At 59.5% G+C, this 53,534-nt stretch carries 65 protein-coding genes, 1 pseudogene and 1 riboswitch (1 of these 67 running past the window's edge); of the genes and pseudogenes, 48 read left to right on the forward strand and 18 right to left on the reverse strand.

Features of this window, described 5'->3' with window-relative positions; all coding sequences use genetic code 11:
- From BTE54_RS25275 to rplQ, 29 genes and pseudogenes are all read left to right on the forward strand, one after another.
- Positions 1–922: EF-Tu/IF-2/RF-3 family GTPase (locus BTE54_RS25275; protein WP_280940559.1), on the forward strand; the 922-nt coding region annotated here is incomplete at its 5' end.
- Positions 901–1,017 (forward strand): annotated as a pseudogene (tuf, locus tag BTE54_RS25415) (elongation factor Tu); the annotation flags it as partial. The gene BTE54_RS25275 and the pseudogene tuf, both read left to right, overlap by 22 nt.
- Before the next feature lie 311 nt (positions 1,018–1,328).
- Positions 1,329–1,637 (forward strand): 30S ribosomal protein S10, encoded by a 309-nt coding sequence (gene rpsJ / locus BTE54_RS13020; protein ID WP_003507767.1) that lies wholly within the window; start codon positions 1,329–1,331, stop codon positions 1,635–1,637.
- A gap of 204 nt (positions 1,638–1,841) precedes the next feature.
- Positions 1,842–2,483, forward strand: a complete 642-nt coding sequence (gene rplC / locus BTE54_RS13025; protein ID WP_003507769.1) for a 50S ribosomal protein L3 — start codon at positions 1,842–1,844, stop codon at positions 2,481–2,483.
- Between the two features lie 12 nt (positions 2,484–2,495).
- Positions 2,496–3,116, forward strand: a complete 621-nt coding sequence (rplD, locus tag BTE54_RS13030) for a 50S ribosomal protein L4 (protein WP_003495173.1) — start codon at positions 2,496–2,498, stop codon at positions 3,114–3,116.
- Positions 3,113–3,406 (forward strand): 50S ribosomal protein L23, encoded by a 294-nt coding sequence (locus BTE54_RS13035; protein ID WP_003521003.1) that lies wholly within the window; start codon positions 3,113–3,115, stop codon positions 3,404–3,406. The genes rplD and BTE54_RS13035 overlap by 4 nt, the downstream gene beginning before the upstream one ends.
- Positions 3,407–3,449: 43 nt before the next feature.
- Positions 3,450–4,286 (forward strand): 50S ribosomal protein L2, encoded by an 837-nt coding sequence (rplB, locus tag BTE54_RS13040; protein ID WP_003521004.1) that lies wholly within the window; start codon positions 3,450–3,452, stop codon positions 4,284–4,286.
- Positions 4,287–4,301: 15 nt separating this feature from the next.
- Positions 4,302–4,580 carry a 30S ribosomal protein S19 gene (gene rpsS, locus BTE54_RS13045; RefSeq protein ID WP_003507772.1) on the forward strand — a complete coding sequence of 93 codons (279 nt, stop codon included), beginning with the start codon at positions 4,302–4,304 and terminating at the stop codon, positions 4,578–4,580.
- Between the two features lie 2 nt (positions 4,581–4,582).
- Positions 4,583–4,972: a 50S ribosomal protein L22 gene (gene rplV / locus BTE54_RS13050; protein ID WP_003521005.1), complete on the forward strand. Its 390-nt coding sequence runs from the start codon at positions 4,583–4,585 to the stop codon at positions 4,970–4,972.
- The gene (gene rpsC, locus BTE54_RS13055; RefSeq protein WP_003495188.1) at positions 4,972–5,703 is read left to right on the forward strand and encodes a 30S ribosomal protein S3; all 732 of its coding nucleotides are present in this window, start codon (positions 4,972–4,974) and stop codon (positions 5,701–5,703) included. Before rplV ends, rpsC begins: the two co-directional genes overlap by 1 nt.
- 38 nt (positions 5,704–5,741) lie before the next feature.
- On the forward strand, positions 5,742–6,155 hold the full coding sequence (rplP, locus tag BTE54_RS13060) for a 50S ribosomal protein L16 (protein WP_003495190.1): 414 nt from the start codon (positions 5,742–5,744) through the stop codon (positions 6,153–6,155).
- A gap of 12 nt (positions 6,156–6,167) precedes the next feature.
- Positions 6,168–6,368, forward strand: a complete 201-nt coding sequence (rpmC, locus tag BTE54_RS13065) for a 50S ribosomal protein L29 (RefSeq protein ID WP_003495193.1) — start codon at positions 6,168–6,170, stop codon at positions 6,366–6,368.
- A gap of 11 nt (positions 6,369–6,379) precedes the next feature.
- Complete coding sequence (gene rpsQ, locus BTE54_RS13070; protein WP_003495195.1) at positions 6,380–6,616, forward strand: 30S ribosomal protein S17; 237 nt, start codon at positions 6,380–6,382, stop codon at positions 6,614–6,616.
- 234 nt (positions 6,617–6,850) lie between these two features.
- Complete coding sequence (gene rplN / locus BTE54_RS13075) at positions 6,851–7,219, forward strand: 50S ribosomal protein L14 (RefSeq protein ID WP_003495199.1); 369 nt, start codon at positions 6,851–6,853, stop codon at positions 7,217–7,219.
- 12 nt (positions 7,220–7,231) lie between these two features.
- The gene (gene rplX / locus BTE54_RS13080) at positions 7,232–7,540 is read left to right on the forward strand and encodes a 50S ribosomal protein L24 (protein WP_003521006.1); all 309 of its coding nucleotides are present in this window, start codon (positions 7,232–7,234) and stop codon (positions 7,538–7,540) included.
- On the forward strand, positions 7,533–8,087 hold the full coding sequence (gene rplE / locus BTE54_RS13085) for a 50S ribosomal protein L5 (RefSeq protein ID WP_003495201.1): 555 nt from the start codon (positions 7,533–7,535) through the stop codon (positions 8,085–8,087). The genes rplX and rplE overlap by 8 nt, the downstream gene beginning before the upstream one ends.
- A gap of 33 nt (positions 8,088–8,120) precedes the next feature.
- A complete protein-coding gene (gene rpsN / locus BTE54_RS13090) occupies positions 8,121–8,426 on the forward strand; it encodes a 30S ribosomal protein S14 (RefSeq protein WP_003507785.1) in 306 nt (101 codons plus the stop codon).
- Positions 8,427–8,438: 12 nt separating this feature from the next.
- Positions 8,439–8,837 carry a 30S ribosomal protein S8 gene (gene rpsH, locus BTE54_RS13095; protein WP_003521007.1) on the forward strand — a complete coding sequence of 133 codons (399 nt, stop codon included), beginning with the start codon at positions 8,439–8,441 and terminating at the stop codon, positions 8,835–8,837.
- Between the two features lie 43 nt (positions 8,838–8,880).
- Positions 8,881–9,414 (forward strand): 50S ribosomal protein L6, encoded by a 534-nt coding sequence (gene rplF, locus BTE54_RS13100; protein WP_003495204.1) that lies wholly within the window; start codon positions 8,881–8,883, stop codon positions 9,412–9,414.
- Between the two features lie 12 nt (positions 9,415–9,426).
- Entirely contained in the window at positions 9,427–9,789 is a 363-nt protein-coding gene (gene rplR, locus BTE54_RS13105; protein ID WP_003521008.1) for a 50S ribosomal protein L18, read from the forward strand.
- A gap of 197 nt (positions 9,790–9,986) precedes the next feature.
- Entirely contained in the window at positions 9,987–10,556 is a 570-nt protein-coding gene (gene rpsE, locus BTE54_RS13110) for a 30S ribosomal protein S5 (RefSeq protein ID WP_004442585.1), read from the forward strand.
- 11 nt (positions 10,557–10,567) lie between these two features.
- Complete coding sequence (gene rpmD / locus BTE54_RS13115; protein WP_020812287.1) at positions 10,568–10,774, forward strand: 50S ribosomal protein L30; 207 nt, start codon at positions 10,568–10,570, stop codon at positions 10,772–10,774.
- Positions 10,775–10,790: 16 nt separating this feature from the next.
- A complete protein-coding gene (gene rplO / locus BTE54_RS13120) occupies positions 10,791–11,270 on the forward strand; it encodes a 50S ribosomal protein L15 (RefSeq protein ID WP_003521009.1) in 480 nt (159 codons plus the stop codon).
- A 328-nt stretch (positions 11,271–11,598) separates the two neighbouring features.
- Positions 11,599–12,939 (forward strand): preprotein translocase subunit SecY, encoded by a 1,341-nt coding sequence (secY, locus tag BTE54_RS13125; RefSeq protein ID WP_003521010.1) that lies wholly within the window; start codon positions 11,599–11,601, stop codon positions 12,937–12,939.
- A complete protein-coding gene (locus BTE54_RS13130) occupies positions 12,936–13,526 on the forward strand; it encodes an adenylate kinase (protein ID WP_003521011.1) in 591 nt (196 codons plus the stop codon). The genes secY and BTE54_RS13130 overlap by 4 nt, the downstream gene beginning before the upstream one ends.
- A 302-nt stretch (positions 13,527–13,828) precedes the next feature.
- Positions 13,829–14,197: a 30S ribosomal protein S13 gene (gene rpsM / locus BTE54_RS13135; RefSeq protein ID WP_035263425.1), complete on the forward strand. Its 369-nt coding sequence runs from the start codon at positions 13,829–13,831 to the stop codon at positions 14,195–14,197.
- Positions 14,198–14,334: 137 nt separating this feature from the next.
- Entirely contained in the window at positions 14,335–14,724 is a 390-nt protein-coding gene (rpsK, locus tag BTE54_RS13140; RefSeq protein ID WP_003521013.1) for a 30S ribosomal protein S11, read from the forward strand.
- 195 nt (positions 14,725–14,919) lie between these two features.
- Positions 14,920–15,930 carry a DNA-directed RNA polymerase subunit alpha gene (locus tag BTE54_RS13145; RefSeq protein WP_003495228.1) on the forward strand — a complete coding sequence of 337 codons (1,011 nt, stop codon included), beginning with the start codon at positions 14,920–14,922 and terminating at the stop codon, positions 15,928–15,930.
- A gap of 120 nt (positions 15,931–16,050) precedes the next feature.
- A complete protein-coding gene (rplQ, locus tag BTE54_RS13150) occupies positions 16,051–16,476 on the forward strand; it encodes a 50S ribosomal protein L17 (protein ID WP_003521014.1) in 426 nt (141 codons plus the stop codon).
- A 156-nt stretch (positions 16,477–16,632) separates the two neighbouring features.
- Here rplQ and BTE54_RS13155 read toward each other — a convergent pair whose 3' ends face one another.
- Complete coding sequence (locus BTE54_RS13155; protein ID WP_078052742.1) at positions 16,633–17,151, reverse strand: hypothetical protein; 519 nt, start codon at positions 17,149–17,151, stop codon at positions 16,633–16,635.
- A 5-nt stretch (positions 17,152–17,156) separates the two neighbouring features.
- Positions 17,157–18,029 (reverse strand): DUF817 domain-containing protein, encoded by an 873-nt coding sequence (locus tag BTE54_RS13160; protein WP_078052743.1) that lies wholly within the window; start codon positions 18,027–18,029, stop codon positions 17,157–17,159.
- A gap of 55 nt (positions 18,030–18,084) precedes the next feature.
- Here BTE54_RS13160 and BTE54_RS13165 point away from each other — a divergent pair, with 55 nt between their 5' ends.
- A complete protein-coding gene (locus BTE54_RS13165; RefSeq protein WP_078052744.1) occupies positions 18,085–18,513 on the forward strand; it encodes a DUF2809 domain-containing protein in 429 nt (142 codons plus the stop codon).
- Here BTE54_RS13165 and msrQ read toward each other — a convergent pair.
- Both msrQ and msrP read right to left on the reverse strand, forming a co-directional pair.
- Positions 18,467–19,114 carry a protein-methionine-sulfoxide reductase heme-binding subunit MsrQ gene (gene msrQ, locus BTE54_RS13170; protein WP_078052745.1) on the reverse strand — a complete coding sequence of 216 codons (648 nt, stop codon included), beginning with the start codon at positions 19,112–19,114 and terminating at the stop codon, positions 18,467–18,469. The genes BTE54_RS13165 and msrQ overlap by 47 nt on opposite strands.
- A gap of 2 nt (positions 19,115–19,116) precedes the next feature.
- Positions 19,117–20,058 carry a protein-methionine-sulfoxide reductase catalytic subunit MsrP gene (gene msrP, locus BTE54_RS13175; protein ID WP_078052746.1) on the reverse strand — a complete coding sequence of 314 codons (942 nt, stop codon included), beginning with the start codon at positions 20,056–20,058 and terminating at the stop codon, positions 19,117–19,119.
- A 310-nt stretch (positions 20,059–20,368) separates the two neighbouring features.
- Between msrP and ilvD the strand changes: the two genes are divergently transcribed.
- On the forward strand, positions 20,369–22,204 hold the full coding sequence (gene ilvD, locus BTE54_RS13180; protein ID WP_003521018.1) for a dihydroxy-acid dehydratase: 1,836 nt from the start codon (positions 20,369–20,371) through the stop codon (positions 22,202–22,204).
- 429 nt (positions 22,205–22,633) lie between these two features.
- Positions 22,634–23,635 (forward strand): serine hydrolase, encoded by a 1,002-nt coding sequence (locus BTE54_RS13185; RefSeq protein WP_078052747.1) that lies wholly within the window; start codon positions 22,634–22,636, stop codon positions 23,633–23,635.
- A 21-nt stretch (positions 23,636–23,656) separates the two neighbouring features.
- Here the strand turns inward: BTE54_RS13185 and BTE54_RS13190 are convergent, their stop codons facing one another.
- Genes BTE54_RS13190 through BTE54_RS13200 form a run of 3 tightly spaced genes read right to left on the reverse strand, consistent with a single transcriptional unit; the run spans position 23,657 to position 24,971 of the window.
- Complete coding sequence (locus BTE54_RS13190; RefSeq protein ID WP_078052748.1) at positions 23,657–24,091, reverse strand: hypothetical protein; 435 nt, start codon at positions 24,089–24,091, stop codon at positions 23,657–23,659.
- 25 nt (positions 24,092–24,116) lie between these two features.
- Positions 24,117–24,572, reverse strand: a complete 456-nt coding sequence (locus BTE54_RS13195) for a MarR family winged helix-turn-helix transcriptional regulator (protein ID WP_078052749.1) — start codon at positions 24,570–24,572, stop codon at positions 24,117–24,119.
- Positions 24,573–24,620: 48 nt separating this feature from the next.
- Positions 24,621–24,971 carry a hypothetical protein gene (locus tag BTE54_RS13200; RefSeq protein WP_065655901.1) on the reverse strand — a complete coding sequence of 117 codons (351 nt, stop codon included), beginning with the start codon at positions 24,969–24,971 and terminating at the stop codon, positions 24,621–24,623.
- Between the two features lie 173 nt (positions 24,972–25,144).
- Between BTE54_RS13200 and BTE54_RS13205 the strand changes: the two genes are divergently transcribed.
- Positions 25,145–26,551 carry a DegQ family serine endoprotease gene (locus BTE54_RS13205; protein ID WP_065655902.1) on the forward strand — a complete coding sequence of 469 codons (1,407 nt, stop codon included), beginning with the start codon at positions 25,145–25,147 and terminating at the stop codon, positions 26,549–26,551.
- Positions 26,548–27,864, forward strand: a complete 1,317-nt coding sequence (locus BTE54_RS13210) for a replication-associated recombination protein A (RefSeq protein ID WP_078052750.1) — start codon at positions 26,548–26,550, stop codon at positions 27,862–27,864. Before BTE54_RS13205 ends, BTE54_RS13210 begins: the two co-directional genes overlap by 4 nt.
- Positions 27,865–27,976: 112 nt before the next feature.
- Here the strand turns inward: BTE54_RS13210 and BTE54_RS13215 are convergent, their stop codons facing one another.
- Positions 27,977–28,291, reverse strand: a complete 315-nt coding sequence (locus BTE54_RS13215) for a DUF1883 domain-containing protein (RefSeq protein ID WP_003520391.1) — start codon at positions 28,289–28,291, stop codon at positions 27,977–27,979.
- 241 nt (positions 28,292–28,532) lie between these two features.
- Here BTE54_RS13215 and BTE54_RS13220 point away from each other — a divergent pair, with 241 nt between their 5' ends.
- The 5 genes from BTE54_RS13220 (at position 28,533) to BTE54_RS13240 (ending at position 34,978) form a co-directional block, all read left to right on the forward strand.
- Positions 28,533–30,347: a methyl-accepting chemotaxis protein gene (locus BTE54_RS13220; RefSeq protein ID WP_065655904.1), complete on the forward strand. Its 1,815-nt coding sequence runs from the start codon at positions 28,533–28,535 to the stop codon at positions 30,345–30,347.
- Positions 30,348–30,584: 237 nt separating this feature from the next.
- Positions 30,585–31,883, forward strand: coding sequence for an extensin family protein (locus BTE54_RS13225; RefSeq protein ID WP_143240715.1), 1,299 nt, complete (start codon positions 30,585–30,587; stop codon positions 31,881–31,883).
- A 484-nt stretch (positions 31,884–32,367) separates the two neighbouring features.
- The gene (locus BTE54_RS13230; RefSeq protein ID WP_065655906.1) at positions 32,368–33,189 is read left to right on the forward strand and encodes a sulfite exporter TauE/SafE family protein; all 822 of its coding nucleotides are present in this window, start codon (positions 32,368–32,370) and stop codon (positions 33,187–33,189) included.
- A 104-nt stretch (positions 33,190–33,293) separates the two neighbouring features.
- A complete protein-coding gene (locus tag BTE54_RS13235; RefSeq protein WP_078052751.1) occupies positions 33,294–34,220 on the forward strand; it encodes an ABC transporter ATP-binding protein in 927 nt (308 codons plus the stop codon).
- Entirely contained in the window at positions 34,217–34,978 is a 762-nt protein-coding gene (locus BTE54_RS13240; protein ID WP_003520396.1) for an ABC transporter permease, read from the forward strand. Before BTE54_RS13235 ends, BTE54_RS13240 begins: the two co-directional genes overlap by 4 nt.
- A gap of 169 nt (positions 34,979–35,147) precedes the next feature.
- Here the strand turns inward: BTE54_RS13240 and BTE54_RS13250 are convergent, their stop codons facing one another.
- The 5 genes from BTE54_RS13250 to BTE54_RS13270 all read right to left on the reverse strand — a co-directional run bounded on the left by BTE54_RS13250 (position 35,148) and on the right by BTE54_RS13270 (position 40,289).
- On the reverse strand, positions 35,148–35,933 hold the full coding sequence (locus BTE54_RS13250) for an SDR family oxidoreductase (RefSeq protein WP_059760432.1): 786 nt from the start codon (positions 35,931–35,933) through the stop codon (positions 35,148–35,150).
- Positions 35,934–35,956: 23 nt separating this feature from the next.
- Positions 35,957–36,916, reverse strand: coding sequence for a sugar-binding transcriptional regulator (locus BTE54_RS13255; RefSeq protein WP_063947625.1), 960 nt, complete (start codon positions 36,914–36,916; stop codon positions 35,957–35,959).
- Between the two features lie 21 nt (positions 36,917–36,937).
- Entirely contained in the window at positions 36,938–38,407 is a 1,470-nt protein-coding gene (locus BTE54_RS13260) for an FGGY-family carbohydrate kinase (RefSeq protein ID WP_078052808.1), read from the reverse strand.
- A gap of 116 nt (positions 38,408–38,523) precedes the next feature.
- The gene (locus tag BTE54_RS13265; protein WP_078052752.1) at positions 38,524–39,480 is read right to left on the reverse strand and encodes a transketolase family protein; all 957 of its coding nucleotides are present in this window, start codon (positions 39,478–39,480) and stop codon (positions 38,524–38,526) included.
- Complete coding sequence (locus BTE54_RS13270) at positions 39,480–40,289, reverse strand: transketolase (protein ID WP_078052753.1); 810 nt, start codon at positions 40,287–40,289, stop codon at positions 39,480–39,482. Before BTE54_RS13270 ends, BTE54_RS13265 begins: the two co-directional genes overlap by 1 nt.
- A 441-nt stretch (positions 40,290–40,730) precedes the next feature.
- Between BTE54_RS13270 and BTE54_RS13275 the strand changes: the two genes are divergently transcribed.
- The 4 genes from BTE54_RS13275 to BTE54_RS13290 all read left to right on the forward strand — a co-directional run bounded on the left by BTE54_RS13275 (position 40,731) and on the right by BTE54_RS13290 (position 45,175).
- Positions 40,731–41,711, forward strand: a complete 981-nt coding sequence (locus tag BTE54_RS13275) for an ABC transporter permease (RefSeq protein WP_065655910.1) — start codon at positions 40,731–40,733, stop codon at positions 41,709–41,711.
- Between the two features lie 134 nt (positions 41,712–41,845).
- Positions 41,846–42,775: a sugar ABC transporter substrate-binding protein gene (locus tag BTE54_RS13280; protein ID WP_065655911.1), complete on the forward strand. Its 930-nt coding sequence runs from the start codon at positions 41,846–41,848 to the stop codon at positions 42,773–42,775.
- A 118-nt stretch (positions 42,776–42,893) separates the two neighbouring features.
- The gene (locus BTE54_RS13285) at positions 42,894–44,372 is read left to right on the forward strand and encodes a sugar ABC transporter ATP-binding protein (RefSeq protein ID WP_078052754.1); all 1,479 of its coding nucleotides are present in this window, start codon (positions 42,894–42,896) and stop codon (positions 44,370–44,372) included.
- Between the two features lie 14 nt (positions 44,373–44,386).
- On the forward strand, positions 44,387–45,175 hold the full coding sequence (locus tag BTE54_RS13290; RefSeq protein ID WP_035262232.1) for an SDR family oxidoreductase: 789 nt from the start codon (positions 44,387–44,389) through the stop codon (positions 45,173–45,175).
- 250 nt (positions 45,176–45,425) lie between these two features.
- On the opposite strand, the gene ribB is transcribed toward BTE54_RS13290, so the two are convergent.
- Positions 45,426–46,067: a 3,4-dihydroxy-2-butanone-4-phosphate synthase gene (ribB, locus tag BTE54_RS13295; RefSeq protein ID WP_078052755.1), complete on the reverse strand. Its 642-nt coding sequence runs from the start codon at positions 46,065–46,067 to the stop codon at positions 45,426–45,428.
- 120 nt (positions 46,068–46,187) lie between these two features.
- A riboswitch (FMN riboswitch) is annotated at positions 46,188–46,338 on the reverse strand.
- Between the two features lie 290 nt (positions 46,339–46,628).
- Between ribB and BTE54_RS13300 the strand changes: the two genes are divergently transcribed.
- Positions 46,629–47,231 (forward strand): hypothetical protein, encoded by a 603-nt coding sequence (locus BTE54_RS13300; RefSeq protein WP_125146930.1) that lies wholly within the window; start codon positions 46,629–46,631, stop codon positions 47,229–47,231.
- 268 nt (positions 47,232–47,499) lie between these two features.
- Here the strand turns inward: BTE54_RS13300 and BTE54_RS13305 are convergent, their stop codons facing one another.
- The 3 genes from BTE54_RS13305 to BTE54_RS13315 are packed head-to-tail and all read right to left on the reverse strand — an operon-like array spanning position 47,500 to position 49,200.
- A complete protein-coding gene (locus tag BTE54_RS13305) occupies positions 47,500–48,207 on the reverse strand; it encodes a TIGR02281 family clan AA aspartic protease (RefSeq protein ID WP_078052756.1) in 708 nt (235 codons plus the stop codon).
- Positions 48,204–48,395: a DUF1289 domain-containing protein gene (locus BTE54_RS13310; RefSeq protein WP_035262220.1), complete on the reverse strand. Its 192-nt coding sequence runs from the start codon at positions 48,393–48,395 to the stop codon at positions 48,204–48,206. The genes BTE54_RS13305 and BTE54_RS13310 overlap by 4 nt, the downstream gene beginning before the upstream one ends.
- 19 nt (positions 48,396–48,414) lie before the next feature.
- Complete coding sequence (locus tag BTE54_RS13315; RefSeq protein ID WP_078052809.1) at positions 48,415–49,200, reverse strand: adenosylcobinamide-GDP ribazoletransferase; 786 nt, start codon at positions 49,198–49,200, stop codon at positions 48,415–48,417.
- Positions 49,201–49,352: 152 nt separating this feature from the next.
- On the opposite strand from BTE54_RS13315, the gene cobT reads away from it, so the two are divergent.
- Positions 49,353–50,387, forward strand: a complete 1,035-nt coding sequence (gene cobT / locus BTE54_RS13320; RefSeq protein WP_003522166.1) for a nicotinate-nucleotide--dimethylbenzimidazole phosphoribosyltransferase — start codon at positions 49,353–49,355, stop codon at positions 50,385–50,387.
- Positions 50,388–50,395: 8 nt separating this feature from the next.
- Positions 50,396–50,800, forward strand: coding sequence for a diacylglycerol kinase (locus BTE54_RS13325; RefSeq protein ID WP_078052757.1), 405 nt, complete (start codon positions 50,396–50,398; stop codon positions 50,798–50,800).
- Positions 50,801–50,862: 62 nt separating this feature from the next.
- Here BTE54_RS13325 and pdhS2 read toward each other — a convergent pair whose 3' ends face one another.
- Positions 50,863–52,398, reverse strand: a complete 1,536-nt coding sequence (gene pdhS2, locus BTE54_RS13330) for a two-component system sensor histidine kinase PdhS2 (protein ID WP_078052758.1) — start codon at positions 52,396–52,398, stop codon at positions 50,863–50,865.
- Positions 52,399–52,506: 108 nt separating this feature from the next.
- Between pdhS2 and BTE54_RS13335 the strand changes: the two genes are divergently transcribed.
- Together BTE54_RS13335 and BTE54_RS13340 are read left to right on the forward strand one after the other, a co-directional pair.
- On the forward strand, positions 52,507–53,100 hold the full coding sequence (locus BTE54_RS13335) for a thermonuclease family protein (protein ID WP_078052759.1): 594 nt from the start codon (positions 52,507–52,509) through the stop codon (positions 53,098–53,100).
- Positions 53,093–53,534 carry the 5' portion of a uracil-DNA glycosylase family protein gene (locus tag BTE54_RS13340; protein ID WP_198939139.1) on the forward strand. Its footprint extends 203 nt past the window's final position, so 442 of the gene's 645 nt are visible here — the first part of the coding sequence; the start codon lies at positions 53,093–53,095; its stop codon lies off the right edge, out of view. Before BTE54_RS13335 ends, BTE54_RS13340 begins: the two co-directional genes overlap by 8 nt.

Genomic DNA, 53,534 nt, shown 5'->3' on the forward strand with positions numbered 1-53,534 from the left:
GGTTGACGCCTACATCCCGACGCCTGAGCGTCCGATCGACCAGCCGTTCCTGATGCCGATCGAAGACGTGTTCTCGATCTCCGGCCGTGGTACGGTTGTGACGGGTCGCGTTGAGCGCGGTATCGTCAAGGTTGGTGAAGAAGTCGAAATCGTCGGCATCCGCCCGACCTCGAAGACGACGGTTACCGGCGTTGAAATGTTCCGCAAGCTGCTCGATCAGGGCCAGGCCGGCGACAACATCGGCGCACTGGTTCGCGGTGTTAACCGTGACGGCGTCGAGCGTGGTCAGATCCTGTGCAAGCCGGGTTCGGTTAAGCCGCACAAGAAGTTCAAGGCTGAAGCCTACATCCTGACGAAGGAAGAAGGCGGCCGTCATACGCCGTTCTTCACGAACTNGGGCCGTGGTACGGTTGTGACGGGTCGCGTTGAGCGCGGTATCGTCAAGGTTGGTGAAGAAGTCGAAATCGTCGGCATCCGTCCGACCTCGAAGACGACTGTTACCGGCGTTGAAATGTTCCGCAAGCTGCTCGACCAGGGCCAGGCCGGCGACAACATCGGCGCACTCGTTCGCGGTGTTAACCGTGACGGCGTCGAGCGTGGTCAGATCCTGTGCAAGCCGGGTTCGGTCAAGCCGCACAAGAAGTTCAAGGCTGAAGCCTACATCCTGACGAAGGAAGAAGGCGGCCGTCATACGCCGTTCTTCACGAACTACCGTCCGCAGTTCTACTTCCGCACGACGGACGTAACGGGCATCGTTACGCTTCCGGAAGGCACGGAAATGGTTATGCCTGGCGACAACGTGACCGTTGACGTCGAGCTGATCGTTCCGATCGCGATGGAAGAAAAGCTGCGCTTCGCTATCCGCGAAGGCGGCCGTACCGTCGGCGCTGGCATCGTNACGTCACCGTTGACGTCGAGCTGATCGTTCCGATCGCGATGGAAGAAAAGCTGCGCTTCGCTATCCGCGAAGGCGGCCGTACCGTCGGCGCTGGCATCGTTGCCTCGATCGTCGAGTAATTTCGACCTTTGAAATTCTGACTGGCGGCGGTGTGAACAACACCGCCGCCGGACTTTTGGTAAAAAGCCTGGCGGCGTTGCATTTTTAGTGCTTGAAAAATTCGGTGAAAGCGCGTAAACGCGCACTCACACTCACCGCTGGATTCGCAAGCGATTGCGAAACGCGGTGTTTTAGCAATACAGACAATTGAAATGATTGGGATGCGACAGCGCATTTCTCTCGATTTTTGAAAATCTGCGGCGCCACGATCAATAGAAGTTCATGTGTTTCCGCGTGCGGAAACGAATAACAAAGAACAAGGACAAGACGAATGAACGGCCAGAATATCCGTATCCGCCTCAAGGCGTTCGATCACCGGATCCTCGATGCCTCTACCCGTGAAATCGTGTCGACCGCAAAGCGCACCGGCGCCAGCGTTCGCGGCCCGGTTCCGCTCCCCACCCGCATCGAAAAGTTTACCGTCAACCGCTCTCCTCACGTTGATAAGAAGAGCCGTGAACAGTTCGAAATGCGGACGCACAAGCGTCTTCTCGATATCGTTGACCCCACCCCGCAGACTGTCGATGCTCTGATGAAGCTCGACCTCGCTGCTGGCGTTGATGTGGAAATCAAGCTCTAAGACCCGGCCCGATCCATTCAAGGTGAGGGCTGAAGTAACAAGGCCGGACTTCACCTTTGGGTGAGGGCCAATAACAAGGAAGGTACGTGGAGCAATCCAACGACTTCCAAACCGGAGACCGGAAACATCGTGAGATGTCGAAGGGCACTCCTTAACAAAGGCCAGAGAGGGTTTTCCCTTCAAGGCTCGCAAGAGGATGAACCAATGCGTTCAGGTGTGATTGCACAGAAAGTGGGTATGACACGCGTCTATAACGACGCAGGTGAACATATCCCCGTAACAGTATTGCGACTGGATAACGTACAAGTCGTTGCCCAGCGCACGGAAGACAAGAATGGCTACACCGCAGTTCAGCTCGGTGCCGGCCAGTCCAAGGTCAAGAACACGACGAAGGCGCTTCGCGGTCATTTTGCCGCTGCCAATGTCGAACCGAAAGCCAAGCTCGTCGAGTTCCGGGTTTCCCCCGAGAACCTGATCGACATCGGTGCAACACTGACCGCAAATCATTTTCAGTCCGGCCAGCTGGTCGACGTCACTGGAACCACGATCGGTAAAGGTTTTGCCGGTGCTATGAAGCGTCACAACTTCGGTGGTGGCCGCGCTTCGCACGGTAACTCCGTATCGCACCGTGCACACGGTTCGACCGGTAACAACCAGGATCCGGGCCGCGTCTGGAAGGGCAAGCGCATGGCTGGTCATATGGGCCAGACGCGCGTTACGACCCAGAACCTCGAAGTCGTTTCGACCGATGAAGACCGTGGCCTCATCCTCGTGAAGGGTGCAGTTCCCGGCTCGAAGGGTTCCTGGATCATCGTCCGCGACGCCGTCAAGTCGGCTGCGAAGTAAGGGAGCCTTATCATGGAATTGAACGTCAAGACCCTCGAGGGAAAAGACGCCGGCAAGGTTTCTCTGTCGGATGAGATCTTCGGCCTCGACCCCCGCCAGGACATCCTGGCCCGCATGGTTCGCTGGCAGCTTGCAAAGAAGCAGCAGGGAACCCACAAGTCCAAGAACCGGTCGGAAGTTTCCCGCACCGGCGCGAAGATGTACAAGCAGAAGGGTACGGGCCGCGCTCGTCACCATTCGGCTCGCGCACCGCAGTTCCGCGGCGGCGGCAAGGCCCACGGCCCGGTCGTTCGCAGCCATGCACACGATCTTCCGAAGAAGGTTCGTGCGCTCGCTCTGCGTCACGCCCTGTCTGCAAAGCTGAAGGCTGAAGAACTGATCATCGTCGATCAGCTCGTCGCGTCCGAAGCAAAGACCAAGGCTCTGCTGGGCAGCTTCGCTTCGCTTGGCCTGACCAACGCTCTCGTTATCGGCGGCGCTGAACTTGATGGCAACTTCAAGCTCGCTGCTCAGAACATCCCGAACGTGGACGTTCTGCCGGTTCAGGGCATCAATGTTTACGACATCCTGCGCCGTGGCAAGCTGGTGCTTTCCAAGGCTGCTGTAGAGGCTCTGGAGGAGCGGTTCAAATGACGGATCTTCGCCACTACGATGTGATCGTATCTCCTTCGATCACGGAAAAGTCGACGCTGGTATCCGAACAGAACCAGGTCGTATTCAACGTCGCCAAGAATGCTTCCAAGCCTGAAATCAAGGCTGCCGTGGAAGCTCTCTTCGGCGTCAAAGTCACGGCTGTGAACACGCTTATCCGCAAGGGTAAGACCCGTCGTTTCCGTGGATTCGCCGGTAAGCTGAAGGACGTCAAGAAAGCCGTCGTCACGCTCGCCGAAGGTCAATCCATCGACGTGTCCACCGGACTCTAAAGGTTAGGCCCAAGCGGGCAAAGACCCAAAAGGGAACAAGAAAATGGCATTGAAAAGTTTCAATCCGACCACGCCGAGCCAGCGCCAGCTGGTTATCGTGGACCGCGCTTCGCTCTACAAGGGCAAGCCGGTAAAGGCTCTCACCCAGGGCCTCAGCTCCAAGGGTGGCCGTAACAACCAGGGCCGGATCACCGTCCGTTTCCAGGGTGGCGGTCACAAGCGGACCTACCGTCTGGTTGACTTCAAGCGTCGCAAGTTCGACGTAGAGGGCACCGTTGAGCGTCTGGAATACGACCCCAACCGCACCGCGTTCATCGCGCTGGTTACGTATACCGACGGCGAACAGGCTTACATTCTCGCGCCACAGCGTCTCGCTGCCGGTGACAAGGTGATCGCCTCCGACAAGGCAGTGGACGTGAAGCCCGGCAACACCATGCCGCTTCAGTACATTCCGGTCGGTTCGATCATCCACAACGTCGAGATGAAGCCGGGCAAGGGCGGTCAGATCGCTCGCTCCGCCGGTACGTATGTCCAGCTCGTCGGCCGCGATGCCGGCATGGCCATCCTGCGTCTCAACTCGGGCGAACAGCGTCTGGTGCACGGCTCGTGCCTTGCATCGATCGGTGCTGTTTCGAACTCGGACCACGCCAACATCAACGACGGCAAGGCCGGTCGTTCCCGTTGGCGCGGCAAGCGTCCGCACGTTCGCGGCGTCGTCATGAACCCGGTCGACCACCCGCACGGTGGTGGTGAAGGTCGCACGTCGGGTGGTCGCCACCCGGTTACTCCGTGGGGCAAGCCCACGAAGGGCAAGCGCACCCGTTCGAACAAGTCGACCGACAAGTTCATCATGCGCTCGCGCCATCAGCGTAAGAAGTAAGAGAGGTAGTCACTAATGGCTCGTTCAGTATGGAAAGGTCCGTTTGTTGACGGCTATCTTCTCACCAAGGCTGAGAAGGTGCGCGAGAGCGGACGTAACGAAGTAATCAAGATCTGGAGCCGTCGCTCCACGATCCTGCCGCAGTTCGTTGGTCTGACCTTCGGCGTCTACAACGGCAGCAAGCATGTGCCCGTCTCCGTCAACGAAGACATGGTCGGACACAAGTTCGGTGAATTCTCTCCGACCCGTACCTATTACGGTCACGGCGCGGACAAGAAGGCAAAGAGGAAGTAATCATGGCGAAGGCTAAGACCGAACGCCGGCTGAAGGACAACGAGGCTCAGGCCGTTGCCCGTACGCTCCGCGTCAGCCCCCAGAAACTGAACCTGGTTGCCGCTCTTATCCGTGGCAAGAAGGTTGATCGCGCTCTCGCCGAGCTCGAATTCTCCCGCAAGCGCATTGCAGGCACCGTCAAGAAGACGCTGGAATCTGCGATTGCCAATGCGGAAAACAACCACGACCTCGACGTCGACGCTCTCGTCGTCGCCGAGGCCTATGTTGGCAAGTCCATCACCATGAAGCGTTTCCACGCTCGTGGCCGTGGTCGTGCTTCCCGCATCGAAAAGCCGTTCGCTCACCTCACGATCGTTGTTCGTGAAGTCGAGGAAAAAGGGGAGGCCGCATAATGGGTCAGAAAATCAATCCGATCGGCTTCCGCCTCGGCATCAACCGTACCTGGGATAGCCGCTGGTACGCTGACACCGCAGAATACGGCAAGCTGCTGCATGAAGACCTGAAGATCCGGGCTTACCTGATCAAGGAACTCAAGCAGGCCGGTATCGCAAAGGTCGTCATCGAGCGTCCGCACAAGAAGTGCCGCGTTACGATCCACTCGGCTCGTCCGGGTCTGATCATCGGCAAGAAGGGTGCGGACATCGAGAAGCTTCGCAAGAAGCTCTCCGAGATGACCAACTCCGAAACGCACCTCAACATCGTTGAAGTGCGCAAGCCGGAAATCGACGCGACGCTGGTTGCCCAGTCGATCGCTCAGCAGCTCGAGCGCCGCGTGGCTTTCCGCCGTGCGATGAAGCGTGCTGTTCAGTCCGCAATGCGTCTTGGCGCCGAAGGCATCAAGATCACCTGCGGCGGCCGTCTCGGCGGTGCAGAAATCGCTCGTACCGAATGGTACCGCGAAGGTCGCGTTCCGCTCCACACGCTGCGTGCGGACATCGACTACGGCACGGCTGAAGCTGAAACCGCATTCGGCATTTGCGGCATCAAGGTCTGGATCTTCAAGGGCGAAATCCTTGAGCACGATCCGATGGCTTCTGAGCGTCGCGGTCTCGAAGGCGACGCACAGGGCCCTGCAAGCCGTGAGCGTGGCGATCGTCCCGATCGTCGTCGCGAAAACGCTTGATTGACGCTGGCGAAAGATAAGCTCGGAGAAGTAAGAAAATGTTGCAGCCAAAGCGTACTAAGTACCGTAAGCAGTTCAAGGGACGCATCAAGGGCGTCGCCAAGGGCGGCTTTGACCTGGCATTCGGTGAATTCGGCTTGAAGTCGCAGGAACCGAACCGCGTGAATGCACGCGAGATCGAAGCGGCCCGCCGCGCGATCACGCGTTACATGAAGCGCGCAGGTCGCGTGTGGATCCGCGTATTCCCCGACGTTCCGGTCACGGCAAAGCCGACCGAAGTTCGTATGGGTAAGGGCAAGGGTTCGGTCGATTACTGGGCATGCAAGGTCAAGCCCGGTCGTATGATGTTCGAGATCGACGGTGTGTCCGAGGAGATCGCCCGTGAGGCGCTTCGTCTCGGCGCTGCCAAGCTCTCGGTCAAGACGCGCTTCGTACAGCGCATCGCAGAGTAAGGAGCAAGGCACATGAAAGCCGATGAAGTTCGCGGCCTCAGCGCCGACCAGCTCAAGGACAAGCTCGCCGATCTGAAGAAGGAGCAGTTCAACCTGCGCTTCCAGAAGGCAACTGGTCAGCTGGAGAAGTCCTCGCGCATCAACGAAGTCCGCAAGGATATCGCCCGCGTTAAAACCATTGCCCGCCAGAAGGCGGCAGAAGCCAAGGCCTAAGGAAGAATAATATGCCGAAACGCATTCTGCAGGGCGTCGTAGTGTCCGACAAGAACGAGAAGACTGTCGTAGTCCGGGTTGAGCGCCGATTCGCTCACCCGCTGCTTCAGAAGACCGTTCGTCGTTCGAAGAAGTACAAGGCACACGACGAAAACAATCAGTATAAGGTCGGCGATGTCGTTTCCATCGAGGAATGCGCACCGATCTCCAAGGACAAGCGCTGGACGGTCGTTTCCGCCCAGGCTTAATTTCATCAGAATCGCGCCAGGTGTCTTGCACTTGGCGCGAATTCCTGTATGAAGCACCGCAAGGACGCTCGTGAATCGAGCGTCTTTTGCTTTGATGCGCACGGAAGGTCCTTCGGGAAACCACCCTGTCACGACATTTCCGCGCAAAAAAAGAGATATTCATAAGCTGGGGCAGGGGGCTTACTCGGGAGAGTTTGCCCAACCGTTCCGGTAACAACAAGAAGGCGACCTGACATGATTCAGATGCAAACAAACCTCGACGTGGCGGATAATTCCGGCGCACGTCGTGTCATGTGCATCAAGGTGCTGGGCGGCTCGAAGCGCAAATATGCTTCTGTTGGCGACATTATTGTCGTTTCCATCAAGGAAGCTATTCCGCGCGGCCGCGTCAAGAAGGGCGACGTGATGAAGGCGGTTGTCGTGCGCACCGCCAAGGACATCCGCCGCGCTGACGGCAGCGTCATCCGTTTCGATAACAACGCAGCCGTTCTTATCGACAACAAGAAAGAGCCCATCGGCACCCGTATCTTCGGACCGGTTCCGCGCGAACTTCGCGCCAAGAACCACATGAAGATCATCTCGCTGGCTCCGGAAGTACTGTAAGGAGCAATTGCGATGCAGAAAATTCGTAAAGGCGACAAGGTTGTCGTATTGACCGGTAAGGACAAGGGCCGTACCGGCGAAGTAATCCAGGTTTTGCCGAAGGAAGATCGGGCCGTTGTGCGTGGCGTTAACATGGTGAAGCGTCACCAGCGCCAGACCCAGGCCCAGGAAGCCGGCATCATCAACAAGGAAGCATCCTTGCACATCTCCAACATCGCCATCGTCGACAAGGATGGCAAGCCGACCCGCGTTGGCTTCTCGGTTGTGGATGGCAAGAAGGTCCGCGTGGCCAAGCGTTCGGGAGAAGTGATCGATGGCTGATAAGTACGAGCCGCGTCTCAAGACGGAATACGTTTCCCGTATCCGTGGCGCCATGCAGGAGAAGTTCTCCTACGCAAACGTCATGATGATCCCGAAGCTTGAAAAGATCGTGATCAACATGGGCGTTGGCGAAGCGACTGCTGACTCCAAGAAGCCCACCATCGCTGCCGGTGACCTGGCTGCGATTGCCGGTCAGAAGCCGGTCGTTACCCGCGCTCGCAACTCGATCGCAGGTTTCAAGGTTCGCGAAGGCATGCCGATCGGTGCGAAGGTTACCCTTCGTGGCGCCCGCATGTACGAATTCCTTGATCGTCTGGTCAACATCGCGCTTCCGCGCGTTCGCGACTTCCGGGGCCTGAACCCGAAGAGCTTTGACGGCCGTGGCAACTTCGCCATGGGCATCAAGGAACACATTGTGTTCCCTGAGATCAACTACGATAAGGTTGATCAGATGTGGGGCATGGACATCATCGTTTGCACGACGGCGACGTCGGACGACGAAGCTCGGGCTCTGCTGACAGAGTTCAACTTCCCGTTCCGTCACTAACCGTAACGACGAGCGTAGAAAAGGAACTCCGATATGGCGAAAACAAGCGCAGTTGAAAAGAACAAGCGCCGCCGCAAGTCGGTCGCCCAGCAGGCCGCCAAGCGCGCCGCACTGAAGGCGATCGTGATGAACCAGTCCCTTCCGATCGAAGACCGGTTCAAGGCCACTCTGAAGCTCGCTTCGCTGCCGCGTGACGGTTCGAAGACGCGTATCCGCAACCGCTGCGAAGTAACGGGCCGTCCGCGCGCGTTCTATCGCAAGCTCAAGATGTCGCGTATCGCGCTTCGTGAGCTGGGCAATTCCGGCAAGGTGCCGGGCATTGTCAAGTCGAGCTGGTAAGGAGACGGGCACATGACCATGACTGATCCTTTGGGTGATATGCTCACCCGCATCCGCAATGGTGCTGCTCGCCGCAAGTCTTCGGTAAGCACGCCGGCTTCCAGCCTCCGCGCACGCGTTCTCGACGTGCTGCAGGCTGAAGGCTACATTCGCGGTTATTCCAAGGTCGATTTCGAAAACGGCAAGTCCGAATTCACGATCGAGCTGAAGTACTACGAAGGCGCGTCCGTGATCCGTGAGATCGGCCGCGTTTCCAAGCCGGGCCGCCGGGTTTATGTCTCGGTAAAGTCCATTCCGCAGGTCGCGAACGGCCTCGGCATCACCATCCTTTCGACCCCGAAGGGCGTGATGGCCGATCACCAGGCTCGCGAACAGAACGTTGGTGGCGAGGTTCTTTGCTCGGTCTTCTAAGACCCGAGCAAGGATCTCCATAACGAACAGACAGGATTGAATAATGTCTCGTATCGGTAAAAAGCCCGTTCCGGTTCCAGCAGGTGTGACGGCCAATGTCGACGGCCAGAAGGTTACTGCTAAGGGCCCGAAGGGTGAACTGTTTTTCGTCGCTAACGACGACATTCAGCTGAAGCTCGAAGATAACGGCGTTTCCGTAACGCCGGCTAACGGCACCAAGGAAGCTCGTTCGAAGTGGGGCATGTCCCGCACGATGATCGAGAACATCTTCAAGGGTGTTAAGGACGGCTATGAGCGCAAGCTCGAAATCAACGGCGTCGGTTACCGTGCCGCCATGCAGGGCAAGAACCTGCAGCTGGCTCTCGGCTTCTCCCACGACGTTGTTTACGAGCCGCCGGTCGGCATCACCATTGCCGTTCCGAAGCCCACGGAAATCATCGTTTCCGGCATCAACAAGCAGCAGGTTGGCCAGGTAGCCGCGGAAATCCGCGAATACCGCGGTCCCGAGCCCTACAAGGGCAAGGGCGTGAAGTACGCTGAAGAGCGTATTGTCCGCAAAGAAGGCAAGAAGAAGTAAGGATCACGCGAAATGGCTAGCAGGAAAGAAGCACTTGCACGTCGCGCGAGCCGCGTGCGCCGCCAGATCAAGGCGGTTGCCAACGGCCGCCCGCGCCTGTCGGTTCATCGCTCGTCGAAGAACATCTACGCCCAGATCATCGATGACGTTGCTGGCAAGACGCTTGCGTCTGCCTCCACGCTCGAAGCCGATCTGCGCGGGTCGCTCAAGACCGGCGCCGACGTTGCAGCAGCAACTGTTGTCGGCAAGCTGGTTGCCGAGCGTGGCGTCAAGGCTGGCGTCAAGGATGTCGTATTCGACCGTGGCGCGTTCATCTACCACGGCCGCATCAAGGCCCTGGCAGACGCTGCCCGCGAAGGCGGCCTGAACTTCTGAGTGCATGACCCTTTCGATTTTTTGAGATCGAAAGAAAGGATCATGCACCAACAAAGATGCTGCAGCGCTTTTCGCGCTGCAGCTTCCGCCCGGACAACGATCCGGGCGGAATTTCACCGGACCATGCGGATCTCTTCATCGGGGCCGCTGGTCTTTTCGTTTGCCGTTCCACCCGCAAAAGAAAAAGGACAAGGACAATGGCACAGGATAAAAGAGGTTCCCGCGAAGAGCGTCAGAACCGCGAAGAGCGCGATAGCGAATTCGTCGACAAGCTGGTCGCGATCAACCGCGTTGCAAAGGTTGTTAAGGGTGGCCGTCGCTTCGGCTTCGCCGCTCTCGTCGTCGTTGGCGACCAGAAGGGCCGCGTCGGCTTCGGTCACGGCAAGGCTCGTGAAGTTCCGGAAGCGATCCGCAAGGCAACCGAAAGCGCAAAGCGCGATCTGATCTTCGTTCCGCTGCGCGATGGCCGCACGCTGCACCACGACGTCAATGGCCGTCACGGCGCAGGCAAGGTTCTGCTGCGTTCGGCCAAGGCCGGTACCGGTATCATCGCCGGTGGTCCGATGCGCGCCGTTTTCGAAACGCTCGGCGTTCATGACGTTGTTGCCAAGTCGACCGGTTCTTCGAACCCGTACAACATGGTTCGCGCTACGTTCGACGCTCTGAAGCATCAGGTTCATCCGAAGGACATCGCTGCACAGCGCGGTCTGAAGTATGCGACCCTTCAGGCTCGTCGTGCCGCTTCCGGCAACGCTTCTGAAGAATAAGGAGCTGGATCATGGCCAAGAAGACTACTGAAGCCAAGAAGACTGTTACGGTCGAACAGATCGGCAGCCCCATTCGCCGCCCGGCAATCCAGCGCCAGACGCTGATCGGCCTGGGTCTCAACAAGATGCATCGTCAGCGCACCCTGGAAGACACTCCGGCGGTCCGCGGCATGATCCGTGCGGTCCAGCATCTCGTTCGCGTCGTTGACGAGAAGTGAGACGGAGTAACCTATCATGAAACTCAATGAAATCAGAGACAACGAAGGCGCCTCCAAGGATCGTATCCGCGTAGGTCGCGGTATCGGTTCCGGCAAGGGCAAGACCGGTGGTCGCGGTGTGAAGGGCCAGAAGGCTCGTTCGGGCGTCGCCATCAACGGCTTCGAAGGCGGTCAGATGCCAATCTACCGTCGTCTGCCGAAGCGCGGTTTCAATAACATCTTCGCTTCCGAATATGTTGTCGTATCGCTCGGCCGCATTCAGACCGCCATCGACGCCAAGAAGCTTGACGCTTCCGCAACGATCGATGCCGCTGCTCTCAAGGCTGCCGGCGTTATCCGCCGCGCCAAGGACGGCGTACGCATTCTCGCCGACGGCGAGCTGAAGGCCAAGGTCGCTTTCGAAGTTGCCGGCGCTTCCAAGCCCGCAATTGAAAAGATCGAAAAGGCTGGCGGTTCGATCAAGCTTCTCGCAGTTGCAGCAGAAGCCGCCGAGTAATATATAGACTTCAGACGCCCGGGGCTCGTCGCTCCGGGCGTTTGCGCTCCCTGGCCTATGGTGCTTTCGATCTAAATCGATTTATAGAGCATCAGGGCAATCTCTTCGCGGTGTGCTTACACGGCCCCGCTTGCGGCAGAAAGTGCTGCAGGGAGAGCCTCACAGTTCTTGAACTTCCGTAGGGGAGGGGATAGGACATAAAAAACAGGGTGAGGCATGATGGCGGCTCAGAGCCGCGTTTGTCCGAAGCCCGGTTTTGACCAGTATCTTTTAGACCTTTCCGCATCGGCCGGTTGCGCTGGCTGGCAAGGGTCATTCGGAGAAATTTATGGCTTCAGCAGCGGAACAACTGGCTTCGAACCTGAATTTTTCGACCTTCGCTAAGGCGGAGGATCTGAAAAAGCGTCTCTGGTTTACTCTTGCCGCACTTCTCGTCTACCGTCTCGGCACCCACATTCCGCTTCCGGGCCTGAACCCCGAAGCCTATGCGCAGGCCTTCCGTGGCCAAGCCAACGGTATTCTCGGTCTTTTCAACATGTTTGCGGGTGGCGCCGTCGAGCGCATGGCGATCTTCGCGCTCGGCATCATGCCTTACATCTCCGCTTCGATCATCGTGCAGCTCATGACCTCGGTCGTGCCCTCGCTCGAAGCGTTGAAGAAGGAAGGCGAAGCCGGCCGCAAGATCATCAACCAGTATACGCGCTACGGCACGGTGCTGCTCGGCACGCTGCAGGCCTATGGCATTGCGGTCGGCCTCGAAAGCGGTAACGGCCTCGTGGTCGATCCAGGCTGGTTCTTCCGCATTTCCACCGTCATCACGCTGCTCGGCGGCACGATGTTCCTGATGTGGCTGGGTGAGCAGATCACCTCGCGCGGTATCGGCAACGGTATTTCGCTGATCATCTTCGCGGGCATCGCCGCAGGCCTGCCCAAGGCTCTGGCCGGCACGCTGGAACTCGGCCGTACCGGTGCGCTTTCCACCCCGCTCATCCTGACGGTCGTTGTGGTCGCCATCGGCGTCATCGCGCTCATCGTCTTCGTGGAGCGCGCGCAGCGCCGTCTGTTGATCCAATATCCGAAGCGACAGGTCGGCAATCGCATGTTCCAGGGCGATACCTCGCATCTGCCGCTGAAGCTCAATACGGCCGGCGTCATTCCCGCGATTTTCGCATCGTCGCTGCTGCTGCTGCCGGCAACGGCTGCGGGTTTTGCCGGAAACACCAACCTGCCGGGCTGGGCAACCTCGATCATCGCGTCGCTGCAGCACGGACAGCCGCTGTTCATGGCGCTCTACGGCCTGCTGATCGCGTTCTTCGCGTTTTTCTATACGGCGATCGTCTTCAATCCGAAGGACACCGCAGATAACCTCAAGAAGCATGGTGGCTTCATTCCGGGCATCCGTCCGGGCGAGCGCACCGCGGAGTACATCGATTACGTCTTGACCCGCATCACCGTGGTCGGCGCGATTTATCTTGTCTTCGTCTGTATCCTTCCTGAGACACTTATCGCACGCACGGGCATTCCATTAGCCCTTGGTGGTACTTCGCTTTTGATCGTTGTCAGTGTAACTCTGGATACGGTTGCGCAAATTCAGGGCCACCTGATCGCGCAGCAGTATGAAGGGCTGATCAAGAAGTCGAAGTTGCGTGGAGGAAAGAGGGGACGATGAGACTGATATTTTTGGGTCCGCCGGGTGCGGGCAAGGGAACCCAGGCCAAGCGGCTGACGGACAAGTACGGGATCCCGCAGCTTTCCACCGGTGACATGCTTCGCGCTGCGGTCAGCGCGGGCACCGAAATCGGCAAACGCGCCAAGGCCGTCATGGACGCCGGCGGGCTTGTTTCCGACGATATCGTCAATCAGATCGTTTCCGAACGCATCGAAGCACCGGACTGTGCCAAGGGCTTTATTCTCGACGGCTATCCGCGCACCGTTCCGCAGGCCAAGGCGCTTGCCGAGAACATGCGCAAGAAGAATCTGGTCCTCGATGCCGTCATTGAACTCAAGGTGGACGAAGAGGCGTTGATTCGCCGAATCGAAAACCGCGTGGCTGAAACCATTGCCGCCGGCGGTACGGTTCGCTCGGATGACAATCCGGAAGCGTTCCGCAAGCGCCTGACGGAATATCGCGAGAAGACCGCGCCGCTGTCCGCCTATTACAGCGAACAGGGCGAGCTCGTGACGCTGGATGGCATGGCTGACGTCGATGCCGTCACCGAGGCTATCGAACGCGTTCTCGAGAAAGCCTCCGCCTGATCGACGGAGCGGATGGGCGAGGCTGTTGCGCTCTTGCCCATATCTCGCCTCCGCATGGCGGCAGATCCTTTGGATCGTAAAAGAATCTTGGCGGAGCCGGTTGCTTTTTTGCGCTGATTCCGTTAAACACCGCGCCAACTCGCGACATCCCAAGCGACTGGCGCGGATTTCCCTAAGGGAAGGGAGATCCGGGTTCGGTCGTTTTGACTTGTCACGGACACCAATTTGAACTGGCGGTCTTGTCGGCCGCTCGAATGGAATCACCACTTGCCGGATGGCAACTGGAACCAAGGAGAAGAGACGTGGCACGTATCGCTGGCGTCAACATCCCGACCGCGAAGCGCGTTGTTATTGCGCTGACCTACATTCACGGGATCGGTCCGAAATTCGCGCAGGAAATCATGGACAAGGTCGGTCTTCCGGCTGAGAAGCGCGTTCATCAGCTGACGGATGCTGAAGTTCTTCAGATCCGCGAAGCCATCGACCGCGACTACCAGGTCGAAGGTGACCTGCGTCGTGAGACCTCGATGAACATCAAGCGTCTGATGGACCTCGGTTGCTACCGCGGCCTGCGTCACCGTCGTGGCCTTCCGGTCCGCGGTCAGCGCACGCACACCAACGCCCGCACCCGCAAGGGTCCGGCGAAGGCTATCGCTGGTAAGAAGAAGTAATTTTCCGGTTCTCCGGAAAGGGGAGGCTGGTGCAGTCCGCGCCAGCCTTTCTGAGTTTGGCGTGAAGCCCCGATGGGGTTGATCGCCGGTGTAGCCGCTGGTGTTACGGCGGTGAAGAGATCAATGAAAGGTATAAAATGGCCAAGGAAGCCGCACGTATTCGCCGTCGCGAACGTAAGAACATCACGTCGGGCGTCGCGCACGTTAACTCGACCTTCAACAACACGATGATCACCATCACCGACGCACAGGGCAACGCCATTGCCTGGTCGTCCGCTGGTGCCAAGGGCTTCAAGGGTTCGCGCAAGTCGACCCCGTTCGCTGCCCAGATCGCTGCTGAAGATTGCGCGAAGAAGGCTCAGGAACACGGCATGAAGTCGCTTGAAGTTGAAGTTTGCGGTCCGGGTTCCGGCCGTGAATCGGCACTTCGCGCCCTGCAGGCTGCCGGTTTCATGATCACTTCCATTCGCGACGTGACGCCGATCCCGCACAACGGTTGCCGTCCGCGCAAGAAGCGCCGCGTCTGACGCGACCGTGGTTCGGAAATTCCGCCTTACCTCAGGTCTGGCGGAATTTTCGTGTATCTGGCGTGTGCGCGTCGATTTCGATCGGCGGACTTGCGCTCAAGAACCCACCGATGAACCGCTGAATTAGGTTCCTCTCGGTGTTTTCATGCTCGGTCCGTCACGATTGGATGGTGGCGGCGAACGGAAGGTTTAAAGATGATTCAGAAGAACTGGCAGGAACTTATCAAGCCGAACAAGGTCGAGTTCACCTCGTCCAGCCGCACCAAGGCAACGCTGGTTGCCGAGCCGCTGGAGCGTGGTTTCGGTCTTACCCTCGGCAACGCGCTGCGTCGCGTTCTGTTGTCTTCTCTGCGTGGCGCCGCTGTGACGGCCGTGCAGATCGACGGTGTCCTGCACGAATTCTCCTCCATCCCCGGCGTTCGGGAAGATGTGACGGATATCGTGCTCAACATCAAGGAAATCGCCATCAAGATGGACGGCGATGATTCCAAGCGCATGGTCGTGCGCAAGCAGGGTCCGGGCGCCGTGACCGCTGGTGACATCCAGACGGTTGGCGATATCGAGATCCTGAACCCCGACCACGTGATCTGCACGCTGGACGATGGCGCTGAAATCCGCATGGAATTCACCGTCAACAACGGCAAGGGTTACGTACCGGCTGAGCGCAACCGCGCGGAAGATGCCCCGATTGGCCTCATTCCGGTGGACAGCCTCTATTCTCCGGTCAAGAAAGTGTCCTACAAGGTAGAAAACACCCGTGAAGGCCAGGTTCTCGACTATGACAAGCTGATCATGACGATCGAGACCAACGGTTCGGTTTCCGGCGAAGACGCCGTTGCCTTCGCCGCTCGCATTCTTCAGGACCAGCTCGGCGTCTTCGTCAACTTCGACGAACCGCAGAAGGAAGCAGAAGAAGAATCGGTTACCGAACTCGCGTTCAACCCGGCGCTTCTCAAGAAGGTCGACGAGCTCGAACTGTCCGTTCGTTCGGCAAACTGCCTGAAGAACGACAACATCGTTTATATCGGCGACCTGATCCAGAAGACCGAAGCCGAAATGCTTCGCACGCCGAACTTCGGTCGCAAGTCGCTGAACGAAATCAAGGAAGTTCTCGCTTCCATGGGTCTGCACCTCGGCATGGAAGTGCCGGCATGGCCGCCTGAGAACATCGAAGATCTCGCAAAGCGTTACGAAGACCAGTACTAACAATCAAAAAGGCAGACCCTTTAAAGACTGCCTTTCCCCGTCAAACAGCAGGTAAGTCACCTGCATGTGCCAGGAAACGGCAGGCCTTAGAGAAGGAACCTGCGAAGAAGGAGAATAGCAATGCGCCACGGTAATTCAGGCCGCAAGCTCAATAGAACCGCCAGCCACCGCAAGGCAATGTTTGCCAACATGGCTGCTTCGCTCATCACCCATGAGCAGATCGTAACCACGCTTCCGAAGGCGAAGGAAATTCGCCCGATCGTTGAGAAGCTCGTCACCCTCGGCAAGCGCGGCGACCTGCACGCTCGTCGTCAGGCGATCTCGCAGATCAAGGATCAGGACGCCGTTCGCAAGCTGTTCGACGCGATCGCAGCCCGTTACGCAAACCGCAACGGCGGCTACCTGCGTATCATGAAGGCCGGCTTCCGCCAGGGCGACAATGCCGCTCTCGCCGTCATCGAATTCGTCGAGCGCGACGTTGACGCCAAGGGCGCAGCCGACAAGGCTCGCGTTGCCGCTGAAGCTGCTGCTGCCGAAGCTGCATAAGGTTTGACGCCGTTCAGGCGTCATGAGTTAAAAAAGCCGGGCGAGAGATCGCCCGGCTTTTTGTGTTCAGATCTTAGCCGACACAATGACTAAGGTTTTGCCGTCGCGGCGAAAAGTTTGGGAGGGAATAGTTAAATCCATACCCTAGGGATGCTACTACTCGTATCCACCAACCATCATTAAACCCTCATCAGGCGCGATTAGGGTTATCGAGTTTGTTGGCTGGACTTGAAAATAGCCACCTTTGGCTGATATCCGCTCAAAGAGCGCCTGCAGCTTCTGGTCTTGGATGCAATCCAAGCTACTTGCAAAATCGGCGATCCAGCGATCCATGACGTAATTCGTCCCCAGTACCGACGTCTCAGCCCAAGGCGCGGATGTTGCTTTGTTTAGAGAAAGCAATCCGTTCCGATGGACCTCATCCATGAAAACGGAGTCGAGCTTGTAAATGGCGACAGCGCATTCAAACCATCTGGTATTGTAATAGACCGTCTCACCAGCGGGGATGCCGTCCGGGATATCACTGCGCAAACGATCAGGTGAATCTACACCACAACCGGCCAAAGCGATTATTAGGAATGCGAATATAGGGCCGCCAGCTTTATTGTTGGATTTCAGGCCTACGCGCTTAGTTGTAAAACTTGCGAGACTTGAAAGTGCCTTGGAGTAATTCATCTTTCTCACTCCGGAACGTAAATACGATCCTTGATGTGCTTGAGGTGTGCGATGATCGTGAAAGTCATGATGACCAGCAGCGACCATGAACTCCATTTGCCGATATGCACGACGGACCAGGCGCCGAGCTGGTCGGGATATTTCCAGATGCCGAAGAAGGTGGAGATATTTTCCGCCAGCCAGACGAAAAACCCGATCAGGATGAAGGCGAGAAGTAGCGGCATCTTTCGATCCCGATCATAGGGGCGGAAGATCACTGTTGCGCGGGAATAGAGCCCGATGGCGCAGGCGGCGATGTACCAGCGGTAATCGCCGATGAAGTGATGGGTGAAGAAGTTGGCGTAAATGGCGATGCCGATAAGGGTCGCCATCCAGTAGGTGGGATAGTGGCGAATGCGCACATCCAGCAATCGCCACGCCTGAATGATGTAGCTGCCGACGGCCGCATACATGAAACCGGAAAAGAGCGGCACGCCGAGGACTTTGCTATAGGCGAAATCCGGATAGGACCATGACTGGATGGCGCTCGATGTCTTGAACACTTCCAATGCAAAGCCGACGATATGAAACAGCATGATGGCCTTGGCCTCGTCAAGCGTTTCGAGCCTGCTCCAGATCATGAAGAACTGAATGGCGAGCGCAATGATCAGCAGCACGTCGTAACGGGGAATGCCGAGCACTCCACCATGCGGCACCACGAAGATGGAGACGAAGAACAAGCCCGCAAACATGCAGGCGCGGGCTTCCTTGATGCCGAAATAAAGAAACTCGACGATAAAACGCCTGATGCCCTTGAGTTCGCCCCAGGGATAGGTATCGCAGAGCAGATTGTCCAAGACGGAGAGGCGGCTTGCGGCCGGGCTTGTTGCTGTGCTCATTTCCGTCCCCGATCTCACTTCGTCACCTTTCATACGAAAACCCTAAGGAAGCCGTATGGGCCTGCCGCGCGTATCCCCATCTTATTTCGCCCGCATCCGGCTTCTGGCGGCGGCGATGGCGGTGATCGTCTGCGGCCTTTGCCTGCGGAGCTTCGGTTACGACGTGGGATTGCCGTTCGTGGCGGTAAAATATGGCGGATCCGTGCTCTGGGGAGCGATGATCTATCTGCTGCTGGCAACCTTCTTTCCATCGCGCTGGCACGGCTATGAGGTTCACATCGCCATTCTTGCCGTCGTTCTCGTGGAACTCATCCGGCTTGTTCATTTTCCGGAACTGGATGCGTTTCGCGCAACGACGGCCGGCGCTTTGCTGCTCGGCCGTGTTTTTTCGCTGTGGAATATAGTCTGTTATGTCGCGGGGATTGGGGCCGCCGCCATTATGGCCGGACGGGTCTCGCGCGTTTGGCTCTCTTCATCGACATGATCGATGGCCGTACCAGCCGATACCCCAGCAATACCCCCATCGTGCTGATATAAAACACCGGCTCCAGCGTGATCGACTTTCGCGCGAGCACGAAGTGCAGCACACCGACGATGAGCACGAGGTAGACGAGTTTATGCAGCGTGTTCCAGCGGCTGCCGAGCTTGCGGATGGACCAGCGGTTGGAGGTGAGCGCGAGGGGCAGGAGCATGATGAGACCGGCCATGCCGAGCATGATATAGGGGCGCTTCAGAATATCGCCGGCGATGGAGCCGAGGATCAGGCCGCGATCCAGCACCAGATAGACGGTGAAATGCGCCAGCACGTAATAGAAGGCGATCAGCCCCAGCGCGCGGCGATAGGCGATGAGGTTGATGTTAAAGAGATCGCGTAGCGGCGTCACCAGAAGGCCGAGGCACAGGAAGCGCAGCGCCCAGATGCCGAGCAGGTGCTCGAAATCCTTGACCGGATTGAAGCCGAGACCGCCGGTTGCGGCGAGATAGAAATACCAGACACCCGGACAGAGGCCGATGACATAAAGCGACCAGATGGCCGCCGGCTGGTAACGCTTCGGCAGCGAGGGAAGAGGCAGGGCGAAGGCCATGGTCAATAATTCGCTTTCAGGTCCATGCCGGCATAGAGGCTCGCAACCTCGTCATAACCGTTGAACATCAGGGTAGGGCGGTTCTCAGTGCCAAAGAAGCCGCCTTCGCCAATGCGCTGTTCCGTCGCCTGGCTCCAGCGGGGATGATCGACATTCGGGTTGACGTTGGAATAGAAGCCATACTCGCGGGCGTTGGAGTTTTTCCACGTCGTTTCCGGCTGTTTCTCGACCAGCGAAATGCGGACGATGGATTTGATGCCCTTGAAGCCGTATTTCCATGGCACGACGAGGCGGATCGGCGCACCGTTCTGGTTCGGCAGCGTTTCTCCATAAAGGCCGACGGCGAGAATGGTGAGCGGATGGCGCGCTTCATCGAGGCGGAGCCCCTCGACATAGGGCCAGGAGAGAGGCTGGAACAGACCGCTTTGACCCGGCATTTCGTCTGGCCGCACCACGGTTTCGAAAGCGACATATTTCGCGCTGCCAAGCGGCTCCACCTTGTCGAGAAGGGTGGCGAGGGGGAAGCCGATCCACGGAATGACCATTGACCAGCCCTCGACACAGCGCATGCGGTAAGTGCGCTCTTCGAGAGGATATTTCATCAGCTCTTCAATGCCGAATTCCTGCGGTTTGGAGACGAGGCCATCCACCTTCACCGTCCAGGGGGAAGGCTTGAACTTGCCGGAATTTTCCTTCGGGTCGGATTTTCCGACACCGAATTCGTAGAAATTATTATAGCTGGTGACAGCATCGAGCGGGGTGAGTTTCTCATCCAGCTTGTAGGCGCCGGGTTTTGCGGAAAGCGGCGCGGCAACAGCCTCGCGCCCGGCCAGCCCGATTGCCGCCAGCCCCGCCGCCGTGCCGAGGAAGCCACGTCTGGACAGGTAGATATTCTTCGGCGTGATTTCATTTGCCGAGATGAGGGGCGGACGATAGGCGGGCATTGGAACCTCCACAAAAGCCGGGTACATCGGCGATAAATCGATTATGATAGCCAATACGGCCGCTGCACAGATATGTTTCAGTGCTCTACGGAAAAACAACGGTGGGGCGGCGGAAATCGCGCATTTGTGATGAAGGCGCGGCCGGATAACAAGATGAAGAGGAAGCGTACCGTACCGAACCGTACTGTTTTGCCCCAAGGTGACAGTGACAGGGCTTGCGGTTTGCGCTAGAAAAACCGCAAAATAGGGCAGGAGCTGTTTTACCGCGTTTGCGGAAATGCGCTCTTCGCCAGAGATCGAGGAAAACACCATGCCAGCCTATCGCTCCAGAACGACAACCCACGGCCGCAACATGGCGGGCGCGCGCGGCCTTTGGCGCGCCACCGGCATGAAGGACAGCGATTTCGGCAAGCCGATCATCGCGGTGGTCAATTCCTTCACGCAGTTCGTGCCGGGCCATGTGCATCTGAAGGATCTCGGCCAGCTCGTTGCCCGCGAAATCGAGGCGGCCGGCGGTGTCGCCAAGGAATTCAACACGATTGCGGTCGATGACGGTATCGCCATGGGCCATGACGGCATGCTCTATTCGCTGCCGTCGCGCGAGATCATCGCGGATTCGGTGGAATATATGGTCAATGCCCATTGCGCCGATGCCATGGTGTGCATTTCCAACTGCGACAAGATCACGCCCGGCATGCTGAATGCGGCGATGCGCCTCAACATCCCCGCCGTCTTCGTTTCCGGCGGTCCGATGGAGGCCGGCAAGGTCGTCCTGCATGGCAAGACGGTGGCGCTCGATCTGGTCGACGCCATGGTCGCGGCTGCGGACGACAAGATTTCCGACGAGGATGTGAAGGTTATCGAGCGTTCGGCCTGCCCGACCTGCGGTTCCTGTTCCGGCATGTTCACGGCCAATTCCATGAACTGTCTGACCGAGGCGCTGGGTCTGTCGCTGCCCGGCAACGGTTCGACGCTTGCCACCCATTCCGATCGCAAGCGGCTGTTCGTCGAGGCCGGTCACCTGATCGTCGATCTGGCGCGCCGTTATTATGAGCAGGAGGACGAAACCGTCCTGCCGCGCACCATCGCCAACAAGGCGGCGTTTGAAAACGCCATGTCGCTGGATATCGCCATGGGCGGTTCCACCAACACGGTGCTGCATATTCTGGCGGCGGCGCATGAGGGCGGCGTCGATTTCGGCATGGAAGACATCGACCGTCTTTCCCGCAAGGTTCCCTGCCTTTCCAAGGTCGCGCCCGCCAAGCAGGACGTGCACATGGAAGACGTTCACCGCGCCGGCGGCATCATGCGTATTCTCGGCGAGCTGGAACGCGGTGGGCTCATCAATCGCGATACCTATACCGTGCATGAGGCGACGCTGGGCGATGCCATCGACCGCTGGGACATCACCCGTACCAACAGCGAGACGGTGCGCCAGTTCTTCAAGGCGGCTCCTGGCGGCGTGCCGACGCAGGTGGCTTTCAGCCAATCCTCGCGCTGGGACGATCTGGATACGGACGGCGAAAACGGCGTCATCCGCTCGGTCGAGAAGCCTTTCTCCAAGGATGGCGGTCTGGCCGTGCTTTATGGCAACATCGCGCTCGACGGCTGCATCGTGAAGACGGCGGGCGTCGATGAATCCATCCTGAAATTCACCGGCCCGGCAGTGGTTTACGAAAGCCAAGATGCGGCCGTGAAGGGCATTCTCGGCAACGAGGTCAAGGCGGGCGACGTCGTCGTCATCCGTTACGAGGGGCCGAAGGGCGGGCCGGGCATGCAGGAAATGCTCTATCCGACCAGCTACCTGAAATCCAAGGGCCTCGGCAAAGCCTGCGCGCTGATCACCGACGGCCGTTTCTCCGGCGGTACTTCGGGCCTCTCCATCGGTCACGCCTCGCCGGAAGCGGCGCAGGGCGGCGCCATCGGTCTCGTGCGTCAGGGCGATCTCATCGAGATCGACATTCCGAACCGCACCATCAACCTGAAGGTCACCGATGCGGAGCTGGCTTCGCGCCGCGCCGAGCAGGAAGAACTGGGCTGGAAGCCGGAAGCGCCGCGCAAGCGCAATGTCACGACGGCGTTGAAGGCCTATGCCGCCTTTGCCTCGAGTGCTGACAAGGGCGCGGTGCGCATTTTGCCGGAGTAATTTCCCGATTTTGCGGGATGATAAAAAGCCGCCGTTGATAAACGGCGGCTTTTTTGTGCCGATTACTCTTTTTCGAGCCGATAAGGTCGAAACGGGACGATTTTTCCCCGTTGCCGGCAAAAGGCATTTGCCCGGCCGGTCGCAACAAAGCCCAGCTTGTCCGTCATTTAAAAGGCCGCAGGACAAGGCGTGATGATTTCAGTTGCGGCATCGTTTCCTGACTTTTGCATTTGCAGCGGGGCAATAGTCCTCAAGATCAGAAACTGATTCAAGCGCTTTGCATCTCGATTCCGGAATGCAGGCCAACGCCCTGTTTTCATACAGATTTCGCGAGATCACCGAATTGGATGTGGAAAGAAATAAGGTCACATTGGAGTGATTGGCGGCGTTTCCTCTTTTCATCTCCGTATGGCTTCCTAGCTCAGTGACATGAAAAGAAGAACCGCACTTGCCCTTATCGCTTCCCTGCCTTTCGCCTCGTTTGCCCGCGCGCAAAGCACCGGCAATGGCATCCGTTTCGATCCGTTGCTGCGGCAGGCGAATGCGCTTTCCAGCCTCAAGGCGGTCATCGTCAGCATCGATGGCGAGGAGGTCGCGAGCCGCGCTTATCACGGCGCGGGTTTGAACGGCTCCACCAATATCAAGTCGGCCTCGAAATCGATCATCTCGGCGCTGGTGGGCATGGCGATCGATCGAAAGATTCTCGAAGGCGCCGACCAGCCGATCGCGACTGTTCTGCGTGGCGATTTTCCGCAAAATCCCGATCCCCGGCTGGAACGGATTACCGTCGGCAACCTGCTGTCGATGCAATCCGGCCTGGAGCGCATGTCCGGCCCCAATTACGGCCGCTGGGTCGCCAGCCGCAACTGGGTGCGGATGGCGCTGGGTTCCGGTTTTGCCGGGGAACCGGGCGGCGGCATGCTTTATTCCACCGGCTCCACCCATCTGCTCTCGGCGATCCTGACAAAAGCGTCCGGCCGTTCGACGCTGTCGCTTGCGCGCGACTGGTTCCGACCGCTTGAAGGATTTTCCATCGGCGGCTGGGAGCGCGATCCGCAGGGCATCTATCTCGGCGGCAACCAGATGGCGATGACCGCGCGGTCTTTGCTGGCCTTCGGTGAGCTTTACCGCCTGGGTGGTGTGACACCCGGCGGCGAGCGGTTGATTTCTCAGGGCTGGATCGAGCAATCGTGGAGGCAGCGCACCAATTCCGTCTTCAACGGCGACGGCTATGGCTATTGCTGGTTCATCAAGGAGATGGCAGGCGAGACGGTCTATTACGCCTGGGGTTATGGCGGGCAGATGCTCTATATCGTACCCGCCAGACGGCTATCGGTCGTGATGACCTCTCGCGAGGACGCGCCTTCCGCCCGAACCGGTTATCGGGACCAGTTGCATGGCCTTATGGAGACCATTATCCGGGCGGTATAACCTCATGCGCAAAACGCCCAACTAGGCGGCCACACGGCGTTTTAGCTGAAGGCCATTGCGGAAGCTTTTTGCGAGAAGGGTGATATTGAGCGCTCCGGCGCAAAGCTCCAGCGCCTGAACGGCGTAGAAGACCCCGCCGTAATCGTTTGAGAGGGCGAAATGCCGAAGCACAAGCGCGCAGGGGACGAGGATCAGCAGCCCGTTCAGTGCGATGAGCGGCATACGTTTCTTCTTGGCTGCGATCAGCGGGTGTTTCCATTTCGCGCCCATACGAAAGCCGCTGAAACCCGTGACCGCAAGCGCGGGCGCAAGCACCAGAAACCCCCAGGGAATGGCGAGTTTGACGGTACGGATCGCTTCGCTGGAACCGGAGATTTCGGTGAGCGCGGTGGATAACCAAAAGGCGAGTATGATCGCCAGCGCCAGCGTGCCGGCGACGGGATGAAGGGTTCTCATCGATATAGTCCTTTAGAAGATCGGTTCAGCCTTGCGGCGGATCGGCGTCCAGCCCGGCGAAAAGCTGGTTCAGGCAGTCTATGGCGTTACTCAGTTGCTCCGCCTGCATATCCGTGGCTAAACGGCCGGCGAGTTCATTCCATTGCTGCATGGTGGCGGCATAGGCATTCTCGCCTTTTTCGGTAAGGCGAATGAGCTTGGCCCGCTTGTGGTGCGGATTGTTTTCGAAGCAGACAATGTCCTGTCGTTCCATCTCATCGATGAGGCGTTGTACACCCTGCCGGGTCTGGCCCATGTTCCGTGCGATCTGCGCCACGGTCAAAGGCTGTCCGGCAAGCGCCACCGCTCCCAGAACCTGCCAGCGTGCACTGGACAGACCCAAGGGTGCAGACAGGGCGTCGCCCGCGGCGATCAATGCGCCATTGGTCCTAAAGATGGCCACCGCCAGGGCGGAAAGAATGTGTGCGTTGTCCGTTTTCATGACAACACATTGCCATTTTGACAATATGTTGTCAATATCGGATTTATGTTACAGCGGCCGGTTGATGCTCTGGAACGCCTCGCCTAGGCGTTTCATGCGTTCCTCGTAAGCGCTGGTAAGGCAGGCAACGTCCGCTGCGCATTCCTGACGTTTCTTCAACCACTGGCTCTGCTCGTCGCGCAGCGTGTCGCGGGCGCCCATCGCCATCAGCTGGGTGAGGATGTCGAAGGTGGTGGCCATCTTCACATCCTGATCGTTCAGCGTGCGGTTGTCGCAGATCGCCTTCTCGTCCGCGGCCAGATCGGTCTTTTCGCAATCGAAGCTCGCCGCGCTGGCCAGCGAAATGAAGGAGGGGGCAAGCAGGATGCCGCTGGCAAGGAGGATCGGTTTCAGATGCATGGTCGTCTCTTTTTAAGGACAGTCAGGTGCCGGTGAAACCGAAAAGGGGCGCTGTTGGTTCCAATGTCGCCCACCGATCCATGCCTGGAAAAGGACGGCCATCATCTTGCCGCTCTTTGCTTTACAGGCTTTGGCGTTATAACTCCATCATACTGATGACGATGAGGAATCACATGCGAAGCGTGTTGAAGTATCTGTCCACCGGCTTTCTCGCCGCACTCATTCTCCTGCCCTTGGGTGCTGCGGCGCAGGATAACAGGACCGTGCCGTCGAGCCACACGGAAATGCAGCTTTCCTTCGCGCCGCTGGTCAAGCGCACCGCGGGCGCGGTGGTGAATGTCTATGCCGAACGCGTCGTGCAGCGGCGTCTGTCGCCCTTTGCCGGTGATCCTTTCTTCGAACAGTTCTTCGGCCAGCAGATGCCGAACCGCACGGAAAAGCAGTCGTCGCTCGGCTCTGGCGTCATCGTGACCGCTGGCGGCCTTGTGGTGACCAACAATCACGTCATCGACGGTGCCGATGACATCAAGGTAGCGCTGGCGGATGGGCGTGAATTTTCCTCCAAGGTGCTGCTTAAGGATGACCGCGTCGACCTCGCCATTCTGCAGATCGATGCGAAGGAGCAGTTCCCGGTGCTGTCGCTCGGCAATTCCGATGCGATTGAAGTGGGTGATCTGGTGCTGGCCATCGGCAACCCCTTCGGTGTCGGCCAGACGGTGACGAGCGGCATCGTCTCTGGTCTGGCGCGCAACCAGGTGACGCAGGGCGATTTCGGCTTCTTCATCCAGACCGACGCTTCCATCAATCCTGGCAATTCCGGCGGCGCATTGATGAACATGGCGGGTGAACTGATCGGCATCAATACGGCCATCTTCTCCAAGGGCGGCGGCTCGAACGGTATCGGTTTCGCCATTCCCGCCAATCTGGTCCGGGTTTTCGTGGCTGCCGCCGAGCGTGGCGATGCAAGCTTCGAGCGGCCCTATATCGGTGCGACCTTCGATCCGGTGACATCGGATGTCGCCGAGGCGCTTGGCCTGCATCGCGCCCGCGGCGCGCTGGTTGTCAGCGTCGTCAAGGGTGGGCCGGCCGAAAAGGCGGGTATCGAACCCGGACAGGTGGTTACCGCCGTCAATGGCTTCGAGGTGGAGCATCCGGATGCGCTGGGTTATCGCCTGACGACTGCCGGCATCGGCAAATCCGCCGAACTCACTGTCATGGACAAGGGAAAAGAGAAAAAGGTGACCATCGCGCTCGATACCGCGCCGGAAACCGCACCCCGCGATGAACGGCTGATCGAGGGTCGCAATCCCTTTGCCGGTGCGACTGTCGCCAATCTTTCGCCGAAGCTTGCCGATGAATTGCGCATGCCGTCGCAGGTGACCGGCGTTGTCATTACCGATGTGAAGCGCGGTTCGCCGGCCTATCGTGTCGGTTTCCAGCCGAAAGACGTGATCCTGTCGCTGAACGGCGCGGATATCGGCACCACCGCCGCTGTCGAGAAGGCGCTGGACGACAATCCCGGTTTCTGGCGGGTGGAAATCTTGCGTGACGGGCAACGCATCCGGCAGTTCCTGCGATGAGCGACGATCTCTTCGCCCCGCAAGTGCCCGTGGAGGTCGCCAACCGGCGGCCTCTTGCCGATCGCCTGCGTCCGAAGACGCTGGCGGAGGTGAGCGGACAGCCGCATCTGACGGGCGAGGAGGGCGTGCTGCGCCGCATGATCGATAGCGGCTCACTGGGATCGATGATCTTCTGGGGGCCGCCCGGCACCGGCAAGACCACGGTTGCCCGCCTGCTTTCCGGCGAGGCGGGGCTGGCTTTCGAGCAGATCTCGGCGATCTTTTCCGGTGTCGCCGATCTCAAGAAGGTTTTCGAGGCGGCGCGCACACGGCGGATGAATGGCCGGCAGACGCTGCTTTTCGTAGACGAGATTCATCGCTTCAACCGCGCCCAGCAGGACAGCTTCCTGCCGGTGATGGAAGACGGCACCATTATTCTGGTGGGCGCCACCACCGAAAATCCGTCTTTCGAACTCAATGCCGCTCTGTTGTCGCGCGCGCGTGTCCTGACGTTCGGCTCGCATGACGAGGAGAGCCTGAGCGAGCTTCTGAAGCGCGCCGAGGAGGCGGAGGGCAAGCCCCTGCCGCTGACGGAAGAGGCGCGGGCCAGCCTGATCCGCATGGCCGATGGCGATGGCCGCGCCGTGCTGACGCTTGCCGAGGAAGTCTGGCGTGCGGCGAGGAAGGATGAGACCTTCGATACCGAGGGGCTGACGCGCATCGTGCAGCGCCGTGCGCCCGTCTACGACAAGAGCCAGGACGGCCATTACAATCTCATTTCCGCGTTGCATAAGTCGGTGCGCGGTTCGGACCCGGATGCCGCGCTTTATTATCTTGCCCGCATGTTCGATGCCGGTGAAGACCCGCTCTACATCGGCCGGCGGTTGGTGCGCATGGCGGTGGAGGATATCGGCCTTGCCGATCCGCAGGCGCTCGCCGTCTGCAATGCCGCCAAGGATGCCTATGATTATCTCGGCTCACCCGAGGGGGAGCTGGCTCTGGCGCAGGCTTGCGTCTATCTCGCGACCGCGCCGAAATCGAACGCCGTCTATACGGCCTTCAAGTCGGCGATGCGGGCGGCCAAGGAAAACGGCTCGCTGGTGCCGCCGAAACATATTCTGAACGCGCCGACCAAGCTCATGAAGGGCGAGGGTTATGGCGACGGTTACCGCTACGACCATGACGAGCCGGATGCCTTTTCCGGACAGGATTATTTCCCGGAGAAAATGGGGCGCACGACCTTTTACGATCCGCCTGATCGAGGTTTCGAAAGGGAAATCCGCAAGCGTCTGGACTGGTGGGCGAAGCTGCGTCGCGAGCGGGGATCGCGCTAGGATTTACGCGGTTGCGTCGAAAGCCGTATCGCGGCCGATCTTAATAAAAAGATTCAGGCCGCTGGCAAAAAGAGTCGCGAAACCGCGACAACTCGCTGTTTTTTAAGGAAGATCAGGATGCCTTGCGATGTGGCGCCGCCTGCGGCTGCGCGGGCAGCATCTTGACCGAGGATTCCGCCAGGCCGCTATGGCCTTCGGCATCGATCACCAGATGCCAGTGCAATGTCTCTGGGATGGCAATGCGGATCGGCGATTTTTTCGCGACGCCGCCGAGATATTTGAAATCGAGCAATTCTGTGAAACGCTGGAAATTCGCGCCCGTCATCAGCCGGACATTGTTGACGGCTGACAGGGATATTTCAAGGGTAGTTCCTGCCCGCAATTCCTTCAGGTCATAATGCGTATAGCGAAAATTCGGCCGGGCCATCGCGCCCTCCCTGTAAAGTAATTTCGGTCAAAGAGGATAGGGGCCGTACGGTTAACGGTGTCTTTAAATGCCGCCGGCCGGTTTGAAAATTCACGCTTGCTGTGCCTGTCTGGCATGGTGGCGCCAAGGAGTATGAGCATATAAGAATAATACCAACGTATAATATGTGTATTTAATAATAATAAATTTTTTGCCTTTAACATCGGCTGGTCGAAGTGCATCAGCGACGTTGAGGGGGAACATGAAAAACGTAACAATATCTACGCGCCTTTATGCGCTCGTCGCATTGTTTCTGGCAATACTGGCCGCGGCCCTGACATTCAGCCTGTTTGAAAGCTATCACGAAATGGAGCGCGAACGGAAAGCCGGGCTTGCGGCAATGAATGAAACCGCTGTTGCCATTCTCGATCAATATTACCGGCTGGAGCAGGGCGGAAGCCTGACGCGGGAGGCGGCGCAACAGCAGGCCAAGACGACCATTGCGGCAATGCGCTACGGCAATGGCAGCGGCTATTTCTGGATCAACGACATGCATCCCAAAATGGTGATGCATCCGATCAAACCCGAAATGAACGGCACGGACCTTACCGCCAACAAGGACCCGAACGGCAAGGCGCTGTTCGTTGAGTTCGTGAATACGGTCAAGGCGGGCGGCAAGGGCTTTGTCGATTATTACTGGCCGAAGCCCGGTGCGCCGGAGCCGGTCGAGAAATTTTCCCATGTCGCCGGTTTCGCTCCCTGGGGCTGGATTGTCGGCACTGGTGTTTATGTTGACGATCTTGAAGCGGTATTCTGGCGCGACGTCTATTTTAATGGCGGTCTTTGCATCGCCGCCGGTCTTGTTGTTGTCGGCGTTGCCGCAGCCGTCGTGCGCAGCGTGACGCGGCCGATCGATCTCATCCGCCAGAGCATGCGGCGGATTGCCGACGGTGACGGCGCGGCGGATATACAGTTCGCCGACCGTCGCAATGAAATCGGCGCGATTGCCAAGACGCTGCTGGTACTGCGCGACAGCGTCAATGAGCGCAGCGCGCTGCAGGCCCGCGAGGCCGACCAGCAGCGGGCACTGGAGCAGGAGCGGCACGGTAACGAGATGGTTCTGCGCTCCGCTTCCGAGCGGCAGGCCCATGCCATGGAGCAACTGGGCGATGCGCTCGAGGCGCTTGCCAATGGCGATCTGACCGTTTCGCTTGCGGATATCGGCGCGGATTATGAAAAGCTGCGCATGGACTTCAACCGTGCCGTCGGCGCCTTGCACGGTGCGATCGAGGCGATTGCCAGAACCGGCCATGTGGTCAATGACAGCGCCTCCGACATCAGCGGTGCGACCGGCAATCTTTCCCGCCGAACCGAACAGCAGGCGGCGGCGCTGGAGGAGACGGCGGCTGCTCTGGACGAGATCACCGCCACGGTGCGCACCGCTTCCGAGCGTGCCAACGAGGCACGGCAGATGGTGCAGGACACGAAAACCAGCGCCGGCCGCTCGGGCGAGATCGTGCGCAATGCCGTCGACGCCATGGGCCGTATCGAGGAGTCTTCGAAGCGCATCGGCCAGATCATCTCGGTCATCGACGAAATCGCCTTCCAGACCAATCTTCTGGCGCTGAATGCCGGTGTTGAGGCGGCGCGTGCGGGTGAGGCCGGGCGCGGTTTTGCCGTCGTGGCGCAGGAGGTTCGCGAACTGGCGCAACGTTCCGCCAATGCTGCCAAGGAAATCAAGACCCTCATCAACCGTTCGGCCGAAGAAGTCGGCGGCGGCGTCGCACTGGTGCGCTCGACGGGCGATGCGCTGGAGGAGATCGTGGCGCTGGTCAATCGTGTCGATGGCCATGTGAACTCCATCGCCACGGCGGCGCGCGAGCAGGCGACCGGCCTGCAGGAGATCAACACCTCCGTCAACCACATGGACCAGATGACACAGCAGAACGCCGCCATGGTGGAAGAAACGACGGCGGCAAGCCAGACGCTCGCCGAGGAAAGCCGCCAGCTGCGTTCGCTACTGTCGCGTTTCGAGCTTGGACATGGTGCCGGGCGCGAGGTTTCGCGGGCGGCGTGATTTCAGGTGTTTCAGGAAAGTTAAAGGGCGCGGCTTTGGCCGCGCCCTTTGTTATGGGCAAGACTTTATCCGCCCGCGTCGTCGTTGGACGCAATTGTCACGGTCTTGTGTGGATGGGACTGCGCCAGACACATCATTCGTTATTTCCCGCAACCAATAAGGTTTCGTTTACCTCATTTCTTTAAAATTTATCCTGTATTGCCGCGAATAGCGGCCGCTGAAGGTACAGGTTCTCGTATGGCGTATGTTTCCCTTCCGCGTCGTCTTGTGACGTTGCTGATGATTTCCACGGTCATGGTGTCGTGTTCGGCGGAGGGCCTCGTGCCACCGGCGGAGGTGGACGGCACCACACGAGTCAGCGCCATCCGCTCCTCGCGGCAGCAGGGTTACAGCGCGCCGGCGGGTGCGGTGTATCAGGCCGAGCAGGCCGGGCAGGGCGCCGATTATCCGGCAGCCGTTTCACAGCCGATGCCGGAGCCTTACGCCTCGCAGGATCCCCTGCTGCAATCGCCGCAGGGCGGACAGGGTTACTCTACACTCGATTCCCAGCATCAGGCGCGCATGGCGGCCAGCGGCGATGGCAATATGCCGGCGCAGACAATGCAGGGCCAGACGATGCAGGGGCAGACCATGCCGGCGCAGCAGATGACCAGCAACCAGATCGCCGAAGGTGAGGGCGGCGTGAACATGGATTCCATGCTGGGTGTGGAGCCGGTTCGCGGACTTGCCGAAGAACAGGATGCGGATATTGCCGAAGGCGCGTCGGCGCAGCCGGTGGTGGATGGTATCGGCACGGACAATCCCGTGGCCGTTCCTCCGGCCCGCCAGCCGCAACGGGCCAGCCGATCGCGGCTCATCCCGCCGCCGCCGCTCGGCGCCTCCTCCCGTCGCCAGCCGGTGGAAGAGGTGGCGATGGTGATGCCGAACGATCCGATGGCGGGTGGCGGGCTGCAAAGCAACCGCTCGATGCCGCCCGGCGTCATGCCATCCTCCGAAGTTGCCTGCCGCTCCGAACTTCGCCGTCTCGGCGTCGCTTTCCGGGATGTTGCGCGCATTGCCGACGGTCCGACCTGCGGTATCGATTACCCAATCGAGCTCAGCGGTCTCGCCAGCGGCGTCGCGGTTCGTCCGGCGGTGAAGCTCAATTGCCAGGTTACGCTTGCCTTTGCGAAATGGGTGAAGTTCGAACTCGTACCGTCCTCGCGTTTCCGCTATCTCTCCGGCGTCGGCCGCATTACGCCGATGGGCGGTTATTCCTGCCGCAAGATGAATTCACGCTCCAGCAATCCGTGGTCCGAACATGCGCGCGGCAACGCCATCGATATCGGCACCATCACGCTGAAAAACGGCAAGGAAATCGACGTTCGCAAAAAGAGCTTCTTCGCCTTCCGCGAAAAGGCGCTGCTGAAGGCGGTGAGGTCCGACAGCTGTAAATATTTCTCCACCGTTCTCGGACCGGGCAGCGATCCCAATCACTGGAACCATTTCCACTTCGACCTGCGTACCCGCAAGTCAGGTTACAGGCATTGCGATTAAGGGATTGGGACAAGAACGGAGTGATTGGGCAGGGCAATAGTCGGGCGGCGTTTTAGACGCTCGCTGTGATGCTTCACGTTTGCAACTTCCGTCATTCCGGCCTTGAGCCGGAATCCAGCCGACGCGCGTCTGCGCGACGGGAAGACTCCTTTCAGCTCAAGGACTTGAGCTGGCTGGATTCCGGCTCAAGGCCGGAATGACGGAAGTGTGGGTTCACTGTCGGAATTCCAACTCCTCTGTCACATTCTCACAAAAAAAGACCGGCCCGAAGGCCGGTTGAAGAAGACAGCCTTATCGGGGGGATATCGGCGTCTTTGCAAGGGCATGCAATGGGAAACGATCCCATGGAGTGGTCCATCCGGCGCGGATGTGCGGCAAAAGACATCGCGCCGTACTGACCTGCGGCCAACATGGCTTGCCGCGCTCTTCTGATACGCTATGAGGGTCACATGTTTGTGACAACGGCCTTCGGGAGCCTGCCTTTATGCCCCCTGTTTCAGAGCTGATGGTCTTTGCTGCGGCGCTTGCGGCAGCGGGTGTTGTCGCCGGTCTTCTGGCGGGGCTGTTCGGCATTGGCGGCGGCGCGGTGCTGGTGCCTGTCTTCTACCAGGTCTTCGGGCTGCTGGATGTGCCGGAGGCGGTGCGCATGCATCTCTCGCTTGGCACGTCGCTCGCCATTATCGTGCCCACTTCCATCCGTTCGTTCCTGACGCATCGTCAGAAAGGCGCGGTCGATATCGATCTGCTGAAGGGCTGGATCGTCGCCGTGCCGCTAGGAACCATCCTCGCATCCGTGGTTGCCGCTTATGCCTCGAGCGTTGCGCTGCGGCTGATCTTCGCCTTCATCGCGCTGGCGCTTGCCTTTCGGATGATCTTCAACCGGGCAAGCTGGCATCTCGGTTCCGACCTGCCGCAAAACCCGGGCCGTTTTCTGGTGGGCACCGGCATCGGGCTTTTTTCCGGCCTGATGGGCGTGGGTGGCGGGGTGATGAACAACACCTTCATGACGCTCTATGGACGCACCATTCATCAGGCGGTCGCCACGTCTTCCGGCGTCGGCGTGCTGATTTCACTGCCGGGTCTGTTGGGTTATATCTGGGCCGGCTGGGGCGATGCGGGCCTGCCGCCGTTTTCCACCGGCTTCATCAACTGGATCGCCGTGGTACTGCTGATCCCCATCACGCTTGTCGTTGCGCCCTATGGCGCGCGGCTGGCGCATGCGCTGAGCAAGAAGCAGCTGGAGCGCGCCTTCGGACTGTTTCTGGTCTTCGTTGCGGCGCAGTTTTTCTATAGCGTTTACGGCTGATTTTCCTTAATCGCCGAACGCAGTGTTCAGCCTGTCGGACTGGCATTTGCGCCTTCCCCGGCCTATATGGCGTGCATCTTACTCGGTTTTTCGAAAGATTCGCCATGAATGCCATTGTTTCGATACGGAATCTGACAAAATCCTACGCAAATGGCTTTCAGGCGCTCAAAGGTGTCAGCCTCGATATCAAAGAGGGGGAAATCCTTGCTCTTCTCGGCCCGAATGGTGCTGGCAAGACGACATTGATCTCCATCGTTTGCGGCCTCGTCAATCCCGGTGAAGGCTCGGTGCTCGTCGGCGGGCATGATGTGGTGAAGGACTTTCGCCAGACCCGCGCCCTGATCGGCCTCGTCCCGCAGGAACTGACCACAGACCAGTTCGAGACGGTGTGGAACACCGTCAGCTTCTCGCGCGGCCTGCACGGGCAGAAGAAGAACCCGGAACTGATCGAGCGCATCCTGAAATCCCTGTCGCTCTGGAACAAGAAGGACAATATGCTGCGGGAGCTTTCCGGCGGCATGAAACGGCGTGTGCTGATCGCCAAGGCGCTGGCGCATGAGCCGAAGGTTCTATTCCTTGACGAGCCGACGGCCGGCGTGGATGTGGCGCTGCGCCGCGACATGTGGAACGTCGTTTCCGAGCTGCGCGCCAAGGGCGTCACCATCATCCTCACCACGCATTACATCGAAGAGGCGGAAGAAATCGCCGACCGGGTGGGCGTCATCAATGGCGGCGAATTGCTGCTGGTGGAGGAAAAGACGGCGCTGATGAAGAAACTCGGCCGCAAGCAGCTTTTCCTGGAGCTTGCCCAACCCGTGGAGCAATTGCCCGACAGTCTTGCGCCCTTCGGGCTGACGCTTTCCGATGACCGCTGCACCGTTACCTACGAAATCGAGGATAATGGCGAACAGAGCCGCATTGCCGACGTTCTGAGCGCTCTTTTCGCCGCCAACATCCATTTCAAGGATATTTCAACGCGGCAGAGTTCGCTTGAGGATATCTTCGTTTCGCTGGTGGGAGGCCAGAAATGAATTTCGAAGCCATCAAAGCCATCTATCTGTTCGAAATGGCGCGCACGCGTCGCACCCTGTTGCAGAGCGTGGTCTCGCCGGTCATTTCCACCTCGCTCTATTTCATCGTATTCGGAACCGCAATCGGTTCGCGGATTCAGGAGGTTGGCGGTGTTTCCTACGGCGCGTTCATAACGCCCGGCCTCATCATGCTGACGCTTCTGACGCAATGTATCGGCAACGGCTCCTTCGGCATCTATTTCCCGAAATTCACCGGCACGGTCTATGAAATTCTCTCCGCCCCGGTGGCGATGACGGAAATTCTCGCCGGTTATGTCGGGGCGGCGGCGACCAAGGGGCTGATGATCGGCACGATCATCCTGATAACGGCCTCCTTCTTCGTGGATATCACCATCGCCCACCCGTTCATGATGATCCTGTTCTTCGTTCTCACGGCGGTGAGCTTCAGCCTTTTCGGCTTCATCATCGGCATCTGGGCGACGAATTTCGAGCAGCTGAACCTCATCCCCATGCTGGTGGTGCCGCCGCTGACCTTCCTCGGCGGCAGCTTCTATTCCATCGACATGCTGCCGCCCTTCTGGCAGACGGTCAGCCACTTCAACCCGGTGCTTTATCTCATCAGCGGTTTCCGCTGGAGTTTCTACGAGATCGCCGACGTCAATCCTGCCATCAGCCTTGCGATGATCACGCTGTTTCTGGCGCTCTGCCTCGGTGTTGTCGGCTGGATGTTCAAGACGGGGTATAGGCTGCGCAACTGACGGTACGGCCTACCTCCCTCATTCCTGTGCTCGTCACAGGAATCCAGCCGACACGCGTCTGCGTGGCGGAAAGACTCTTCTCAGCCCAAGGACTTGGGCTGGCTGGATCCCTGTGACGAGCACAGGGATGAGGTAGGTTGGCTGCTATGCACCCGTTCCCAAACGAGCCTCAAGACATAATCAACCCACCATCGACATTGATCGTCTGGCCGGTGATATAGGCCGCGTCGTCGGAAGCCAGAAACGCCACCAGTGCGGCGACTTCGGCGGGCGTTCCGGCGCGGCGCATGGGAATGTTGCGCACCCATTCGGCCATCAGTTCGCCGGGCTTGTACTCACCCAGCATCTGGCCCCAGACGCGGTCGTTATAGTCCCACATTTCGGTGTGGATGATGCCTGGGCAAATGGCGTTGACGGTAATGCCTTCCGGCGCGAGTTCCTTGGCAAGGCTCTGCGTCAGGCCGACGACGCCGAACTTCGAGGCGGCATAATGCGGGGTATAGATGAAACCCTGCCGCGCCTGACCGGAGGCGGTATTGACGAGGCGACCTTTGGTACCGCTTTCGCGGAAGCGGCGGATCGCCTCCTGGCAGCAGAGGAACGCGCCCTTGGTGTTGACGTCGAGATTGAAATCCCACTGTTCCTGCGTCAGTTCCTCGATCTTCGAAATGGTGATGACGCCGGCGTTCTGGACGGAGATGGAAAGCGGGCCGATCGCTTCTTCGGCGGCACCATAGGCCTCGCGCACCGCTGCCGCATCCCGAACGTCGAGGATGAGGCCATGGGTGACGGCGCCGGTTTCGTCCGCCAGTTTTTTGGCGGCATCCTGCGTGTCTTTGTCGACAGAGGCGATGGCGACTTTCGCACCTTCCTCGGCAAAACGGCGGGCGATGCCGTAACCGATGCCCTTGTTGCCTCCGGTCACGAATACGGATTGACCTTCAAAGCGCCTCATGTCTCCTCCTTATGGGATTTTGGCTATGTTTCCTGGCCGACCAGTCGTTCGGCGGTGAATTTATCGGTGACGAGCACGTCGATCACACCGGTTCTGAGCGCACCGGCAATCGCCTCGGTTTTTTTCGAGCCGCCGGCGAGCGCAATGACACGGTCGACATTGGAGAGGTTTTCCAGCGGCAGGCCGATGACCCGGTCGTCGAGCGGAGTCTTCACCGGTTTGCCGTCCTTGTCGAAGAAGCGCAGCGAGATGTCGCCGACCGCACCTGCCTGCGCGAGATCGGCGAGTTCCTTGGCGGAAAAGATGTTGCCGGAACGGGCGAGAAGCTCCGACGGCTCGACCGCACCGATGCCGACGACGGCGAGGGTGATCGACCCGAAGAGATCGATGGTTTCGCGCACGAAGGGGTCGGCGAGCATCAAAAGCTTGGCTTCGCGCGAGGTGGCGACGCCCGGCACCGGCAGCAGTTTCGGCTCGGCCTCCGTCAGCCGCGCCAGACGCGTGGTGATCTGGGTCGCATGCGTCTGTACCGATGGGTCGCCCATGCCGCCCAGTGTCTGGACGATATAACGCGCCTTGGCGCCTTTTAGCGGGTGGATGTTTTCCACCATCTTGAAGATCGTCTGGCTCCAGCTGGAAACACCGATGATCTCGTTCTGCGACAGCGTCACCTCGAGGAAATGCGCCGCTGCCTCGCCGATGCGGGCCATGATCGCGCCGTCGCGATCCTCGCTGCAATCGACAACGATGGCCTCCGGCAGGTCGAAACGTTCGCGCAGTTGCGCTTCCAGATCGCTATAGGTGCCGGGCGGCGGAATGATGCTGGTGCGGACGATGCCTTCCGCCTCGGCACGCTTCAACATGCGCGAGACGGTGGCCTGCGAGAGATTGAGATGCTGGGCGATTTCCGCCTGACGTTTGTGCTCGCTGAAATACATCTGCGCCACGCGGGAAATCATTCGAAGTTCGTTTAGCCTGCCCATAAGCCCTCCAGGGGTGAATTTTTATTCACCATTACCCGAGGTTACAGGCAAGGTCGAGCGGGCAATCGCATCGCGCCAGATGCCGAGCCGCTGGCTGTTTTCGCTCGCGGACGGCGCGATGGTGTTGCCGTTGCTGTTCAGCGCCGCGATGGCATCGAGATCGCTCCAGACACCCAGGGCGAGGCCGGCGAGATAGGCGGCACCCAGTGCCGAGGCTTCCGGCGCGTCACGCTGGATGACGGGGTGTTGCAGCATGTCGGCGACACATTGCATCAGGAAACAGTTCTGGCTCGGGCCGCCATCCACGAACAGGCGTCCAAAGCCCGAAGGCGACTGCGCGCGCATGGCGGCGAAGACGTCATGGACCTGAAAGGCGATGGAATCGGTGACGGCGCGGGCCATCTGGGCACGGGTGGTGCTGAAATTGATCTGCGAGAACAGGGCGCGCGCATTGGTATCCCAATAGGGTGCTCCAAGGCCAACGAAGGCCGGCACGAAACCGGGACCGTTTGGCTCGGCGGCGGAGGCGAGCTCCACCAGCGCGGCGACATCCGGCAGGCCGAGAATCTCCGTCATCCAGGGCAGGGAGGCGGCCGAAACGAGAATATTGCCCTCGAAGGCGAAGGTGGGTTTGCCGCCGAGCCGCCATGCGACGGTGGTGGTGATGCCGCGTTCGGGCGCGATGAAATGCGGCAGGGTTGTCATGACCGAAGAGCCGGTGCCGAAGGTTACCTTGCCATCACCCGGATTGAAGGCGCCATGGCCGAAGAGGGCGGCGTGGCTGTCGCCGATGGCGGCGAGGATCGGTGTGCCGTCCTTGATACCGGGAACGCCTGATGTGACGCCAAAATCGCCGCTGCTGTCGCGCAGATCGGGCAGGGCGTTGATATCGATGCCGAAGAGCTCGCAAAGCTCATCGCTCCAGACCTGCCGGTTGAGATCGAGCACCTGGCTGCGGGCGGCGTTGGAGGCGTCGCAGGCATGGACCATGCCGCCGGTGAAGCAATGGATGAGCCAGCTGTCGATGGTGCCGATGCGGAGCCGGCGGCCCTTCGGGGCGCGCTCCAGCAGCCAGCGCATTTTTGCGCCCGGAAACATCGGGTCGATCGGCAGGCCGGTCAGCGCCATGACGCGCTCGGAATGGCCCTTCTCGATCAGTTCGGCGCAATCCTGCGCCGTGCGGCGGCATTGCCAGCTGAGCACCGGGCCGAGCGGCTCGCCGGTTTCGCCGTCCCAGATGGTTACGGATTCGCGCTGGTTGGAAATGGCGATGGCTGCGACATCGACGGTGGAGGGCGCGGCGGCGAGGCAGGCGGAGATCGCTTCGCAGACCGAGGCCCAGATGCGCTGCGGCTCCTGTTCCACCCAGCCGGGCTGCGGATAGGCGATGCCGACCGGTGATGAGCCGCGCGCCAGCAACTCTCCGCTTTCCGAGACGAGAATGGCCTTGGAATTGGTGGTGCCCTGATCGATGGACAAAATGGCGCGCATCATGGGAGTCTTTCGTCGGCAGTTTTTCGTTTCCGCCTTGCGGCGACTAAACGACGATATTGCAGAAAGGGTGTCGCCGCGCATCCGAAGACACGCGACGACTCTGGGAGGAGACTTTATTTTCTCTTGATCAGCGCTTCGGCCGCATCCGCAATGGCGGCCGGCGCCATGCCGAATTCATCGAGCAGCCATTCGGCCGAACCGGTATGGGCGAAGACGCCCGGAACGCCGAGGCGCTTCATCGGTACGGGGGCCTGTTCGACCACGACTTCGGCAATGGCCGAGCCGAGGCCGCCGAAGATCGAATGTTCTTCAGCCGTCAGGATCGCGCCGGTTTCCTTCGCTGCTGCGACGATGGCCGCCTCATCGATGGGACGCACGGTCGCCATGTTCAAAACCCGAGCCTTGACGCCGCGGCTGGCCAGAATGTCGGCGGCCTTGACGATGCGGTGCGTCAGCGTGCCGTTGGCGATCAGCGTGACGTCGGAGCCTTCACGCAGCAGGTTGGCGCGGCCGAGTTCGAAGACATGGCCCTCCGGGAGCAGATCCGGCACGCCGACGCGCGACAGGCGCAGGAAGCACGGGCCGGCATAGTCTGCTGCCCATTTGACGGCGGCCGCCGTCTCGATGCGGTCGCAGGGGGCGATGACCGGCAGGTTCGGCAGAACGCGGGTCCAGGCGAAATCCTCGATGGAATGATGCGTCGGGCCGAGTTCGCCATAGGCCATGCCCGAGGATATGCCGATCAGTTTCACATTGGCGTTGGAATAAGCAAGGTCGGCCTTGATCTGCTCCAGCGCGCGGCCGGTGAGGAAGCAGGATGCGCCGCAGACGAAGGGCAACTGGCCGCCATTGGCGAGACCGGCGCCAACGCCGACCATGTTCTGTTCGGCGATACCGACATTGACGAGGCGCTCGGGGAATTTCGACTTGAAGCCGCCGAGCTTCGAGGAGCCGACCGAATCGTTGCAGACGGCGACGACCCTGTCATTGCCGGCGGCCAGCGCTTCCAGCGTTTCCGCGAAGGCGTCGCGGCAGTCATAAAGCTTGGCGGCGGTTACGGGCGCGTTCATCACAATGTCTCCGAAAGTTCTTTGACGGCGATTTCATATTGTTCCCTGCTCGGAACCTTATGGTGCCAGTCGACGCGGTCCTGCATGAAGGAAATGCCGTGGCCCTTGTTGGTGTGGGCGACGATGCAATGCGGGCGGTCGCCGCGATGCTCCAGCGCCGGCACGACTTCCGCCATGGCATTGCCGTTGATTTCGCTGACTTCCCAGCCGAAAGCCTCGAGCTTCGGGCGAAGCGGCGCGACATCATTGGTTTCCGAAAGCGCCGCACCCTGCTGGAAGCGGTTGTGATCGACGATCAGCGTCAGGTTGTTCAGGCCGAACTGTGCGGCGGACATGATGGCTTCCCAGTTGGAGCCTTCCTGCATCTCGCCGTCGCCGGTCATGACATAGGTGTGGTAGTCCGCACCGGAAAGCTTGGCCGCCTTGGCCATGCCGACGGCAACCGGCAGTCCGTGACCGAGCGGGCCGGTATTGGTTTCCACACCCGGCACCTTGTTACAGTTCGGATGCCCGTTGAGGCGCGAATTCGGCTGCAGGAAGGTCGAGATTTCCTCTTCCGGGATGAAACCGCGCTTGGCCAACGTCACATACAGCGCGCAGGCCGTATGGCCCTTGGAAAGCACGAAACGGTCGCGGGCAGGGTTTTTCGGATCATCCGGCCAGATGCGCAGGACGCGGAAATAAAGGGCCGTCATGATGTCGATAGCTGACATTTCGCCGCCGACATGGCCCGCACCCGCTTCAAAAACAGCCTGTACGTCGCGAAGGCGAATCTGGCGCGCAATGCGCTCTAGCTCCTGGGACTGCATGGAATCCTCTTCAAAACATGCGTGTGAATATTTATACAGCTATTTATATAATTGCAAAGATGGCGTTTCTGTCAAGCCGGAATTGCGGATTCTCTTGTTTCAATCCGTGCTGGTTATTTCTGCCCCTACATTCGCATTCACGGTGAAGAGCATCTCCACAGCCCTCATTCCTGTGCTTGTCACAGGAATCCAGTCAGCCCAAGTCCTTGGGCTGAAAGGGCTCTTCCCGCCGCGCAGACGCGCGTCGACTGGATTCCTGTGACGAGCACAGGAATGAGTATAGAGGCGGCAGGCTGAAAGCCGCCTGTCCTTGTTCACGGCAGGCCTCGCCATTAACGCCCTATTGACAACCTTCTCGAAACTGGCTTATGCATGTTTCACCGATGATGAATAATTATTCTAATCGGTTTAAAAAATGCAAGACAGTCACCGGGAGGAGCCATGTCCGCGATTGAACGCAATGAGGGGGTCACGCACACCAGGAGCCCGCTTGCCTGGTTGAGCGGAGCGACCGGACCTCTTTTGGGCCTGCTGCTGCTCTGCGTGTTTCTGACCTTCGCCAGCGAGAATTTCCTGTCGCTGCGCAATGGGCTCAACATTCTCGACCAGATCACCGTTCTCGGCATCATGGCCGTCGGCATGACCTTCGTTATCCTGCTTGGCGGCATCGATCTGTCTGTCGGCTCGGTTCTGGCGCTGTCGATGATGATCATGGGCTGGACGGCAAATGTGGCGGGCATGCCGATGGGCATGGCCATCGTGCTGGCGCTGATCGCGTCCGCCGCCTGCGGCCTCGTGGTCGGTATTCTCGTCACTGCCTTCCGCGTGCCGGCCTTCATCGCCACGCTGGCCATGATGTCGGTGGCGCGCGGTCTCGCCAATATGATCACCGATGGACAGCAGATCGTCGGTTTCCCTGACTGGTTCATGATGCTGGCAATCGACCGCCATTTCGGCGTGCTGACAGCGACCGTGCTTCTGATGCTCGTCGTCGTTCTGGTTTCCTGGCTGTTCCTGCGCTTCCGTTCGGAAGGCCGGACGGTCTATGCGGTCGGCGGTAACCCGGAAGTGGCGCGCCTTGCCGGCATCAATGTGCCGCTGGTGACGATCTGCGTTTATGTCGCCTGCGCGGTTCTTGCCGGTCTTGCCGGTATCGTTCTTGCGGCACGTCTCGACTCGGTGCAGCCCTCCAGCGGCTTCGGTTACGAGCTGGATACGATTGCGGCCGTCGTCATCGGCGGAACCTCGCTTTCGGGCGGTGCAGGCGGCATCGGCGGAACGCTGATCGGCGTGCTGATCATCGGCGTGCTGCGCAACGGCCTCAACCTGCTCAACGTCTCTCCCTTTTTGCAGCAGGTCATCATCGGTGTCGTCATCGTGCTGGCCGTTGGCGCTGAAACCCTGCGCCGCCGCAGAAGCTGAATTTGCCTGCGGACGGTGCTGAGCCGTCCGCGCAATAAACGACCCTCCCTATTAGGGAGGCGTGAAATAGACGGCCGGAGGGGAGGAGGTTCGATCTGCCCGAAGGTCAACAATCAACAAATGGAGGAATAATCATGAAATTTTCACGCATTCTGCTGACATCCGCCGCCCTTCTCGCCCTGTCGCTCGGCCAGGCTAATGCCGCCGAAGTCAAGAAGATCGGCCTTGCCGTCGCCAATCTGCAGGCGAACTTCTTCAACCAGATCAAGCAGGCCGTTGAGGCCGAAGCCAAGACGCGCGGCATTACAGTCGTCACCGTCGATGCCAAGGGCGATGGCCCGACGCAGGTGAATCAGATTCAGGATCTGCTGACCCAGAACATCGATGCGCTGATCTATATTCCGGCCGGTGCCGCTGCCGCGACCGTTCCGGTAAAGCTTGCCAAGGCCGCCGGCGTTCCGGTCATCAACATCGACCGCAATGCCGATGGCGCGCCGGGCGATACCTTCCTTGCCACCGATTCCGTCGCTTCCGCCAAGGCGGTATGCGATTACATCATCAAGCAGGCCGGCGGTTCGGGCAAGATGGTCATCATCCACGGCCAGAAGGGCACGACGCCGGAAGTGGACCGCACCAAGGGCTGCATGGAATCGGTGAAGGCCAATTCCGGTGTGAAGATCGTTGCCGAACAGTGGTCCAACATGTGGAGCCAGGATGAAGGCTTCCAGATCATGCAGAATATGCTGCAGGCCAATCCGGATGTTTCCATCGTCTTTGCACAGGCCGACGGTCTGGCGCTCGGCGCGGCGCAGGCGATCAAGGTCGCCAACCCTTCGCAGAAGATCGTCGTTGGCGGCTTTGATGGTGATACGGCGGCGCTTGAGGCGCTGAAGAACGGCGTCTTCGACGTGACCGCAACACAGCAGACCCAGAAGATGGGCCGCACCGCTGTCGAGATGGCCGTCAAGATCGTCGGCGGCGAAAAGGTTCCGGCTGTGCAGCTTTCCGATGCGACGCTGACCACCAAGGAAAATGTCGAAGGCTTCATCGCCAACCATCCCTGATGCATCCGCCCCGCGCGTCCGATGGGATGCGCGGGGCATTCATTGGTTTGTCTTTATGCAATTTGGACACAAGGCTGTGGCGGATCTCCGCCGCGATCATGTCCTGGGAGGTCCCGTCATGCGCGAGCCGGTTCTTTCGCTCCGTGGCATCAGCAAACGTTACGGTCCGCTCGAGGTCCTGAAAAACGTCGATCTCGACGTTTATCCCGGCGAAGTGGTGGCCCTGCTGGGTGAAAACGGCGCGGGCAAGTCCACGCTGTCAGGCATCATCGCCGGTTCGCGCGAGCCGTCCGAAGGCACGATGACATGGCTCGGCCAGCCCTATGCACCGTCTTCGCCGCGAGAGGCGATAGACAAGGGCATCGTCCTCATCCATCAGGAATTGAAGCTCCTGCCGGAGCTTTCCATCGCCGAAAACGTGTTCATTGGCCGCTGGCCGATGAAGAACGGCGTCGTCGACCGTGCCGAGATGGTGCGCAGAGCCCAGCAGCAATTGGCGCGCCTCAACCTTCACATTCCCGCAACCCGCAAGGTGGCCGGCCTTTCGACCGCCAACCAGCAGTTGATCGAAATCGCCAAGGCGCTGGCGCTGGACGCCAAACTCCTGATCCTCGACGAGCCAACGGCGGCACTTGGCGGCGCGGAAACGCAGGCGCTGTTCGAGCAGGTGCGCAAGCTGCGCGCCGAGGGTGTGGGCATCATCTATATTTCCCACCGTATGGAAGAGATCAAACAGATCACCGACCGCATCGTCGTGTTGCGCGATGGCGAGCGGGTGCATGAGTTTGCCGACAGCGCGACGCCGGTGCGCACCATTGTCGAAAGCATGGTCGGCCGCTCGCTGGAGCGCCTGTTTCCGACGCTGCCGGAGCCGCAGGACAAGGTGGTGCTGGAGGTCAAGGGGCTGACCGGCGCGACCAATGCCTTCCGCGACATTAGCTTCGGCGTTCGCGCCGGTGAAATTCTCGGTATTGCCGGTCTGATCGGGGCGGGACGCACCGAGCTGGTGCGGGCCATTTCCGGTGCCGATCCGACGAGTGCGGGTGAGGTGCTGCTGGATGGCAAGGTGCTGACGCTGAAAAGCCCGGCGGATGCGATTGCAAAGGGCATCGTCATGGTGCCGGAAGACCGCAAATTGCAGGGGCTGGTGGTGGAGCACGAGATCGGCGAAAACCTGATCTATGCCAATCTCGACCGCGTCGGCACCGGCTGGATCACGCCGCGTATCAAGCGCGCCTTTACCAAGGAGGCCATCGCCAAGTTTGGCGTGAAGGGCCGTAGCGAACAGCCGGCATCTGATCTTTCCGGCGGCAACCAGCAGAAGGTGGTCATTGCCAAATGGCTTGCCCGCAATCCGCGCGTGGTGGTGCTGGACGAGCCGACGCGCGGCATCGATGTCGGCGCGCGGGCGGGCATTTACGATATCATCGTCGGTCTGGCTAAGGACGGCGTGGCCGTCATCGTCGTCAGCTCCGATCTCGAGGAGGTGCTGGGCGTTTCGAACCGCATCCTCGTGCTTGCGCAGGGAAAACAGGCCGGCATCCTCAACCGTGACGAAGCAAACGACGTCTCGGTCATGGAACTGGCAACCATCTGAAGAAGGAAATACCGATGTCTACCATCACGCTCAACGCGCCGAAACTGTTCGATCTTTCCGGCCAGGTGGCGCTCGTCACCGGCGCCGGTTCCGGCATCGGCCAGCGGATCGCCATGGGGCTTGCCCAGTCCGGCGCCAATGTCGCGCTGCTTGACCGCCGCACCGATGACGGCCTGGCGCAGACGGCCGATTTCATCGCCAAGGCCGGGCGCAAGTCGATCCAGATTGCCGCTGACGTGACCAGCAAAGAGGCGCTGACCGATGCGGTCGCGCGTACTGAGGCGGAGCTTGGCGCGCTGTCGCTCGCCGTCAATGCGGCCGGCATCGCCAATGCCAATCCGGCCGAGGAGATGGAGGAAAGCCAGTTCCAGACGATGATGGACATCAACCTGAAGGGCGTTTTCCTGTCCTGCCAGGCGGAAGCCAATGCCATGCTGAAGAACGGGCGCGGCGCAATCGTCAACATCGCCTCCATGTCCGGCGTCATCGTCAATCGCGGGCTGATGCAGTGCCACTACAATGCCTCGAAGGCAGGCGTCATCCACATGTCGAAATCCATGGCGATGGAGTGGGTGGGTCGCGGCATCCGCGTCAACACCATCTCGCCGGGTTACACGGCGACGCCGATGAATACGCGGCCGGAGATGGTGCACCAGACGAAGCTGTTCGAAGAGCAGACGCCGATGCAGCGCATGGCGGGCGTCGATGAGATGGTCGGTCCGGCGATCTTCCTGCTCTCCGATGCGGCGAGCTTCGTGACGGGCGTGGATCTGCTGGTGGATGGTGGTTTCTGCTGCTGGTAGGGTTTTCGGTCCCGGCGCGGTAAACCTCACGCGTCTGGTTCAAGCGTGACATTCTCACTCCGTCACCCCGGTTTGATCCGGGGTCCAGCGCGATCAAGTCTTTGATCGCAAAAGACTCTTCTCACGGCGCAGACGCGCCGTGGCTGGATGCCGGATCAAGTCCGGCATGACGGAAGAGGACCAGACGGTTTCACAGGCATCACGCCCGGCTTGCGCCGGGCGTTTTTGTATTCACACCGCGAGCAGCAGCTCAAGCGACCTGCTTCTGCGCCACTTCCTCGACAATCTCGCCCTTGAGATAGGAAACAAGGTCCTTGATCGTCACCACCAGCAGGCCGTGGCGTTCGGCGAAGACTTCAAGCTGGGGCAGGCGGGCCATGGTGCCGTCGTCATTGGCGACTTCGCAGATGGTGCCGCAGGGGAATTTTCCGGCGAGGCGGCAGAGGTCCACGGCTGCTTCGGTGTGGCCGGTGCGGCCGAGAACGCCCTGCGGGTTGGCGCGCAGCGGGAAGATGTGGCCGGGGCGGGCGAAATCTTCCGGGCGCGATTCTTCCGATACCAGCGCACGCACGGTCTTTGCGCGGTCGGCGGCGGAAATGCCGGTGGTGGTGCCCGGAATATAGTCCACCGAGACGGTGAAGGCCGTCTTGAGGGATTCGGTGTTGCGCGACACCATCAGCGGAATATCGAGCGCATCGAGACGCTCGCCCGGCATGGCGACGCAGATCAGCCCGCGCGCATGGTTCATCATGAAGGCGATCTGCTGTGGGGTGATGCTGTCGGAGGCGGCGATGATATCGCCTTCATTTTCGCGGTCTTCGTCGTCAACCACAATCACCATCTCACCACGGGAAATGGCTTCGATCGCGTCTTCAATTTTGGCAATGGTCATTTTCTTTCAAGCCTTTCAAGGGTTATGCCGTTTTGCGGCATTTTCGCGCTTCGAGAAGCGCCAAATATCCCTTGGGCGAACAATGCAATGCGAAGCCCGCTCACGCGCGGGCGTCCTATGCCTTGTCCTCTTCCATCCGGACTATACCGTCGGCTCCGGCCTCTCACCGGATCTGCTGACCTTCCGGCTTTGGAGACCGGAAGCGCTCGCGGGCTCCGGGAAAAATCCCGATACCGCCGGTGGGGAATTGCACCCCGCCCTGAGAACGGAACCAACATAAATTATCAAATGGGAAGGAATCAAGGGGCAATGGTTCGTTGGGCGGGTGCCGGGCAGAAAGAAATCTCTCGGAAAGGCGTTTCTACGAGCATTTTAGTTCCGCCCGTTTCAGGTCGAGTTCCTACTGCGTTTTTCTATCGAGACCGATTTGATATTGGCGGCGCAATCCTGGCCAGTTCGCCATCTGAAGTATCGTATTTATGTTGTTAATATTGGCGTCTTGTGATTTTTATATTGTCATTATCGCAATATGTATTTTCTTATATTTAAGGGAATTGTTGCATGTCAGCGACGCAGCAAATATCTGAAAGCCCGCAATTGCTTGCCGCGTTGGTCGCGGCTTCTACAGCGTTCACGCTGTGGATACTTGGACAATTTGTAGCAGTGGGCGTAGGATTCTGGAAAAAATCGCGAGAAAAAGAGAAATTCATTCGGTCCCTGTATGCGGAAATCGACTTTAATACAGCCGATATGGCGATCTTCCTTGCCGCACCTATTTCCTATGTGACTTTCAGGGAACGCATCAAGGAAAACAAAGATTTCGTCCCGCATATTACAGATGCGCGTCACACCCATTTTTATCTGAAGAATATCGATTCCATATCGGCCACTGGAAGAGAGTATATTGGCGATGTCGTCTATTTCTATGGTGTTCTGGATAAAATCCGCGCCAAGATAGATGGAATATACCGTAAGAGTTTCACCAATATTTCACTCGAGGGTCGGGAGAGTGCCATTCGTAGCCTCTACGAGCACGCGGAAGAGGCAAAGAAAACCGGCGAGAAGCTTTTGCAGACAATGGAAGGAAAATACAGGGGATACAAACTAAAGCGAAAAATCCGTTCGCCGGGCATCTCAAAAAACCAAAAAGCGCCGAAACCATAGTTCGACGCTTCGCTTCTCTACAGTGGAAGGGCGTTTAGATCAAAGTAGGATAGGATCTGGACCGATCATGTTGAGAACTCCTGCGTTGAATATGTAATCTTGTCTCATGGTCAATGCGGCCTGTCAATGATTTGCCGAGGTGGCGGTATTTTTCGAGATAAGCCACTGCTTCAGCGGGTCAGCGTTGATCAACCCTTTCCTCGTTACTTCACATATATTGTGATGGGGGCGTTTGATCGCAAGATAAGGTGCCTTCTCCGAGAGCAGCTTACCGATCCCGCAATCGCAATTCATCGGTCTGCATCTGCAGCGAACCGAGCGTCGACAGGAAGCTCATGCCGAGCAGGCTTTGGCCCAATTGGCCATCCTGCGCGACGAGGGCGGGGATGTTGCGTCGCATGATCGGGCCAATACTGATTTCCGAAAGGGTGACGGGGGCTGCCGCCGTGCGGCCATTCGCGGTCATCACCGGCACGGTATAGCGGAGATTTGCGGTGTCGATGCCGATTTCTGCCGCATCCGCATTGGCGAGCACCACGGAACTTGCACCGGTATCGACCAGCATGTGGATCGTCTTGCCTTCGACGCCGACATTTGCCTCGAAATGGCCGCTCATCGATTTGTGCAGGACGATTTCCTGTTCGCCGCCAGCTGTCGTCACCACCACGGCGCGGCCGGGCATCAGGCCGCCCAGCAACCGGTCGCCGAAGGATTGCAGGTCGTAGCGATAGAGATAGAGCGAGACGAGGCCGAGAATAATGACGAGCCAGACGGCGAGCTGGCGGATGACGGTGCTGAAACTGCCGCGTCTTCCCGCCAGAATGCCGGCGGATAATAGGCCGGCAATAGGCAGAAGATAAAGCACGTGGGCGAATTGATCATTGTCGATGCCGAGCGTTCGGCCGCCTTCGTGATTGATGAGAAGCAGGCCAAGGCCGACGGCCAGCAGGAGGAGAACGATGGTCAGCCTGTTCATGCGGTATGCGTCTCCTTGGCGGTCTCGGGCAGGTTTGCCAGTCTTTGCGGCAGCAACCGCATGATTTCGCGGCGCTTCTCGTCGCTATACCCCGCCCAGCCGCCGATTTCATCCAGCGTCCGCCCGCAGCCGATGCAGAGGCTGCTGGTTTCATCGAGGCGGCAGATATGGATGCAGGGTGTTTCCATGATGATTTATATCAGGCCGTCACGCCGCAAGGGCAAGGGCGATGAGGGTAACGATCTCCGTGATCTGCTGGCAGGCACCGATGGTGTCGCCGGTATGGCCGCCGATCTTGCTGTCGCAGAGCCTGCCGAAAAGGACGGCCGCCAGAAAGGCTGCCGCCAGCACGAGTGTAATCGACAGGAGCGGCAGGGCGTGCAGCGTGAAGAGTGTGAAAAGCAGTAGCCCGATCACCAGCGCGATGTTGCGCTCGCTGGAGCCCGGCTGACCGGCGCCGGCGGCGATGCCGGAGGTTTTGGCGGCAGGCAGGGACTGCCAGTGCCACACCATCAGGGCGCGGCTCAGGACAAGCGCGGCGATCAAGGCGGCGGCGGCGGTCTTTGCCGGCAGCGTCTCAATGAGCGAGGCGAGTGCGGTGGCGCGAAGCGCAAAAGAAAGGATCATGGCAATCGTGCCATAGCTACCGATGCGGCTGTCCTTCATGATCTCAAGCCTGCGGGCCTTCTCCTTGCCGCTGCCGAAACCGTCGGCCATGTCGGCGAGACCGTCTTCGTGCAGAGCTCCCGTGATGAGCGCCGTCAGGCCGATAACGAGCCAGCCGGTAAGTTGCGGAGAGGAGTCGAAGGCTGCGAAAACCACAACAAGGAAAGCGGCGGGCAGGGCGATCAGCAGGCCAGCGGCGGGAAAGGCGCGGGCGGTGCGGCGCATCGACACGCCGTCGGCATCATCGAAAAACTGCGAGGGAACGGGCAGGCGGCTCAGAAAGGCGAGGGAATGCATGACATCTGTTATAAAATCCCCGGCCTTCATGCTCTCTCCGTTGCAGTCGCTGCATTTCCGGTTGTTCCGCGGCGCATCCGCGATTATGAGAGGCGCAACAAAGACCGATTTGCCGGAAAAAACAAGTTCCGGACGCATGAGCCGATGCGACAGCCAACCCGACGACGAGAAAGACAGATATCATGAGCATGAGCGGATTGCCCTTCGACGATTTCCGCGCGCTGCTGCGCGAGCTTCCCGGCCCGGATACGCACGCGCTTGTGGCGGCCAAGGAGCGCAATGCGCAGCTGACCAAGCCTGCCGGTTCGCTCGGACGTCTCGAAGAAATCGCCATGTGGCTAGCGGCATGGTCGGGCCGTTCTCCGGCCGTCACCCGTCCGCTGGTGGCGATCTTCGCCGGCAATCATGGCGTTACCCGGCACGGCGTCACGCCCTATCCGACATCCGTGACCCAACAGATGGTAGAAAATTTCGCGGCAGGCGGTGCGGCGATCAACCAGATCTGCGTTGCAAACGATCTTGGCCTGAAGATTTTCGATCTGGCGCTCGATTACCCGACCGGCGACATCACCTGCGAGCCGGCGCTTTCCGAGCGCGACTGCGCCGCCACCATGGCCTTCGGCATGGAAGCGATTGCCGGCGGAACCGATCTTCTCTGCGTCGGCGAAATGGGTATCGGCAACACCACCATTGCGGCGGCGATCAATCTCGCGCTTTATGGCGGCACGGCGGAAGAATGGACCGGTCCGGGCACCGGTTCGGAAGGCGAAGTCATGGCCCGCAAGATCGCGGCGGTGAAGGCGGCGGTGGAGTTCCACAAGGATCATCTGTCCGATCCGCTGGAGATCATGCGCCGTCTCGGCGGACGCGAGATCGCAGCGATTGCCGGCGCCATCCTTGCTGCCCGCGTGCAACGCATTCCCGTGCTGATCGACGGTTATGTGGCGACGGCCGCTGCCGCTCTCCTCAAGGCTGCCAATCCTGCGGCGCTCGACCATTGCCTGATCGGCCATGTCTCGGGTGAGCCCGGCCATCTGGCCGCCATCGAAAAGCTCGGCAAGACGCCGCTTCTGGCGCTTGGCATGCGGCTCGGCGAAGGCACGGGGGCAGCGCTTGCCGCCGGCATCGTCAAGGCCGCCGCCGCCTGCCATTCCGGCATGGCGACATTCGAAGCGGCGGGTGTGGACACCCGCATCAGCTCCCGCACCGACCATTGAGGCTGAAGATGGACGTGACGCCGCAAAAGAAGCAACCGGAACCCGCCTTTCGCAAGGAAAAAGGCTGGCGGCATCTTTTTGCCGCCGCGCGCTATTCCGTGCAGGGGCTTGGCCGGCTGTGGCAGGAAGCGGCGTTCCGGCATGAGGTTCTCGCCTTCGGCGTCGGGCTTACCCTGCTTCTGGTCGTCGGCGCACCCTTTGCCCATCTTCTCGTCTTTACGGTGCTGATGCTGTTGCTGTTTTCGGTGGAAGCGCTCAATACCGCCATCGAAGAGCTGGTGGATCGCATTTCACCGGAAATCTCCTCGGTCGGGCGGCACGCCAAGGACCTCGGCTCCTTTGCCGTTTTCTGCCTGTTAATGGCGAGCGGATTTTTCGTGCTGTATTCGCTGGTAACGACGCTGTTCTTCTGAAGTTCTAAGCCTCAAGGCATTTCAGGACGGAAAACCCGGGGGCCACTTTTCCTGGAAATGCCTCAAGCGAAGGAGCGCCGGCGCGGCTGGATGGCGTGGGTTTCTTCCACGGCTGGCAGGCTTTGCAGCACGCGTTTGGCTGGCAGGATGGCGATGCCTTCGGTGCCCTCGCGCAGTTTCGATTTCAGGATGAACTGGCCGTCATGCTTGGCCAGAATGGCCTGAACGATGGGCAGGCCAAGGCCGGTTCCCTGTTCGGCGCTCTTGATTGCGATCGATCCCTGACCGAAGGCGGACAGCACCACGGGAATTTCATCTTCGGGAATGCCGGGACCGTTATCCCTGATCGAGACATATTGGCCGCCGCCCGCCGTCCAGCCGGCTTTCACGAGGATTTCACCGCCCTGCGGCGTGAATTTCACGGCGTTGGACAGCAGGTTGAGGATGACCTGGCGGATGGATTTCTCATCGGCCCAGACCTGCGGCAGGCTGTTTTCGAACTGCTGGGAAATTTTGATGTTCTTGGCGCGGGCGCGAAGCTGGATCATGCCGATGCAATCCTCGGCGATTTCCAGCATCGAGATCGCTTCTTCGTTGAGGTCATAGCGGCCGGCTTCGATGCGCGACAGGTCGAGGATTTCGTTGATGAGATCAAGCAGATGCTGGCCGGAGCGATGGATATCGCCGGAATATTCCTTGTAGAGCGGATTATTGAGCGGGCCGAGCACTTCCGAGGACATAACCTCGGAGAAACCGAGAATGGCGTTGAGCGGCGTTCTGAGCTCGTGCGACATGGAGGCGAGAAAGCGCGATTTCGCCAGATTGGCTTCTTCCGCGCGCCGCCGCGCCTCGTCCGAAACCGAATTGGCGACTTCGAGTTCGGCGATCAGGTCGTCCTTTTCCGTCTGGGAGGAGAGGAGCTTGATGCTGGTCTGGTAAAGCCGGCTGGTGATGCGATGACAGAAGAGTATGGCCATGCCGAACATCAGCGCGAGACCGACATCGAAAGGATTGCGCGAAATGGCCGAGGTCATGCAGAGAGCCGCCAGCACCGGCAAAAAGGTCATGAAGGTCGCCCGCCGCAGCATGAAATTGGCCATGGCGGTGAGCGAAAGCGCGATCAGCAGCGTCGAGCCCTTGAAGAAAAGCACGAGCGTCGGGTCGTTGCGCACCGGTTCGGCCAACGCAAACATCGCCCAGGCGCAGCCGATGAGGATCTGCATGCCGAGGAAGAGACTTTTCCAGTGCTGAAGATTGTCGGCCGTGATTTCCTGTTTTGCCGCCCGCTTGGCCAAGAGCAAAGAAAAGGCGTGGAAGCTCAGCGCAATCAGCGACCAGATGATCAGGCTGATGTCGCGGGTGATATAAAGGCCGATGATGGAGGCGAGCAGGATGAAAAGCGGCATGATCATCGCGCCCTGCAGGGTTTCGGCGATGTGCATGGTCAGCATTTCGCGTTCATAGGCGTCGCTTGCGCCGACCCCTTGCTGCAGGCGTTCACGTGTCGTCTTCACCGTGTCGAAGACCGCCTTGTTGCGGTGCTTTTTCGACCGGTCGACGATGATCTTGTCGGTGGACGTGCTGACGCTTTTACTCATTGTTACAACGCAGGGTGACATGAACCCTTGCAGACTACGCGCAAAATCTTAAGAAGATGCTGCCGTGAAAGGATTTGTTTGCCATTTCTGACAAGGGTTTGTTGTTACATGAGACGAAATGGAGGCAAGGGCAGGCGGTTTTCGGCATTTCGCGATGGCGGGCTTTTTCTCGCCACGGTTTTTCTTGGCATTCTGATCGCGGCCAAGCTCGACCAGATCAACAGCGAGACCTATAGCGGCCGCTTCTTTGTGATCGATGGCGATACGCTGTCGAAGGGAGAGGAACGTTTCCGGCTGCTCGGCATCGATGCGCCGGAGCTTGCGCAGACATGCCTGCGCGGCAGCGAAAGCTGGCCGTGCGGCGAGGAAGCGCGCCGTGTCCTGCAAAGGCTGGCCGGGGCTGAGGATTTTTCCTGTTCCGGCAGTTCCAGAGACCGTTACGGGCGGCGGCTGGTTTATTGTTCCGCCGGCGGCAGGGATGTCTCATCGGAAATGGTGTCGGCGGGTTTTGCCGTCGCATCCGGTTATTTCCAGTTCTCCAGCGAGCAGGCGGCGGCGCGCAGGCAGGCACGCGGCATCTGGGCGGGAGAATTCGAGAAACCGTCGCAGTGGCGGCGGGAACACCGTGCCGCGGATCTGGAAACGCCGGCGGCGGGTTTCCTCACCGTCATCCGTCATCTTCTGGGGTGGGATCATGGTTGAACCAGTGCCGGTGCGTGATGACGGGCTTGACGTATTGCGCGGCGAAATCGCCCGTTGTCGTCTCTGTCGCGACAAGCCGCTCAGGGGAATGGCCGATCGCCTGCCGCACGAACCCCGGCCGTTGGTCGTCATGTCGACCAAGGCGCGCATCCTGATTGCCGGGCAGGCGCCGGGGCTTCGCGTGCATGAAACAGGGCTGCCGTTCAACGATGCCTCGGGCGACCGGCTGCGCCAATGGCTGAACGTCGACCGGCAGACATTCTACGATCCGGATCGTTTCGCCATCGTGCCCATGGGCTTCTGTTTTCCCGGCTATGACGACAAGGGCAGCGACCTGCCGCCCCGGCGCGAATGCGCGCCGCAATGGCGTGAGCGGGTAATAATGGCGATGCCGCAGGTGGAGCTGATCCTCGCCATCGGCCAATATGCGCAGG

It is taken from the genome of Agrobacterium sp. YIC 4121, from assembly GCF_002008205.1.
Classification (GTDB): domain Bacteria; phylum Pseudomonadota; class Alphaproteobacteria; order Rhizobiales; family Rhizobiaceae; genus Agrobacterium; species Agrobacterium leguminum.

Coding starts and splice junctions, on each gene's coding strand:
- rpsJ (WP_003507767.1), top strand. CDS start 1,329: ATGAACGGCCAGAATATCCGTATCCGCCTCAAGGCGTTCGATCACCGG.
- rplC (WP_003507769.1), top strand. CDS start 1,842: ATGCGTTCAGGTGTGATTGCACAGAAAGTGGGTATGACACGCGTCTAT.
- rplD (WP_003495173.1), top strand. CDS start 2,496: ATGGAATTGAACGTCAAGACCCTCGAGGGAAAAGACGCCGGCAAGGTT.
- BTE54_RS13035 (WP_003521003.1), top strand. CDS start 3,113: ATGACGGATCTTCGCCACTACGATGTGATCGTATCTCCTTCGATCACG.
- rplB (WP_003521004.1), top strand. CDS start 3,450: ATGGCATTGAAAAGTTTCAATCCGACCACGCCGAGCCAGCGCCAGCTG.
- rpsS (WP_003507772.1), top strand. CDS start 4,302: ATGGCTCGTTCAGTATGGAAAGGTCCGTTTGTTGACGGCTATCTTCTC.
- rplV (WP_003521005.1), top strand. CDS start 4,583: ATGGCGAAGGCTAAGACCGAACGCCGGCTGAAGGACAACGAGGCTCAG.
- rpsC (WP_003495188.1), top strand. CDS start 4,972: ATGGGTCAGAAAATCAATCCGATCGGCTTCCGCCTCGGCATCAACCGT.
- rplP (WP_003495190.1), top strand. CDS start 5,742: ATGTTGCAGCCAAAGCGTACTAAGTACCGTAAGCAGTTCAAGGGACGC.
- rpmC (WP_003495193.1), top strand. CDS start 6,168: ATGAAAGCCGATGAAGTTCGCGGCCTCAGCGCCGACCAGCTCAAGGAC.
- rpsQ (WP_003495195.1), top strand. CDS start 6,380: ATGCCGAAACGCATTCTGCAGGGCGTCGTAGTGTCCGACAAGAACGAG.
- rplN (WP_003495199.1), top strand. CDS start 6,851: ATGATTCAGATGCAAACAAACCTCGACGTGGCGGATAATTCCGGCGCA.
- rplX (WP_003521006.1), top strand. CDS start 7,232: ATGCAGAAAATTCGTAAAGGCGACAAGGTTGTCGTATTGACCGGTAAG.
- rplE (WP_003495201.1), top strand. CDS start 7,533: ATGGCTGATAAGTACGAGCCGCGTCTCAAGACGGAATACGTTTCCCGT.
- rpsN (WP_003507785.1), top strand. CDS start 8,121: ATGGCGAAAACAAGCGCAGTTGAAAAGAACAAGCGCCGCCGCAAGTCG.
- rpsH (WP_003521007.1), top strand. CDS start 8,439: ATGACCATGACTGATCCTTTGGGTGATATGCTCACCCGCATCCGCAAT.
- rplF (WP_003495204.1), top strand. CDS start 8,881: ATGTCTCGTATCGGTAAAAAGCCCGTTCCGGTTCCAGCAGGTGTGACG.
- rplR (WP_003521008.1), top strand. CDS start 9,427: ATGGCTAGCAGGAAAGAAGCACTTGCACGTCGCGCGAGCCGCGTGCGC.
- rpsE (WP_004442585.1), top strand. CDS start 9,987: ATGGCACAGGATAAAAGAGGTTCCCGCGAAGAGCGTCAGAACCGCGAA.
- rpmD (WP_020812287.1), top strand. CDS start 10,568: ATGGCCAAGAAGACTACTGAAGCCAAGAAGACTGTTACGGTCGAACAG.
- rplO (WP_003521009.1), top strand. CDS start 10,791: ATGAAACTCAATGAAATCAGAGACAACGAAGGCGCCTCCAAGGATCGT.
- secY (WP_003521010.1), top strand. CDS start 11,599: ATGGCTTCAGCAGCGGAACAACTGGCTTCGAACCTGAATTTTTCGACC.
- BTE54_RS13130 (WP_003521011.1), top strand. CDS start 12,936: ATGAGACTGATATTTTTGGGTCCGCCGGGTGCGGGCAAGGGAACCCAG.
- rpsK (WP_003521013.1), top strand. CDS start 14,335: ATGGCCAAGGAAGCCGCACGTATTCGCCGTCGCGAACGTAAGAACATC.
- BTE54_RS13145 (WP_003495228.1), top strand. CDS start 14,920: ATGATTCAGAAGAACTGGCAGGAACTTATCAAGCCGAACAAGGTCGAG.
- rplQ (WP_003521014.1), top strand. CDS start 16,051: ATGCGCCACGGTAATTCAGGCCGCAAGCTCAATAGAACCGCCAGCCAC.
- BTE54_RS13155 (WP_078052742.1), bottom strand. CDS start 17,151: ATGAATTACTCCAAGGCACTTTCAAGTCTCGCAAGTTTTACAACTAAG.
- BTE54_RS13160 (WP_078052743.1), bottom strand. CDS start 18,029: ATGAGCACAGCAACAAGCCCGGCCGCAAGCCGCCTCTCCGTCTTGGAC.
- BTE54_RS13165 (WP_078052744.1), top strand. CDS start 18,085: ATGGGCCTGCCGCGCGTATCCCCATCTTATTTCGCCCGCATCCGGCTT.
- msrQ (WP_078052745.1), bottom strand. CDS start 19,114: ATGGCCTTCGCCCTGCCTCTTCCCTCGCTGCCGAAGCGTTACCAGCCG.
- msrP (WP_078052746.1), bottom strand. CDS start 20,058: ATGCCCGCCTATCGTCCGCCCCTCATCTCGGCAAATGAAATCACGCCG.
- ilvD (WP_003521018.1), top strand. CDS start 20,369: ATGCCAGCCTATCGCTCCAGAACGACAACCCACGGCCGCAACATGGCG.
- BTE54_RS13185 (WP_078052747.1), top strand. CDS start 22,634: ATGAAAAGAAGAACCGCACTTGCCCTTATCGCTTCCCTGCCTTTCGCC.
- BTE54_RS13190 (WP_078052748.1), bottom strand. CDS start 24,091: ATGAGAACCCTTCATCCCGTCGCCGGCACGCTGGCGCTGGCGATCATA.
- BTE54_RS13195 (WP_078052749.1), bottom strand. CDS start 24,572: ATGAAAACGGACAACGCACACATTCTTTCCGCCCTGGCGGTGGCCATC.
- BTE54_RS13200 (WP_065655901.1), bottom strand. CDS start 24,971: ATGCATCTGAAACCGATCCTCCTTGCCAGCGGCATCCTGCTTGCCCCC.
- BTE54_RS13205 (WP_065655902.1), top strand. CDS start 25,145: ATGCGAAGCGTGTTGAAGTATCTGTCCACCGGCTTTCTCGCCGCACTC.
- BTE54_RS13210 (WP_078052750.1), top strand. CDS start 26,548: ATGAGCGACGATCTCTTCGCCCCGCAAGTGCCCGTGGAGGTCGCCAAC.
- BTE54_RS13215 (WP_003520391.1), bottom strand. CDS start 28,291: ATGGCCCGGCCGAATTTTCGCTATACGCATTATGACCTGAAGGAATTG.
- BTE54_RS13220 (WP_065655904.1), top strand. CDS start 28,533: ATGAAAAACGTAACAATATCTACGCGCCTTTATGCGCTCGTCGCATTG.
- BTE54_RS13225 (WP_143240715.1), top strand. CDS start 30,585: ATGGCGTATGTTTCCCTTCCGCGTCGTCTTGTGACGTTGCTGATGATT.
- BTE54_RS13230 (WP_065655906.1), top strand. CDS start 32,368: ATGCCCCCTGTTTCAGAGCTGATGGTCTTTGCTGCGGCGCTTGCGGCA.
- BTE54_RS13235 (WP_078052751.1), top strand. CDS start 33,294: ATGAATGCCATTGTTTCGATACGGAATCTGACAAAATCCTACGCAAAT.
- BTE54_RS13240 (WP_003520396.1), top strand. CDS start 34,217: ATGAATTTCGAAGCCATCAAAGCCATCTATCTGTTCGAAATGGCGCGC.
- BTE54_RS13250 (WP_059760432.1), bottom strand. CDS start 35,933: ATGAGGCGCTTTGAAGGTCAATCCGTATTCGTGACCGGAGGCAACAAG.
- BTE54_RS13255 (WP_063947625.1), bottom strand. CDS start 36,916: ATGGGCAGGCTAAACGAACTTCGAATGATTTCCCGCGTGGCGCAGATG.
- BTE54_RS13260 (WP_078052808.1), bottom strand. CDS start 38,407: ATGCGCGCCATTTTGTCCATCGATCAGGGCACCACCAATTCCAAGGCC.
- BTE54_RS13265 (WP_078052752.1), bottom strand. CDS start 39,480: ATGAACGCGCCCGTAACCGCCGCCAAGCTTTATGACTGCCGCGACGCC.
- BTE54_RS13270 (WP_078052753.1), bottom strand. CDS start 40,289: ATGCAGTCCCAGGAGCTAGAGCGCATTGCGCGCCAGATTCGCCTTCGC.
- BTE54_RS13275 (WP_065655910.1), top strand. CDS start 40,731: ATGTCCGCGATTGAACGCAATGAGGGGGTCACGCACACCAGGAGCCCG.
- BTE54_RS13280 (WP_065655911.1), top strand. CDS start 41,846: ATGAAATTTTCACGCATTCTGCTGACATCCGCCGCCCTTCTCGCCCTG.
- BTE54_RS13285 (WP_078052754.1), top strand. CDS start 42,894: ATGCGCGAGCCGGTTCTTTCGCTCCGTGGCATCAGCAAACGTTACGGT.
- BTE54_RS13290 (WP_035262232.1), top strand. CDS start 44,387: ATGTCTACCATCACGCTCAACGCGCCGAAACTGTTCGATCTTTCCGGC.
- ribB (WP_078052755.1), bottom strand. CDS start 46,067: ATGACCATTGCCAAAATTGAAGACGCGATCGAAGCCATTTCCCGTGGT.
- BTE54_RS13300 (WP_125146930.1), top strand. CDS start 46,629: ATGTCAGCGACGCAGCAAATATCTGAAAGCCCGCAATTGCTTGCCGCG.
- BTE54_RS13305 (WP_078052756.1), bottom strand. CDS start 48,207: ATGAACAGGCTGACCATCGTTCTCCTCCTGCTGGCCGTCGGCCTTGGC.
- BTE54_RS13310 (WP_035262220.1), bottom strand. CDS start 48,395: ATGGAAACACCCTGCATCCATATCTGCCGCCTCGATGAAACCAGCAGC.
- BTE54_RS13315 (WP_078052809.1), bottom strand. CDS start 49,200: ATGAAGGCCGGGGATTTTATAACAGATGTCATGCATTCCCTCGCCTTT.
- cobT (WP_003522166.1), top strand. CDS start 49,353: ATGAGCATGAGCGGATTGCCCTTCGACGATTTCCGCGCGCTGCTGCGC.
- BTE54_RS13325 (WP_078052757.1), top strand. CDS start 50,396: ATGGACGTGACGCCGCAAAAGAAGCAACCGGAACCCGCCTTTCGCAAG.
- pdhS2 (WP_078052758.1), bottom strand. CDS start 52,398: ATGAGTAAAAGCGTCAGCACGTCCACCGACAAGATCATCGTCGACCGG.
- BTE54_RS13335 (WP_078052759.1), top strand. CDS start 52,507: ATGAGACGAAATGGAGGCAAGGGCAGGCGGTTTTCGGCATTTCGCGAT.